This window comes from Cryobacterium sp. Hh7 (assembly GCF_004403155.1).
In the GTDB taxonomy this organism is placed as follows: domain Bacteria; phylum Actinomycetota; class Actinomycetes; order Actinomycetales; family Microbacteriaceae; genus Cryobacterium; species Cryobacterium levicorallinum.
Genome location: NZ_SOHG01000053.1, coordinates 1 through 57,671, shown reverse-complemented (window position 1 = coordinate 57,671; position 57,671 = coordinate 1). Strand labels below are relative to the sequence as shown.

The following is a 57,671-nucleotide window of genomic DNA, read 5'->3' as shown; positions in this document are numbered from 1 at the left end:
CCAGTCCTACGCCGACGGGGTGAACGCCTACCTCGACACCCACGACGGCGCCGATCTGTCGCTGGAGTATGCCGTTTTGGGCCTGCAGAACCCCGGGTATGAGGTCGAACCGTGGACTCCGGCGGATTCGGTCGCCTGGCTCAAGGCAATGGCCTGGGACCTGCGTTCCAACCTTGATGATGAGATCGACCGGGCACTGCTGTCGACGACGCTCACCCCGACCGAGGTGAACCAGCTGCACCCCGAGTACCCCCCGGGAGCACACCCGACCATCACCGGCAGCCAGACGGTCGTCGTTCCGTCGGCCGGGGCGCCGGAGGCTGCCGAGCCGACCGAGCCGGCCGGTGAACCAACGGCTGAGCCGTCCGCCAGCACCGGCCTCGAGTCGACCGTCGAGCCCGCGTCCGTCGACTCTTACGCGGGGGCGCTCACCGAGTTGCGCGCCGTACTCGGGGCAATTCCGGAGCTGCTCGGGCCGGCCGGCGGCGAGATCGGTTCCAACTCCTGGGTCGTCGCCGGCTCCCTCACCAACACCGGCATGCCACTGTTGGCCAACGACCCGCACCTCGGGCCGGCGCTGCCCTCGGTCTGGTACCAGGTCGGGCTGCGCTGCCAGTCGATCACCGCCGACTGCCCGTTCGACGTCGCCGGATACAGCTTCTCCGGTTTGCCCGGCGTGATCATCGGTCACACCGAGCGCATCGCCTGGGGTTTCACCAACCTCGGACCCGACGTCGCCGACCTGTACATTGAAAAAATCACCGGCGACAGCTACGAATTCGACGGCGCGGCGAAGCCGCTCCTGCTGCGCGACGAGAAGATCTCAGTGGCCGGCGGCGATGACGTGAAGATCGAGATTCGCTCGACCGAACACGGACCGTTACTCAGCGGATTCGACGGCACCACGTACCAACGCATCGCCAGCGACTATCCGAAAGCGGCTGGACTGCCGACCGCTTCCTCCGGGGTAGAGTCCGGAGCTGAGGCCAGCGGTGTTGACCTAACGACGTATGAGCTGTCCCTGCAGTGGACCGCGCTGACACCGGGGCGAACGGCATCCGCTATTTTCGCACTCAACCAGGCGACCGACTGGACCAGTTTTCGGGCTGCCGCTGAACTGTTTGAGGTTCCGGCTCAAAACCTGACCTACGTCGACGTCGAGGGCAATATCGGCTATCAGGCTCCCGGGCTCATCCCCATTCGAGCCAGCGGTAACGGCACCCTCCCGGTGCCGGGCTGGACCAGTGAATACGGCTGGACCGGCTACATCCCCTTTGATGCGCTGCCGAGTACGTTCAATCCGCCGAGCGGATACATCGTCACGGCCAATAACGCCGCCGCCGACCCGGGCTCCCCGAACCTGCTGACCGCCGACTGGGATCTCGGATACCGGGCAAACCAGATCACCGCTCGACTGCAAGAACTCATCGCGGTCGGAACTCCGCTCACCGCGGAGCTGATGAGCGACATTCAGGGCGACAACTACAGTGCCATCGCGGCTGCGCTGGTGCCTCGGCTACAGCAGGTGCGCCTCACCGGTTCAGCAGCTGAGGCGCAGCAGCTGCTCGATGGTTGGGACTACCAGGTGGATGCCGACAGCGCGGCGGCCGCCTACTTCAACGTGATCTGGCGCACGTTGCTGAAGGACATGTTCACCGGAAAGGTCGATGACGGCGCCCACCTCACCGGTGGTGACCGAGCGTTCTCCGTCGTGACGAGCCTGCTCGGCCAGTCTGACTCGCCGTGGTGGTCCAACCCCACCTATGGCACCGTCGGTCAGGAGAGCATGTTGCGGCGGGTCATGACGAGCGCCGCCGCCGAGAGTGCCGATCTGATGGGATCCGACCCGACCGACTGGCAGTGGGGCAGCATCCACACGCTCGAGCTCAAGAACGCGAGCTTCGGTGAGTCGGGGATCGCCCCGCTGGAATGGCTGTTCAACCGCGGACCCTACGAGTTGGCGGGCGGATCCGCCGTCGTGAACGCCGTCGGCTGGGATGCCACCCAGGGCTACCAGGTCGACTGGGTGCCGTCGATGCGGCAGGTGATCAGCCTGGAGAACTTCGACGACTCCACCTGGATCAATCTCACCGGGGCATCCGGTCACGCCTTTCATTCCAACTACACCGATCAAGCACCGCTCTGGCGCGACCATGAGACGCGCCCGTGGCTGTTCACCCCCGCCGCCATCAAGGACGACGCCGCCGACACGCTCACCCTCGAGCCCGCCGCGTAGCCTGATTCTGGCCCGAACACCAGCCTGTGGAGAACTTTGACGGTGTTGTAGCAATCCGGTCTATGGTGACCCCATGCGTAACCCGCCGCGACGCCGCCCCGTGCACAGAGCTGTGCTCACCGCTGCCGTGCTTTTCCTTGCCGGCACGCTGAGCGGATGCCTGGCCGCTCCCGTCCCGCCCAACACGGCATCACCCGTCGCGAAAGCTACGGCCGCTCCCGCTCCCGCTGAGGCTCCCCCGATCTTCGCCTCGAACGACGAAGCCCTCGCTGCCGCGACTTCGTTCTATTCGTCGTATCAGGCAATGGCCAACACAATTTCGCGAGAAGGTGTTAACGCCGACTGAAAACAGGGCCAGAAACGCCAACTGAAAACAGGGCCACCAACCATTATGGAAGGTGATCAAATTGGATGATTGGGCTGAGATTCGCCACCTGCATTCGACGGGGAAGCATTCGAAACGGGAGATAGCACGGCTGATCGGGGTGTCTCGCGGGACGGTCGATCGGGCGTTGGCCGTGGACAGGTCGCCGACGTATCAACGGGAGCCGACGGGGTCGAGTTTCGACGGGTTCGCCAGTCAGGTGCGGGTGCTACTCGCGGCGACGCCGACGATGCCGGCCGCGACGGCTGCAGAGCGGGTGGGATGGTCGGGGTCTCCGTCGTTGTTTCGGGCCAAGGTCGCTGAGCTCCGACCGGAGTATGCGGTGCCGGATCCTGCAGACCGACTGGTGCACCCTGCCGGTTTCCAGATCCAGTGCGATCTCTGGTTCCCGCACGAGGACCTGCCGATGGGGCATGACCAGGCTGCTGCGCCGCCGGTGCTGGTGATGACGTCAACGTTTTCGGGGTTCATCCAAGCGCGCATGTTGCCGTCGCGGACGACACCGGATCTGCTCGGCGGAATGTGGTCGCTGCTGCAGGAGGCCGAAGCTGTTCCGACGCGGTTGACGTGGGATAACGAGACGGGCATCGGCCGTGGGAAACTCACCGAGCCCGCCGCCGCTTTCGCCGGGACCCTCGGCACTCAGATCAAACTGCTCAAAGCCCGCGACCCCGAGTCCAAGGGCATGGTCGAACGAATGAATCGGTTCTTCCGCAGCCGCTTCATGTCGGGCCGCACTTTCACCTCTCCCGATGATTTCAACGAGCAGCTCGCCGCGTGGTTACCGGTGGCGAACAATCGTCTCTCTCGGTCCCGCCGTGGTCGACCCAACGACCTTGTCAGCAGTGATCGGGCCGCGATGCGCGGGCTGCCGCCGATGGCACCGGAGGTGATGTTTCGCAACAGCGTTCGGCTGCCACGCGATTACTACGTTCGAGCGTTCAGCAACGACTACTCCGTTGACCCGGCCATGATCGGCCGCGTCGTCGACGTGGCGGCGAGCCTTGACCGTGTCACTGTTCACCACGACGGTGTCCTCATCGCGGCGCACCGCCGAAAATGGGCGCGACAACTCACCGTCACCGACCCCGCGCACGTGCTCCGCGCGGCCGAGCTGCGTGCCCTGTTCCAAGCCCAATGCGCCCGCCGGCCCCCGAGCACGACCATCGTCGAGATCGCGTCGTTGACTCGCTACGACGAACTCTTCAACGTGGACCTTGAACCGGCACCATCCGTGCTGGCGGTCGCGTCATGATCGGCCCGGAAGCGGCCTCGCAGATCGAGTACTACGCCCGTGCCCTCCGAGCACCCCGGATCAGTGAAGCGTTCCGCCGCCTCGGCGATCAAGCCCGCGACGCGGGGTGGTCCCACGAGGAATACCTCGCCGCCGTGCTCTCCAAAGAAGTCTCCGAACGTGAAGCTTCCGGCGCCGGGCTGCGAATCAAAGCCGCACGGTTCCCGGGGTTCAAGACCCTCGAAGACTTTAACTTTGAGCACCAGCCCTCCGCCGACCGAAACCTCATCGCGCACCTGGGCACGAGCGTGTTCCTCACCGAAGCGAAGAACGTTGTCCTGCTCGGCCCTCCCGGAACGGGGAAAACGCACCTCGCCGTCGGCATCGGGATCAAAGCCGCCAAAGCCGGCCACCGGGTCCTCTTCGACACCGCGACAGGCTGGGTAGCCCGCCTGCAAGAAGCCCACTCACGCGGCAAACTCGCCGCCGAACTAACCCGGCTACGCCGTTACAGCCTGCTGATCGTCGATGAAGTCGGCTACATTCCCTTCGACCAGGACGCCGCGAACCTGTTCTTCCAACTGGTGTCCTCGCGCTACGAACACGCGTCGCTGATCATGACGAGCAACCTGCCGTTCGCTCGCTGGGGTGACGTCTTCGGAGACCTCACCATCGCCTCCGCCATGATCGACCGCATCGTTCACCACGCCGACGTCATCAGCCTCAAAGGCAACAGCTACCGCCTCAAGAAACACGAGCCCGCCGCAACTACGGCACACTAGAACCACACGAAAGTGGCCCTGTTTTCAGTTGGCAGAAATGGCCCCATTTTCAGTTGGCGTTAACAGAAGGTGGTGCCGACCCGAATCGAATAGAGCCATTCGTCACCGAAGACATGCTTCCAGGAGAAATCGCGACCTATGAAAGATTAACGGCTCGCGGGGTCCACCTCGTCGGCGATATTGGTTTTGACTCCATGACTGTTCAATCCGCAAATCTCCAGGCAGGGTCAATAAACCTATACATGTGTTTAGACGTTTCCCATGGCGAAGTAGTTGGCACCGATGGCAATTCGGTAGCGCCACCAGACAGGCCCACACGATATCCACTCGTCGTGGCACTCGTTCAGAATAATGAAAATAGCCAACTTCTCCTCGAGAAATCGGAAATATGGTCCGGATCAGACTTCTGCTAGTCCTGGCCAGCCTCTCGGCTATTGCCATGCCCCAAATGTTTGTTGCTCCGGCAACTGCTCAAGAGAAGGCCCGCCTGATCGCGACCGTGGAGCTCGGAGTTCCCCTCGAATCACCACCGGATTCCGACGGCATAGCGCATGGAAATGGGGTTGACCTCTTGGCGGGCTACACCAGCAAAACGGATGGCCAAAACGCAGGCGGCAAGCGCTCTGCCTCAGGCCGTGGGACTGGCTCGGCGGGCGACCTGAAACGACCGGCCATGTGCGTGAGCCACAAATCGACGACGGAACCCAGCCAATGGGTTCCCTGCAACACCGGCGGCCTCAGCGACATAGTGGAACGACACCCCCAGCTCCTACCCACCATCGCCGCACCCCCGGCAGCGTGCCCACTCTGCTCCGCCGAGACCATCGTCCGCATCTCCGACCTGCAAAACTTCCCCGCGCCGACCGCCCCAACAGGCATGGAACCCAACGGCTGGGCCATCGTCGGACTCGCCGCCAACTTCTGGACCGGCGCATCCACTCAAATCAGCGAAGGAATCCTCCTCGGCCAACCCGCGCAGGTCATGTTCACCCCGATCGGCTACCACTGGAACTTCGGCGACGGAAACACCGCCACCTCCCCGACCGGAGGCGCCAGCTGGGAAGCCCTCGGACTTGCCGAATTCACCACCACCGACACCAGCCACAAGTACACGGCCAAGGGCACCTACTCCATCGTCCTCACCATCAAATACCACGCCGACTACAGCTTCGGCGACCAAGGCTGGCGCCCCGTCGACGGCACCATAACCATGCCCTCCGCCCCATTCACCGTCACGGCCGCAAACGAATCCACCGTGCTCGTCGCCGAAGACTGCCTCACCAACCCCCACGGCCCCGGCTGCTGACCACAGCGGCGCGCCTCCCCCCGCCTGACCGTGCAGCGGATGCTCGCCGAAACTGTCCCGGCCAACTCTGGCCGCACGAGACGCCCGAGATGCCCGAGATGCAAACTCTGGTCCCATCGTTCTTGCGACATGCCATCTTTTGCCCCATGGCGAGGTCGCAAGGTGCCAAAAGTGGCACCTCACGCACGTCGGCGGGTAGGCAGGCGCACAGCGACGGCGAGACGCCCCCGCAACCCACTTGGTGACGACTTGAGATCGGACAGCGCGGCGGCAAACAGCCGACCCGCTAACGGCGCGGGTAGTCCCGGGCCGGGGAGCCCACGTAGAGCTGCTGCGGGCGACCGATCTTGGTGGCCGGATCCTCGTTCATTTCACGCCAGTGCGCGACCCAGCCAGGCAACCGACCGATCGCGAAGAGCACGGTGAACATGCGGGTCGGAAAGCCCATCGCCTTGTAGATGACGCCGGTGTAGAAGTCGACGTTGGGGTACAGACGACGTTCCTTGAAGTAGTCGTCGCTCAGCGCAATGTGCTCGAGTTCCTGCGCGATGTCGAGTAGGTCGTCCTTGACGCCGAGAGCCGCAAGCACCTCGTGGGCGCTCTCCTTGACCAGGGTGGCGCGCGGGTCGTAGTTCTTGTAGACCCGGTGGCCGAAGCCCATCAGCTTCACGCCGTGCTCTTTGTTCTTGACGCGTTCGACGTACTTCTCGACGCCCTGACCGGATGCCTGGATCTCGCCGAGCATCGCGAGCACTGCTTCGTTGGCGCCACCGTGCAGCGGACCGAACAGGGCGTTGATGCCGGCCGAAACGGACGCGAACAGGTTGGCCTCGGTCGAACCGACCAGGCGCACCGTCGAGGTGCTCGCGTTCTGCTCGTGGTCTTCGTGCAGCATGAGCAGGCGTTCAAGCGCCTTGCTGACGACCGGGTTGACCTCGTACGGTTCGGCCATGTTGCCGAAGTTGAGCTTGAGAAAGTTGTCGACGAAGCTCAGCGAGTTATCGGGGTAGAGAAACGCCTGCCCAATGCTCTTCTTGTGTGCGTAGGCGGCCATGACCGGCAGTTTGGCCAGCAGACGGATGGTCGAGATCTCGACCTGCTCCGGATCCTTCGGGTCGAGCGAGTCCTGATAGAACGTCGACAGTGCCGAGACGCCGGACGCGAGAACGCTCATCGGGTGGGCCTTGTGCGGCAGCGAGTCGAAGAAGCGGCGCATGTCTTCGTGCAGAAGAGTGTGGTGACGGATGCGATCGTCAAAGTTGGCGAGTTCACTCGCGCTGGGCAGCTCACCGTAGATGAGCAGCCAAGCCGTCTCGAGAAAGTTCGAGTTCTTGGCAATCTGTTCGATCGGATACCCGCGATAGCGCAGGATGCCGGCATCGCCGTCGATGTAGGTGATCGCGGAGCGGGTGGCCGCCGTGTTCACGAAGCCGTAATCCAGCGTGGTGAGGCCGGTCTTCTTGGTCAGGGTTGAGATGTCGATGCTCGACACGCCGTCCACGCTGGTCAGGATCGGGAACTCTGCGCTGCCGCCGGGAAAGGTAAGCGTGACCTTGTTGGGGTCAGCGCTCATCGGTTCGCCGGTTGTAATGTGCTGCGCAACGTCGGTCACGGAACCTCCTCGGGTCTCACTGACGGATGAAATGTGGCGACGCGTCACTGAGTCGGCACTTTAACTTACTGCCGTGGTCGACTCCGTCGCGACTACAGCCTAATCTGCCCGGCCGCCTACTGTTGCATCAGCTAAGAGTTCGGGCGGTTCGTTGGTGATCATCCACAGCTCAGGCCCGCAAGCGAGCAGCAGCTGCAGCGATGCGTTCGTCGGTCGCGGTCAGCGAGAAGCGTATGTGCTCGGGGTAGACGTCACCATAGAACGGGCCGGGGCCGGCGAGGATCCCGAGGGAGGCCATCCGTTCGATGGATTGCCAGGCTGGTCGGCCCTCGGTCGCCCACAGATACAGGCCGGCTTCGCTGCGGTCGATTCGAAAACCGGCCTGTTCGAGCGCCGGCCGGAGCACAGCACGGCGCGCTCGATAGCGTTCCTTTTGCGCGGCGACGTGCTCGTCGTCGCCGAGGGCAGCGATCATGGCAGCCTGCAGCGGTGCCGGCAGCATGAGTCCGGCGTGCTTGCGCACGGTGAGCACCCGGCCCAGCACGTCGCTGTCACCGGCAGCGAAGGCCGCACGGTACCCGGCCATGTTGGACTGTTTGCTCAGAGAATAGATCGCGACGACCTTGCGCTGCTCCCCCTCGATGACGCGGGGGTCGAGAATGCTCGGGATCGGTTCGGTGTCATACGGGGCGTCCCAGCCGAGTTCGGCGTAGCACTCATCGTTCACGATCACGGCGTCGAGTTCGCGCGCGCGGTCGACGGCGGCGCGCAGCTCGTCAACCGAGAGCACCCGCCCATCAGGGTTGCCCGGGCTGTTCAGCCAGATCAACTTGGTCGAGTCCGGCCATTCGGCAGGGTCGTCGGCGGCCAGGGGCGTGGCGCCCGCGATCGCGGCGCCGATCGCGTAGGTCGGGTAGGCGGCAAGCGGATGCACGATCGTGTCACCCTCGCCGACGCCGAGCATGAACGGCATGAGCGCGACGAGTTCCTTGGAACCGATCGTGGGCAGCACGTTGTTCGGCTCCAGGCCGGTCACCCCGCGGCGCCGGGCATACCAGGCGATGATCGCCTGCTGCAGGGCGGGCGTGCCGACGGTCTGCGGGTAGGCGTGGGCATCCGTCGCCGCGCGCAGCGACTGCTGCACCACGTGGGGCGTTGCATCGACCGGCGAACCGATCGACAGGTCGACGATTCCATCGGGGTGCTGCCGGGCCTGAGCGGCGAACGGCACCATCTGGTCCCAGGGGTAATCCGGGAGCGGCTTCAGCACGAAGACCGCTTAGTGCTGAACCTGCGGCGGCAGCGCGGAGATGACGGGGTGGTCCTTGGCGAGCACGCCGACCTTGGCCGCGCCGCCCGGGGAGCCGAGGTCGTCGAAGAATTCGACGTTGGCCTTGTAATAGTCGGCCCACTGTTCGGGCAGGTCGTCTTCGTAGTAGATGGCCTCGACCGGGCAGACCGGTTCGCAGGCACCACAGTCGACGCACTCATCCGGGTGAATATAGAGGGAGCGTTCGCCCTCATAAATGCAGTCCACCGGGCATTCGTCGATGCAGGCACGATCTTTCACATCGACGCACGGAAGAGCGATCACATACGTCACAGGCTTGGGATTCCCTTCGAGAGCGGACTCCTGATTCTACGCCCCACCGCCCTGGTGCGGCGCCCGGAGGCGCGGCGGCAGCTTCGGCCAGGCCAGCACAAAGGCCGCGATCAATGCCGGAACCACGGTCCACAAGGTTCCCGGCAAACCCGCAGGGACGAGCACCGACCCCCCGGAACCGCGCAGCGACAGCACGAAAATGGTCACCAGCAGCCCGGTAGCGGCCAGCCCGACGACGAACCGGTCGCCGATCACGAGGCGAAGGCCGAGCAGCAGCGCAGCGATCGCCACGAACGCGATCGTCAGTCCGATCGGCAGCGCGATGCCGAACAGCGTGAGCGTGGCCTGGTGCGCGATGGTTCCCAACACACCAAAGAGGATGCCCACGAGCAGGCCGCCGAGGCCGGCCAGCGATCGGTTCGCGAGAGTGAGGCGAGCGGGCCGGGAGGCGAGCTGCGGCGGGGCTGGGTGAGGTGCATTCGTTTGCAGAAACGTTTCGGTGTCGGTGATCACGTCGGTCGTGCCGTCGACCAGGGCGCGCCTGTGGTCGGTGACGTTCCAGCGCGCGGGAAAATGCGCCAGCGCCCGCAGCTTCTGCTCGAGCTGAGCGCCCACGTCGATCGCCACGAGGCGCTGTCCGGGCGATTGTCGCACCGTGCGGGCCAGAAACACGGGCAGGCCAGCCGCGTGTGCGGCCACGGTCGCGGCGTCGCGCAGAACATCGTCAACGGCGCCGACGACCAGGGCGGTCGCACCGAGTTCATCGATTTCGTTGTGCAGAGCGCTGCTGGCCTCCAGCCCGCGTGGCAGCTCATGCCAGCTGCGCGCGTTAAGCGCGGCCAGCGCGGCCTGCACCGCTGCGGCATCCGTTTCGGTCAGCGCTGTGGCGTAGAGCACGACGACCCTCGCCCCGTCGGCGCGCAATCGGGCAATCGTGCCGCCGGTCAGCGCGGATTCGTCGCCGGGTCGGTCATGCACGAACAGGATCCGCTCACCGCTGCCGGACATGACCATGGGCGCACGCACCGTTTCTGCTCTGCTGGCTATTGATTACGGGCTCAGAATCCAATCGTAACTAGACACGGTCACGATCCACGGGCTAGAGTCAGATTCGGTAAGGTTAGCCTTACCAAAATCGACGCCCGAACCCGACGAGGAACCCCTGTGCTCGCAAACTACCTGATCGGCCTGCGCGAAGGCCTTGAGGCCGCGCTGATCGTGACAATTCTCATCGCCTACGTCGTGAAAATCGGTCGACGTGACGTGCTGCCGCGCATCTGGCTCGGTGTGGCCCTGGCCGTGCTGCTCGCCCTCGGCATCGGCGCGCTGCTGACCTTCGGCACCTACGGGCTGTCGTTCACCGCACAGGAGACCATCGGCGGCGTGCTCTCGATCGTCGCGACCGGGCTGGTGACCTGGATGGTGTTCTGGATGCTGCGCACCGCACGCGATCTCAAGGGCCACCTGCAGGGCAACATCGACAAACACCTCGTCGGTGCAGGCCTCGGACTCGTGCTCGTGGCATTCCTTGCCGTCGGCCGGGAGGGCATCGAAACGGCCCTGTTCATCTGGGCGGCCGTGCAGGCCACCGGCGCCACGACCCTGCCGTTGTTCGGTGCTGCGCTCGGCATCCTGACGGCAATCGGCCTCGGCGCTCTCATCTACGCCGGCATGCTCAAGATCAACCTGGCGAAGTTCTTCACCTATACCGGTGCCATCCTCATCGTCGTGGCGGCTGGTGTGCTTTCCTACGGCGTGCACGACCTGCAGGAGGCCGGCCTACTGCCCGGGCTGCACGCCCTCGCCTTCAATGTGAGCGCCGCCGTGCCCCCGGACAGCTGGTACGGCACGCTGCTCAAGGGCACCCTGAACTTCTCCCCCGCCACCACCTGGCTGGAGATGTTCGCCTGGCTGGCCTATGCCGTGCCCACCCTGACGGTGTTCATCAGAAAGAGCCGTCACGGCCGCCCGAGCGCCCGCCCCGCCCTGGCTCTACCAACCGCACCGGCGACCACGCCCGTCGCCGCGCACTAACTCTTCTCGCCCAGCTCAAAGGATCTCCATGCCCCGTGTCTTACGTTCCGCCAGCCTGCTCGGCCTCGGCGTTCTCGGTATCGGCCTGCTGAGCGGCTGCGTCGCCAACAGCCCGGCGGCCACCCACACCGCGCTCACGGTGGACAGCAGCGCGACCGACTGCGCGGTGAGCGCGAACGAGGCGCCGGCCGGCAGCATCCGTTTCTCGGTCACCAATTCCGGTGACCAGGTGACCGAGTTCTACCTGCTGGCCGCAGACGGCCTGCGCATCGTGGGTGAGGCGGAGAATATCGGTCCAGGACTCACCCGCGACCTGGTCGTGCAGCTCGCCGAGGGCAGCTACTTCACCGCCTGCAAACCGGGCATGACCGGCGACGGCGTCGGCAAGGCCGAGTTCACCGCCACCAAAACGGATGCCGCCGCCACCGTCGACGTTGACCTCGTCACCCAGATCGACACCTCGAACACCAACTACGCCTCCTACGTCAGCGACCAGATCGACCAGCTCGTCACCGGCACCGACGCGTTCGCCGCCGCCTATTCAGCCGGGGACGACGACACCGCCCGCAGCCTGTACGCCTCCACCCGGGTGCACTGGGAGCGCGTCGAAACCATCGCCGAATCGTTCGGCGACCTCGACCCCAAGCTCGACCTGCGCGAAGCTGACCTCGAAGAGGGCCAAAACTGGACCGGCTGGCACGCCATCGAGAAGGATCTCTGGCCGCAAGACGCTGAGGCGGGTTTCGTGGCCTACACCGCCGAAAAGCGCGCGGCGCTCACCGAGCAGCTCGTCGCCGACACCGCCACCCTGCACGAGAAGGTGCAAGGCCTCACGTTCACCCTGTCGCAGCAGACCAACGGGGCCATCGGTCTGCTCGACGAGGTCGCCACCGGCAAGGTCACCGGCGAGGAAGAAGCCTGGTCGCACACCGACCTCTGGGATTTCCAGGCCAACGTCGACGGCGCCAAAGTGCTTTACGACGGGGTGCGACCGATACTGCTCAAAACGGATGCCGACCTGGCCGCTTCGCTCGACACCGAGTTCGGTTCGCTGCAGACACTGCTCGACGCCCAACGCGTTGATGAGGGCTTCAGGCTCTACACCGACCTCACTCCGGCCGAGATTCGCGCCCTCGCCGACCAGGTCAACGCGCTCGGCGAGCCGCTCAACCAGCTCACGGCCGCGCTCGTGTTGTGACGGGCTGGACCCGTTCTGAGCGGGCAGAATCCAGCGAAGCCGGGTCCACCGAACCGGCCGGCACCGCACGAGGCCTCTCCCGGCGCGGGCTACTCGGCCTCGCCGGGGCCAGCGTCGCCGGCATCGGGCTGGGCGCAGCCGGGGACCGCGTCGCGCTGGCGGCGTCGGCGTCGCCGGGTGAGGCATCCGCTTCGGCGGTCTACCCGTTCTATGGCAGCCACCAGGCCGGCATTGTCACGCCCGCTCAGGATCGTCTGCACTTTGCCGCGTTCGACGTCTCGGCGGACGTGACGCGAGCCGAGCTGATCGAGCTGCTCCAGGACTGGACGGTCGCGGCAGCCGCGATGTGCGCCGGAGCGGATATCGGCGAGTACGGCGCCGTCAGCGGCCCCTACGATGCCCCGCCCGAGGACACCGGTGAGGCGCAGGGGCTGCCCACGGCCGGCCTTACGATCACGTTCGGCTTCGGTCCGCCCCTGTTTGAAACAGCGGATGGCGTCGATCGCTTCGGCATCGTCGCCCGCCGCCCGGCCAATCTGACGCCACTTCCGCACTTTCCCGGGGACGACCTCGATGTCGGGCGCAGCGACGGAGACCTGTGCATCCAGGCCTGTTCCAATGATCCGCAGGTGGCCGTGCACGCCATTCGCAATCTGTCCCGCATCGCCTTCGGCCGGGCGGCCCTGCGCTGGTCCCAGCTCGGATTCGGACGCACCTCATCGACATCAACAGCCCAGGCCACCCCGCGCAACCTGTTCGGATTCAAGGACGGTACCGCCAACATTAAGGCCGAGGAGCCCGCGGTCGTCACCGACCAGGTCTGGGTGTCCGCGGACGACGGGCCTGCCTGGCTGGCCGGTGGCTCCTACCTGGTGGCGCGGCGCATCCGGATGACCATTGAAACCTGGGATCGCACGATTCTTCGCGAGCAGGAGGCGGTGTTCGGCCGCACCAAGGGTGCCGGTGCTCCGCTGTCAGGCGGAACCGAGTTCAGCGAGCCAGATTTCACTCTGGCCGGCCGCGAGAATGAGCCGCTCATCGGTGCTGCAGCCCACGTGCGGCTCGCGCATCCGACCCAGAACCACGGCATGAAGCTGCTGCGTCGTGGCTACAACTTCGTCGACGGCAACGATGACCTGGGGCGGCTCGAGGCCGGTCTTTTCTTCATCAGCTTTCAGCGGTCTCCGAGACAGTTCACCGCGGTGCAGCTCAACCTGGCCAAGCACGATGCGCTCAACGAGTACATTCGGCACGTCGGGAGCGCGCTGTTCGCGGTGCCGGCCGGGGCAAGCGCAGGGAGCTACGTGGGCGCGGCTCTGTTCGCCTAAAAGGACTCAAAGACAAGAGACTCAAAGACGCAAAAATGCAATGACGCAAAGAGTGGGTGCTCAACCAAGCCGTGAGTTTCGGGGCCATTTGAGCGATTTTTGGGGCCGAGATTCACGCGTCGGCGAGGATTAATGCGGGAAGCCCCCGCAGCCGAGGCTGCGGGGGCTTCTGCGAGAAAGCAGGTGCGAGTTAGTTCGCGTCCATCTTCTTCACGCGCGAAACCTGGCGCGAGCGAGCGGATGCGGTGAGCTCGACCTTGCGAATACGCACGGCGGCGGGGGTGACCTCGACGCACTCGTCTTCACGGGCGAATTCGAGGCACTGCTCAAGCGAGAGCTGCTTGGGCGGTGTCATCGACTCGAACGTGTCGGAGCTGGACTGACGCATGTTGGTCAGTTTCTTTTCCTTGGTGATGTTCACGTCCATGTCGTCGGCGCGCGAGTTCTCGCCGATGACCATGCCTTCGTAGACCTCGGAGGTCGGCTGCACGAAGAACGACATGCGCTCCTGCAGGTTGATGATCGCGAACGGAGTGACCGCTCCCGAACGGTCGGCCACGATGGAACCGTTCGTGCGGGTGTTGATGGTGCCAGCCCAGGGCTCGTAGCCGTGCAGGATCGCGTTGGCGATACCGGTACCGCGCGTGTCGGTGAGGAACTGCGTGCGGAAGCCGATCAGGCCGCGCGATGGAACGATGAATTCCATGCGAACCCAGCCGGTGCCGTGGTTCGCCATGTTCTCCATGCGACCCTTGCGGGCGGCGAGCAGCTGCGTGATGGCGCCGAGGTACTCTTCCGGAGCGTCAATGGTGAGGTGCTCGAAGGGCTCGTGTACCTTGCCGTCGACGCGCTTCACAACTACCTGCGGCTTGCCGACGGTGAGCTCGAAGCCCTCACGACGCATCTGCTCGACCAGGATGGCGAGGGCCAGTTCTCCACGACCCTGCACCTCCCAGGCGTCCGGGCGTCCAATGTCGACGACCTTGAGCGAGACGTTACCGACCAGCTCGCGGTCGAGGCGGTCCTTGACCATACGGGCGGTGAGCTTGTGGCCCTTGACCTTGCCCATGAGCGGCGAGGTGTTGGTGCCGATGGTCATCGAGATGGCCGGGTCGTCGACCGTGATGGTCGGCAACGGGCGCACGTCTTCGGGGTCGCAGAGGGTCTCACCGATGGTGATGTTCTCGATACCGGCCACGGCCACGATGTCGCCGGGGCCGGCGCTCTCGGTCGGGTAGCGGTCCAGCGCCTTCGTGATGAGCAGCTCGGTGATCTTCACGTTGCTCACGGTGCCATCCTGCTGAGCCCAGGCCACGGTCTGGCCCTTCTTGATGGTGCCGTTGAAGATGCGCAGCAGGGCAAGGCGGCCGAGGAACGGCGAGGCGTCGAGGTTGGTGACGTGCGCCTGAAGCGGGTGCGTGTCATCGTAGGTCGGGGCCGGAATGTGCTTGAGGATCGCGTCGAACAACGGCTCGAGGTCGTCATTATCGGGCAGGGTGCCGTCTTCGGGCTTGTTCCAGCTGGCGGCACCGTTACGGCCCGAGGCGTAGACAACCGGCACGTCGAGGACGGCGTCGAGGTCGAGGTCGGGGAAGTCATCGGCCATGTCGCTGGCGAGACCGATGAGCAGGTCCTGGCTCTCGGCCACGACCTCATCGATGCGCGCGTCGGGACGGTCGGTCTTGTTGACCAGGAGGATGACGGGAAGCTTGGCCTCCAGCGCCTTGCGGAGCACGAAGCGGGTCTGCGGCAGCGGGCCCTCGGAAGCGTCAACCAGCAGAACAACACCGTCGACCATGGACAGGCCACGTTCGACCTCACCACCGAAGTCAGCGTGGCCCGGGGTGTCGATCACGTTGATGGTGATGGGCCCCTCGGTGGCGTGGATGCCCTTGTACGAGACCGCCGTGTTCTTGGCGAGAATCGTGATGCCCTTTTCGCGCTCGAGTTCATTCGAGTCCATCGCGCGCTCTTCAACGTGTGAGTGGTCTGCAAAGGAGTCGGTCTGCTTGAGCATCGCGTCAACCAGCGTTGTCTTACCGTGGTCAACGTGAGCAACGATTGCAACATTTCGGAGGTTATTGCGTGTAGCAATCGCCATAAAAATAGATCCTTACGAAGAATGAGTGCCGCAGAGTCTCGCGCGCGACGAAGAATGGATACCAGGGGTCATAATGTGACCCAAAGTACTATCCTACCGTATTATTTGGCCCCAACTGGTGGGGCTCACACAGCTAGACGTCGTTGCCCGCGGCCAGCAACTCGCGGCGCAGCTCCCGCCGGGCACGCTGTTCGGTAGGATCCGGGATCGGCACGGCGGCCAGCAGACGCTGGGTATACGGGTCCTTCGGGTAGCGCAGAATCTCATCTCGCGTACCGGTTTCCACGATGCGACCGTGGTGCATCACCGCGATGCGATCGGCGAGCACGTCGATGACGGCGAGGTCGTGCGTGATGAACAGGCAGGCGAAATTCATCTGCTTCTGCAGCGACTGAATCAAGTCGAGTACACGCGCCTGCACCGACACGTCGAGGGCACTGGTCGGCTCATCGGCAATGAGCACCTTGGGTTCAAGCGAGAGGGCGCGGGCGATGCCGACGCGCTGCTTCTGCCCGCCGGAAAGTTCGTGCGGAAACCGGCTGCGGTAGGCGCGCGGCAGCTCAACGCTGTCGAGCAGCCGCTCGACCTGTGCGCTCAGGGCCGCCCCCTTGAGTCCCTTCGCCAGCTTGAGCGGTTCTCCGATGCTGTCACCGATGGGCATCCGCGGGTTCAGCGAGGAGGACGGGTCCTGAAATACGATTCCGACACTCTTATGCAGTCGGCGAATCTCGTCGCGGCTGGCCTTCGAGATATCCTGCCCGGCCACGTGCAGCTGGCCGTCCGTAATGGGCAGCAGCGCGATCGCTGCACGGCCGAGCGTGGTCTTGCCAGAGCCGGACTCCCCCACCAGCCCGAGCACCTCCCCCTGACGCACGAACAGGTTGACCTTATCGACGGCGCGGAACGCCGCGACGCGACCGTGCTTGGGATACTCGATGACCACATCGTCGAACTTGACGACCACCTCGCGGCTGTCACGTCGCGCAGCGGTCGCCGCCTCATTCGCCAGACGCTCATTGACCTCGATGCGCGCGGCCAGGACCGCGTCGACGACGATGTCGGTGCCGATGGCGAGCGCCGCGGTCATGTCGATCGCGTCGTCTCCGCGCTGCCCGAGGTGCGGAACGGCCTGGAGCAGGGCGATCGTGTACGGGTGGGTCGGTTCGTTGAAGATCTGGTCGACCGTGCCGCGCTCGACGATGACACCGCGACGCATGACGGCGATGTCGTCGGCCAGGTCGGCCACGACGCCCATGTCATGGGTGATCAGCAGGATGGCACTGTCGAGGCGATCGCGCAGGCTGCGGAGGAGGTCGAGAATCTCGGCCTGCACCGTCACGTCGAGGGCGGTCGTTGGCTCGTCGGCGATGAGCAATTGCGGATCGCAGGAGATCGACTGGGCGATCATGGCCCGCTGGCGTTGCCCGCCAGACAGTTGGTGCGGATAGGAGTTGAAGGCTTTCAGCGGATCTGGCAGCTCGACCATGTCGAGCAGCTCCAGAGCGCGCGTCTTGGCCTGGGAGGGCGACATGCCGAAGTGGGCCCGCAGGGTTTCAATGATCTGAAATCCGATCGTATAGACCGGGTTGAGCGCCGTCATCGGCTCCTGGAAGATCATGGCGATCTGACCGCCGCGCACCTTGTGCATCTGCGCGGGCTTCAGCCCCATGAGTTCGCGGCCGCTGAGCTTGACACTGCCGGAAATGCGGCTGTTCTCGGGCAGCAGATCCAGAATGGCCATGGAGCTCGCACTCTTGCCCGAGCCAGACTCGCCGACAATGGCGAGCACCTTGCCACGCTCGATCGAGTAGTTCAGTTTGAGCGCGGCCGGCACCCAGACATTGTCCACGCCGAAGTGCACGGTGAGGTCAGTGACCTGCAGCACCGGACCGGAGGATGGGGGCGTCACCTGGTCGGTCATGAAGTCCTGCTTTCGTCGATCCTGCTGCTCGTACGGTGGCTGCCACAAAAATCTGGCAGCATGGCTGCATGCCAGACCCGGATGTCTTCTACTCGCGGTTCAATCGCGTCATCGCCGCCATCTTCGCCGCGGTGGCCGCGCTCAGCGCGCTGAGCCTGTTCCTGCTGCCGCCCGCGTCGAGCCGCGCTCTGGTCGTTCCGGCCCTGTTCGTGGTGCTGTTCGTCTGGGAGATACTCTGGCGGCCCGACCTGCGGGTTAGTGATACCGCCGTGACCATTCGCAATCCGCTGCGCACCATCGTGGTGCCGTGGGCGGCGCTCGTGCACGTCGATACCAAGTTTGCACTCACCCTGTACACGCCCGGAAAGAAGTTCGCGGTATTCTGCGCCCCAGCTCCTGGTCGGAGCCTGACCAGTGCCGGGCGCCGCAAAACCACCGACCCCGTGCCCTATGTCAGCGGCGCCCCGCGGCCCGGCGACCTGCCGGGGAGTGAGTCCGGCGAGGCGGCGCAACTGGTGCGCTCGCGCTGGGACGCGTTGCAAAAGAGTGGCCGGGTCGATGGCGGCCTCGCGGCCCAGACTCCCGTTACGGTCGTCTGGGCCTGGGGTCGTGCGGGCGTGCTTGCAGCCGTCGCTGCGGCATCCATTGTGGCTCTTCTTCTGGCCTGAGCGCCGCACCGGTGTGCCCGTGACCGGCATCACGGTTCGCGCTCCAGTTCCGGTTCGGGCCGGGTTTCGCGCATCTTGCTGAGCTTGAACCTGCGGTGGCGCGGGTCGAAAGCATCGCGCAAACCATCGCCGACAAAGTTGACCAGCAGCGCCAGTGACACGATGAACGCACCGGGCCACCAGAACAGCCACGGCCGAGTCTGGAACGCCGACTGGTTGGAGCTGATCAGCAGTCCCAGCGATACGTCGGGAGAGCGGATGCCGTAGCCAAGAAAGCTCAGCGCTGTCTCGAGCAGAATGGCCGAGGCCATGATGAGCGTCGCCGACACGATGACCACGCCCATGGCATTAGGAAGGATGTGCTTGAAAATGATGCGCGCGTCGGACGCCCCGGCGACCCGGGCTGCCTCGACGAACTCACGTTCGCGCAGTGACAGGAACTCACCGCGCACCAGCCGGGCAATGCCCATCCAGGAGAAGAACCCCAGCATGATCGCCAGAACCGGGGCACCCAGGCTGCCGAACCATTGGCCGACGACCGAGCCGATCACGAGCGCGGGAATCACGATGAAGACGTCCGTGATGCGCATCAACACGGCATCGACCATGCCGCGGTAATAGCCGGCGACGGCCCCGACCACCACGCCCAGAACGGTCGCGATGAGGCCCAGAACGACCATGACGAGCGCGGAGTTTTGAATACCCCGCATGGTCATGGCGAAGTAGTCCTTGCCGATGCGGTCTTGACCGAACGGATGTTCCCCGAGGGAAACACCGTCGCCGCCGAGAAACTGCGGCACGAGCGAGAGCGTGGGGTCGCCCCCGTTCACCTGCGGGTTGAGTTCTTTAAACCCGAACTTCCACCAGCCGGAAATCGGACCAATGCCGATAGCAGAAAAGGAGAACAAGATGATGACGAGAAGAATGATGATCGACGCCACGGCGACCTTGTTGCCGATAAATCGGCGCCAAATCAGGCGGCCTTGACTCTCGGGTACCGAACTCGCCGCGGCGAGTTCGTCGGCAGGGATTTCGGTGGGCGACGGGGTAGGCCCCGGACCAATTGGTGTGGACATTTAACGGATCCTCACTCTCGGGTCGAGCCCGGCATAGGCCATGTCGGCCAGAAAATTGAAGGTGATCGCCATCGCGGCGACGATGAGAAAATACCCCATCACCGGATTGAGGTCACCCCGAAACAAGCCAGCGTTGAACAGGCTGCCCATGCCGGGAATGGCGAAGATCCGCTCGGTGATGATTGCGCCACCGAGCAGGGCCCCGACATCAAAAGCGACGAGAGTCGTCAGCGGGATGAGCATGTTCCGGAACGCGTGCCGCACGATCACCGTGCGCTCCGGAAGCCCCTTGGCGCGCGCGGTACGGATGTAGTCGAGGCTGAGCACCTCGAGCATGCCGGCGCGGGAATACCGGGTGTACCCGGCGAAGGAAATCAGCAAGAGGGCAATAATTGGCAGGGTGAGGTGGACAAACGTGTCGAGGCCAGCGAGCCACACGTCCCCGGACAGTCCCGGAGTCTTTGAACCCACGGTGGCGATCGGGCGCCCGTTGGTCGCCGTCAGGAGGGCACCCCAGGACTGCATGAACCGGTCAATCAGCACGACCGCGCCGGAAAAGAGCGCGGTAACGAGACCGACGCGCATATTCTGGCCGCGATCATAGCCACCGGCCAGAAAGCCGCTGACCAACCCGAACGCGATCGTGGCGAGTGCGAGAATGAACAGCGTTCCGGCGCTCGAAACGTCGAATAGGGGCTGGAGCACAAAATACGCTGCGATGGCGACCGCAGCGTTGATACCGGCGGTAATCAGTGCCCGACGGTTGCGCAGTCCGGCCAGCAGGGTCGCCGCACCGAGGGCGATCGCCGCGACCAGCAGGATGACCGGGATCGGCCCCAGGCCCGGATTCATAAACCAGCCCGTCGCGCTCATCAGGAGCAGCACCCCGGACGTAGCCAGCCCCGACACCAGGAAAACCACGAGTCGACGCCGGCGGTCACCGCCGAGCAGTGACTGCCAGATGGCACCGACGACGAGGCCGATCACCACCAGTGCTCCAGCGCCGATAACAGGATCACGGAGAAAGTCGTTGAAGCCGATGGCGATGAACTCTTTCAGCAGCACGGCGACCAGGAATACGGGCAACGAGTACAGGAAGAAGCTGACGAAGGTGACGGTGTTGTCGAGGCCACTGTACTGACGCAGCGCGGTGATGATGCCGATCGTGACACCGAGCAAAATAGCGAGCACAAGGGCGAAAGTGACCAGCTGCACGGTGGCGGCCAAAGCGTTGGGGAGAATATCGACGACCTGGGCGTTCGAGATCGTCGACCCGAGGTCGCAGGCATTGGCGAAGGGGATCGCACACTTGGCGACGCCGCCGAGCCAGAGCACCCAGCGAAGAGGCGGCGGCACGTCGAGGTCGAGAAGCGCAACCCGGGCATCGATCAGCTGCTGTTTATTGGGAGAGTTGCTGCCTTCCAGATCTTGCAGCGGTTGCGCCGAATAGCCGACCATGACGTACATCAGAAACGATGCGGCGATCAGGATGAGAATGGAAACGAGAATTCGTCTCAGGATGAAGCTCACCATGCCGGGGCTACCTCACTGTAGAAGTTGATTCGGACTGCTGGACTGCCACAATGTGACTCAGAACGGATGCCGCCAAACCCGCGAGTTGGGCTCCTGAGCAAACCCAGGAGCCCAACTCGTGATCGGGCTAGGACATTCGACCTAGCTATTTACTGACGGACCATTCCCAGAAGTTCCAGAACGGACCGGTCTGGTTGCCCATGTACTCCACGCCGCTCACGCGCTTGGAGACTCCGAACACGCCGGGCAGCTGGAACAGCGGCAGTCCATAAGCATCCGTGAACATCTGCTTGTCCATGCGCTTTTCAATTGCGATCAGTTCATCGGGGTCCAGGGTCGTCTGGGTCAGGATGGCGTCATCGTTGGTGCCCTCGTACTGGTTGTAGTTTCCACCGCCGTCGGTCGAGAAAATCTGTGCAATGCCGGTAGAGCCGACGCCGGGGCTGATCCAGCCGAAGATGGAGGCGTCATAGTCACCGCCCTCGAGCAGGGAGCTCCAGTCGGGTGAACCCGCATCGACAACCGTGATCCCCGCCTTGGCGGCTGATTCCTGAATGGCCTGGAACTCATCGACCCGGTTGGGGTTGTTGGTGTTGTAAAGAATGCGCACCGAGGGGGTGGCACCGGCGAGCAGCTCCTTCGCGCCCTCAATGTCAACCTCGTCATAAGCGCTCGAGCCATTGTTGGCCACCGAATCGTCATAGGGCTCGTTGGCCGGAACCCAGATCTGCGAGTTCAGCACTTTGGCGTCGGCGTTGACCGGCGTCACGATGGAGTCGAGGATCTGCTGGCGCGGGACCGTTTTGAGGAATGCTTGGCGCACCTTGATGTCGGCGAAGACCGGCTGGTCGAAACGCAGGTCGAGGTGGTCGTACGAAACCTGGTCGCCGGTGAGGACGTCGGCACCGGTGTTCTCAAGGGCGGTCAGCGTGTCAGCGGATGCCTGCGGGTTGATGATGTCGACTTCACCGTTCTGCAATGCCGTCACCTGGGCGTTCGCGTCAGGAATGACGCGCAAGATCAGCTTGTCGATCTTCGGCAGCATCCCACCGACATAGAACTCGTTGCGCTCCATCGTGAACGACTGGCCGGGGGTCCAGCCCGTCGGCACCAGGGGACCGCTCGACACGAGGAGGTCGGGGTCGGTCGGGAACGCCGTCACGTCGTAGCCAGTGTTCACGAAGTCAGCCGCGGCCTTCAACGTGGCGTTGGGGTCGACCGGGGACGCCGGGTCGCCCTTGGGAAGGCCCTTGAGCAGTTCGGTCAGTTCGGTGGCCGAGCCGAGCCCGGCCTTCTTGGCCACAATGTGGGCGGGTTGGGCGATCGGGTTGACCAGCTCCCAGTCGACGTAGGGAGTGTCGTAGACCAGGGTCATCGAAAGGTTATCCTCGCTGACCTCGGGGAATGCCGTGGTGTCGAGGCCGGCGGTGCTGGCAGCGATCTCAAAATACGTGGTGCCGGTGGCGACTTCTCCGGTGGCCTCATCGACGGTCGAGTCGTTGTAGTAGCCGGCACCGATAGCCCAGGCGAGCACCATATCATCGGCGGTCACGGGCTCTCCGTCTGACCATTTGTTCTCAGGATTGAGCGTGTACGTGACCGTCTGCGGGTCGTCACTGGTCTTCTCAAAGGTGCCGAATTTCTCTTCGCGCACGATATTGAACTCGTTGTCGACGTAGGAGAAGGCCGACGCGTAGTTGCCCATGAGGTAACCGACTTGTCCGTTGGTGTCGAGGTTGGACTGTGGAGTCTGACCATTGAAGGACGTGAAGTCGTTGACCACCGCGACCGTGACGGTACCGCCGCTAGCCGCGGCATCCGTGTTGGTGTCGGTGCTGCCGGTAGTGGTGCAGGCGGTCAAGACGAGGGCAGATACACCGAGAACGGCGACCCCGATGAGCTTTTTCCTGAACAGTTTTCCTCTAATGGACAAGATTCCTCCTGAGCGAAGTGATTGTCGGTCCACGGCGAGGGGCCGCGAGTCGATCGTGGTTTGACTCGACCCTAGAGAGGTATCAACGGCGGTGACAAGCAAATGCTCGAACTGTTATGAAAAGGAACCATTGTTTTTCGTCCAAGTCGGGAATTTTGCATGAAACCTGCGCTCACACGCCCGTCAAGCTAAGATTCACCCGTTTACGGGAAAAAATTCGCCGATTGGCAGTAACGGCGGGGACCGCTCTGGCCGATACGGCGCCCCCACAACACTGCGGGCCCGACGTGGATCGATCCCCGTCGGGCCCGCATCGTGCAAACCGATCAGCTACCGCCCGAACTCGAAGTTTGCTCCGGGGATTGCCGCCAGCAGTTCCTGCGTGTACACCTCACGCGGGTTGTCAAACACGTCGTCGGTCGATGCCGCCTCGACGATGCGGCCCTTCTGCATGACGCAGACATTGTCGGCGACCAGGCGCACCACGGCGAGGTCGTGCGTAATGAACAGGTAGGTCAGGCCAAGCTCCGTCTGCAGTTCGGTGAGCAGGTTCAGGATCTGACCCTGCACGAGCACATCGAGCGCGGAGACGGCCTCGTCGAGCACGAGCACGTCCGGCTTGAGCGCCAAGGCGCGGGCAATCGCGATGCGTTGGCGCTGGCCGCCGGAGAGTTCGCTCGGGTACCGAAACTGGGTCGACGCGGGCAGGGACACCTGATCGAGGAGCTGCAGCACGCGCTTCTGCCGTTCCCGTTTGGTGCCCACTTTGTGCGCGAGTAGCGGCTCGGCGATGGTGTTTCCCACGTTGTACTGCGGGTCGAGCGAACCGTACGGGTCCTGGAACACGGGCTGCACGCGGCGGCGGAAGTTCAGCAGCTCCTTGCCTTTCAACCCGGCAACGTCGCGCCCCTCGAATTCAATCCGCCCGCTGGTGAGGCTCTCCAGCTGCAGAATGAGCTTGGCCACGGTGGACTTGCCCGAACCGGACTCCCCCACGATCGCCGTGGTGGTGCCCTTCTTCACCCCGAACGACACCTCGTTCACGGCGAGCAGCTCGTCGAAACGCAGCCCGGACTTACGGATGCGGTACATCTTGGTGATGCCCTCGACCGAGATGAGGTCTTTGCCCGACGCTGCCAGTTCACGGTCGGTGGCGCGCCGAATCAGCGCGGTGTCCGTTCCGCCAGCCGAGAAGATTTCGGTCGCCGGGGCATCCTCATTCTTCTTCGCCTGAATGCGCCGCGAGGCGAGGCTCGGAGCGGCCGCCACCAGACGCTGGGTGTACGGGTGCTGCGGGTTGGCGAGGATCTCCTGCGACGGCCCGGACTCGACGATCTTGCCCTTGTACATGACCACGAGCTGTTCGGCCCGCTCGGCCGCGAGGCCGAGGTCGTGGGTGATGAACAGAACGCTCGTGCCGTAGTCCCGGGTGAGGGTGGCGAGGTGGTCGAGGATCTGGCGCTGCACGGTGACATCCAGCGCACTGGTCGGCTCGTCGGCGATGAGCAGTTTCGGCCGAGCCGACAGCCCAATGCCGATGAGCACACGCTGACGCATGCCGCCGGAGAATTGGTGCGGATACTGCTTGAGCCGGTCGGCGGCATCAGCCAGACCCGCCTCCTGCAGCACTTCAATGGTGCGCGCCTTCAGTGGCTTGCCGCGTAGGCCGCTGTTGGCCTTGATGGCTTCGGACACCTGAAAACCGATGTTCCACACCGGGTTGAGGTTACTCATCGGGTCCTGCGGAACGTAGCCGATCTCGCGGCCGCGCACGATTTGCATCTCGGTGGCCTTCAGGGTGGTCAGGTCACGACCCTCGAACAGGATCTGGCCGCCGGTCACCTGGCCGGTGCCGGCCAGCAGCTTGATGATCGCCTGCGCCGTCGTGGTCTTGCCCGAACCGGACTCCCCCACGATCGCGAGGGTCTGGCCGGGGTAGAGCGTGAAGCTGACGCCGCGCACGGCGGGCACGATGCCGCGCTGGGTGCGGAAGCCGACCTCGAGATCGCGGATCTCCAGGAGCGGTTCGGAGCCGGCGGAAGGAATCTGGTTCACGGTTTCGGTCACTAACTGGGTCATCGGCGTGCCCTCGCCTGGGGGTCGAGCGCGTCGCGGAGCACGTCACCGAGCATGAGGAACGCCAGCACGGTCAGGGAGAGCGCGATCGAGGGATACAGCAGCACCTGCGGGCTCGTACGAATGGATGTCTGCGCTTCGCCGATATCGCGTCCCCACGACATTGTGCCCGGCCCGAGGCCGATACCGAGGAACGAGAGCGTGGCTTCGGCAACGATGAACGTGCCGAGTGAGACCGTCGCGATGACGATCACGGGGGCGATGGCGTTGGGAACCACGTGGCGCACCAGAATCTTGAACTTGGACACGCCGAGTGCGACCGACGCCACCACGTAGTCCGAGTTTCGCGCGGTCAGCACGGCGCCGCGCATGATGCGGGCGACCTGCGGCCAGGCGAAGATCGAGATGACGAGCGCGATGACCACCGGAGTGCGGTCGGGCAGTACCGAGAGCAGCACGATGGCGCCGAGCACGGTCGGAACGGCGAAGAAGATGTCGCCGATGCGCGAGACGATGGCGTCGAGGAAACCGCCGTAGTAGCCGGCGAGGGCACCGACGATGAGGCCGAACAGAGTCACGATCGCCGCAGCCAACATGCCGACGGTTACCGAGGCGCTGGTGCCGAAGATGATTCGGGCATAGACGTCGCAGCCCTGGAAGGTGAAGCCGAGCGGATGCCCCGACTGCGGCCCCCCGTTGCTGTCCGACAGCTGGCACTGCGTCGGCGACACCGACGAGAACCATCCGGGAACCAGCGCCACCAAGACGATGAGCAGGATGAGTCCGGAGGAAATCCAGAAGGCGGGCCGACGACGCATCGCGTCCCAGGCATCCGCCCAGGTGCTGCGCGCTTTCGCGGTCTCGTCGAGGTGGTCGATGGCTACGAGCGGGGTGTCTTCGAGCGCTGCAACGAAGTGCGGCTGCGCGCCCTGGTTCTTACTTGGCATAACGGATCCTTGGGTCCAGAGCTGCGTACAGCAGATCGACGAGCAGGTTGGCGAGCACGAAGATCACCACCATGACGGCGATGAACGACACCACGGTCGGTCCTTCGCCGAGGCGAATGGCCTTGAAGACGGTTCCACCGACCCCATTGATATTGAAGATTCCCTCTGTGACGATGGCACCGACCATGAGCGAGCCAATGTCGACACCGAGAAAGGTGATCACTGGTACGAGCGAGTTGCGCAGCACGTGCACGGTCACGACGCGGGGGCGGGACAGCCCCTTCGCTGTGGCGGTGCGCACAAAGTCGGCGTTGAGGTTGTCGGACACGCTGGCCCGGGTGAGGCGCACAATATAGGCAAACGAAACGGATGCCAGCACCAGCGCTGGCAAAATCAGTTCGTCGATCGGCGCAGCCCCACTGACGGTCGTGCGGGCCCAGCCCAGTTGCACGCCGAAGACGAACTGCAGCACGAAGCCGATCACGAAGGTCGGCACGCTGATCAGCAGCAGGCTCACGACGAGGGCGCTGGCATCGAAAAGCTTGCCCTTGCGGAGCCCGGCGATGAGGCCGACGAGGATGCCGAAGAAGGCTTCGAAGGCGAGAGCGAGCATGGCCAGTCGGGCCGTGATCGGGAACGCGGAGGCCATTACGTCGGAGACGGAGCGACCGGAATAGGTCGTTCCGAGGTCACCCTGGAAGAAGTTGCCAATGTAGAGCAGGTATTGCACGAAAAACGGCTTGTCGAGGTTGTACTCGGCGCGAATTTGGGCAATAACGGCGTCCGACGGGGGACGTTCGCCGTAGAGGGCAGCGATGGGATCTCCGGGGAGGGAGAACACCATGAAGTAGATGAGAAACGTGGCGCCGAAGAACACGGGGATCATCTGGAGCAGACGTTTGCCGGTATACCAGAGCATCAGCTACCCGTCGGCGCAGTTGACACGGTGCAGATTGGCACGGGTGAAGTCGAGTGCATGAAAGATTCGCAATCATTAAGCGGAACTCGAGAGGCCCGGGGAATGACCCCCGGGCCTCTCGTAACGACGAACTAGGAACGAACTATTAGTTCTTGGTGATCGCGTGGTAGAGCGGCACGGAATCCCAGCCGAACTCAACGTTGCTGACCGTGTCGGACCAGACACCCGAGGTGTTCTGGTACCACAGCGGGATGGTCGGGAGGTCCTGCAGCAGGACTTCCTGAGCCTCGACGTACTTGGCGGTGGCTTCTTCAACGCTGGACGCCGCGGCGCCTTCCTTCAGGAGCGTGTCGAATGCCTCGCTGCTGTAGCCCTCGTAGTTCGAGCCGGCACCGGTCTGGTACAGCGGCGCAAGGAAGTTGTACAGCGACGGGTAGTCGGCCTGCCAGCCGGCGCGAGTAGCACCGGTCAGTGCCTGAGCGTCACGGTCTTCAAGTGCAGCGCCGAAGGTCGGGTACGGCTTGCCGACTGCGTCGATGCCGAGGGTGTTCTTGACGCTGTTGACGACGGCGTCGACCCAGACCTGGTGGGGTCCGTCGGCGTTGTAGGCGATGTCAAAGGTGCCGGTATACGGCGAGATGGCATCGGCTTCGGCCCAGAGTGCGACGGCCTCTTCGGGGTTGAATTCGAGCACTTCGGAACCCGCGAGGGAATCGGAGTAGCCATCGATAACCGGGGAGGTGAAGTCGGTGGCGGGGGTGCGGGTGTTCTGGAAGACGACGTCGGTGATCTCGGCGCGGTCAATGGCCATGGAGACGGCGGCGCGACGCAGCTTGCCCTCATCGCCGGACCAGTGCTCGAGGTAGTACGGCATGTTGAAAGCCTGGAATACCGCGGCGGGCTCGTTGATGAAGGTATCCGGGAAGTCCGACTCGTAGCTCGCGAGGGCGGATTCGGGGATGGCATCGAGCACGTCGAGGTCGCCGCCCTGCACGGCCGCGTAAGCGGCATCGAAGGAGGCATAGAAGATGATGGTTAATCCATCATTGGCAGGGGTGCGCACACCCGCGTAGTCCGGGTTGGTGACGAGTTCGATCTGCACCTCGTGCTCCCAGGCGTTCTCGCTCGCGAGCTCGTACGGGCCGTTGCCGATCGGGTTCTGACCAAAGGCATCCATGTCTTCGAAAGCAACCTCGGGCAGCGGCGAGTAGGCCGTGTAGCCGAGGCGGAGCGGCCAGTCGGCCTCGGTTCCGGCGAGCTCCACGGTAAACGTGGTGTCGTCGACGACCGTCAGGCCGGACATGGTCTCGGCGAGCGGCGAGGCAACGCGAAGAACGTTGCCGTCCTCGTCGGTCGCGCCGGTCGGGTCGTCGATCATGTTGGAGACGTCGGAGTAGCCGACGATGTTGTCGAAGAAGTAGGAGGAACCCTGCGCGTTGGTGGACAGCGCGCCATAGTTCCAGGCATCAACGAAGGACGATGCCGTGACGGGCTCGTCGTTGGTGAAAGTCCAGTCATCTTTCAGCGTGACGGTCCAGGTCGTGGCGTCGTCGGACTCGATTGACTCGGCGACCTCGTTCTGAATCTCGCCGTCGGCCGAGTACGAGACCAGGCCGGCGAAGATGGACGTGATGATCTTTCCGCCGCCCACCTCGGTGGTGTTGGTCGGGATCAGCGACATCTGCGGCTCGCTGCCGTTCGTCGTGATGATCGCGGTGCCGTCAGCCGATGTCGTTGATTCTCCAGCGCAACCCGAGAGCACGAGGGCTCCGGTCGACGCGAGAGCGATGGCAACAATGCCCATTCTCCTGATTTTCAATTCTTGCTCCAATGCACAAAAGGGCGCGTGACACCGCTCTTGACCGTGTCACGCGCCAATAGAGTCAACCCAATTTTGACCGCGAAAGCACCGGCGCAACACTGGGGGGTTGTTACGACCCTAGTTTGTTACTTATCCAGATTGGGCAATACGGTGAAAAATTTTACAGACGCGCAATCTATCTGACAACTATTGAGCGTCACATACTGTCATTTTGCACATATGTTGCGGGGCGGGTTTCGAACGGATGCTTCCCCCGCGATCGCGACGCGAGCGTCTGCGGATGCCGGGGTGGCAGGATAGGGCCATGCCGCCAGCATCCGCCCCGCACCGTTCCCGGCTCGGAAATTCACCGTTGTATTGGGAGATCGGCATTGTGCTCGCGCTGTCGCTCGGGGCGTCGGCCGTTTACTCGATCGTGTCGATCGTGGCCCGGCTCACCGATGTAACACCGCTCGCCGACCAATCAGCGACGATCAACGGCTCGCAGTCGCCGCGGGAGTGGCTCGACTTCACCTACCAGTTTCTCGGCATCGCGTTCGGGCTCGCAGCGGTAGCGCTGGTGCTGTTTCTGCTCTGGAAGCCCGGGCAGAACCCGTTCACCCGGCTCGGCTTCGACCTGACCCGGCCAGGTAAGGACCTACTCGGCGGGTTCGGGCTGCTGCTCGTGATCGGTATCCCGGGGCTCGCGCTCTACCTGGCCGGGCGCGCCTTCGGCTTCACCGTGGCCGTCGTGCCCTCACCGCTCGACACGTTCTGGTGGACCATCCCCATTCTCGTGTTCGCCGCACTGAAGGCGGCGCTGGTCGAGGAGATCATCGTGGTCGGCTACCTGTTCACCCGGCTGCGTGAGCTCGGCTGGTCGATCTGGACGATCATTCTGAGCTCAGCCGTGCTGCGTGGCAGCTACCACCTGTACCAGGGCGTCGGACCGTTCTTCGGCAACGTGGCCATGGGAGTCGTGTTCGGCTGGTGCTACACCCGCTGGGGGCGCACCATGCCGCTCGTGGTGACGCACTGGCTGCTCGACATTCTCTCGTTCGTCGGGTACCCGCTCGCGCTGGCCTGGTGGCCGGGACTGCTCGCCCCGGCCAGCTAGCCCCGTCCCCTACTCGAAGGCCTCGGGCCGCGGGCAGGCACAGACCAGGTTGCGGTCGCCGTAGGCGTTGTCGATGCGACGGACCGAAGGCCAGTATTTGTTGCGCACGAGCGACGCCAGCGGGTACACCGCCGTTGCCCGGTCGTAGGGATGCTCCCACTCCCCCTCGATCACGGACTGCGCCGTGTGCGGAGCGTTGTGCAGGGGGTTGTCGTCGGCGGGCCAGCGGCCGGCGGCGACGGCATCCGCTTCAGCCTTGATCGCGATCATGGCGTCGCAGAAGCGGTCGATTTCGCCGAGGTCTTCACTCTCGGTGGGCTCGACCATGAGCGTGCCGGCGACCGGAAAACTCATCGTCGGCGAGTGGAAGCCGTAGTCGACGAGGCGTTTGGCCACGTCGTCCACGCTGATCCCCGTGGCCGCGGTGAGCGGACGCAGGTCGAGGATGCACTCGTGCGCGACCAGGCCGTTTTCGCCGGAATAGAGCAGCGGGTAGCTGTTCTCCAGGCGCTTGGCGACGTAATTGGCCGCGAGCACTGCGGCGCCAGTAGCCTGCTTGAGGCCATCGATGCCCATCATGCGCACATACGCCCAGGAGATGGGCAGGATGCTCGGGCTGCCGTAGGGCGCGGCCGAGACCGGTCCGCCGGCGTGCACGACGGTGGCCGAGGCTCCCCCGCTGCCGAGCAGGTAATGCTCGTCACTCTGGGCAAGCGGATGCCCCGGCAGGAACGCCGCGAGGTGTGCCTTGGCCGCAACCGGGCCGACGCCCGGCCCGCCGCCGCCGTGCGGGATGCAGAAGGTTTTGTGCAGGTTCAGGTGCGAGACATCGCCGCCGAAATCGCCGTACCGGGCGAATCCGAGCAGCGCGTTGAGGTTGGCGCCGTCGACGTAAACCTGGCCACCGGCCGCGTGCACGGCCGCACAAATGGTGGCGACCTCGTGCTCATACACGCCGTGGGTGGACGGGTAGGTGATCATGAGCGCGGCCAGATCGGCGGCGTGCTCGGCGATCTTGGCGTGCAGATCGGTCAGGTCAACGTTGCCGAGCTCGTCGCAGGCCACGACCACGACACGCATGCCGGCCAGGGCAGCGGATGCCGCGTTGGTGCCGTGCGCGCTCGACGGGATCAGGCAGACCGTGCGGGCGCTCTCCCCATTGGACTGGTGATAGCCACGAATGGCGAGCAGCCCGGCCAGTTCGCCCTGGCTGCCGGCGTTCGGCTGGAGCGACACAGAATCGTAACCGGTGACATCCGTCAGCCAGGTTTCGAGCTGGCGCACCAGGTGCAGGTAGCCCTCGACGTCGGCGCGCGGTGCGAACGGGTGGATTCCGGCGAATTCGGGCCAGCTGACGGCCTCCATCTCGCTCGCCGCGTTGAGCTTCATGGTGCAGGAGCCGAGCGGGATCATGCCGCGATCGAGCGCATAATCGTAGTCGGCGAGGCGCTTGAGGTAACGCATCATGCTGGTCTCGGAGCGGTGCGTGTTGAACACCGGGTGGGTGAGGAAATCGCTGGTGCGTTCGAGATCGGTCGGCAGCCCGTGCTGCACGGCGTCGAAGTCGACGTGGCCGAATGCCGAGCGGCCGCCGAACGCTCCGACGATATAAGAGAGGTCGGCAAGCGTGGTGGTCTCATCCACCGACACGCTGATGATGTTCTCATCGACCTGGTGCAGGTTGTAGCCGCTCGCGGCTGCCTTCGCGACGACCTCGGCGGCGCCCGCCGGCACGTTGATCTGGAACGTGTCAAAGAACGCGTCGGTGAGCACGTCGACGTCGATCGCGCGCAGGGCGGCGACGAGGGCACCGGCCCGCTCGTGCACCCGGGTGGCGATCGTTTTCAGGCCCTCGGGCCCGTGATAGACGGCATACATGCCGGCCATGACGGCGAGCAGCACCTGGGCGGTGCAGATGTTCGAGGTGGCTTTGTCGCGGCGAATGTGCTGTTCGCGTACCTGCAGGGCGAGGCGGTAGGCGGGGTGGCCGGTGGCGTCCACGCTCACTCCCACCAGGCGGCCGGGCAGCTGGCGTTCGAGTCCCTTGCGCACGGCCATGTAGCCGGCGTGCGGTCCGCCGAAGCCCATCGGCACACCGAAGCGCTGGCTGGTGCCGACGGCGACGTCGGCGCCGAGGTCGCCGGGCGATTTCAGCAGGGTGAGGGCGAGCAGGTCAGCGGCCACAACGGCGAGCGCCTTGTGTTCGTGCGCCAGGTCGATGACGCCCTCAGGGTTCCAGATGCGACCGGAGCTGGACGGGTACTGCACGAAGACACCGAAATAGTCGCCGAGATCCTCGGCCGTGGTCTGCTCGCTCAGGTCAACCTGGGCGAGTTCGATGCCGAGTACGGCGGCGCGATTGGCGAGCAGCGCGTGCGTCTGGGGGAAGGCATCCGTGTCAACGATGAATCGGCGCGAGCCCGACTTGGACGCGCGCAGGGCGAGCAGCATGCCCTCGACGACTGCCGTTGACTCGTCGAGCATCGACGCGTTGGCCGTGGTCAGCCCGGTGAGGTCGGCGATCATGGTCTGAAAGTTGATGAGGGCTTCGAGCCGGCCCTGCGAGATTTCCGGCTGGTACGGCGTGTAGGCGGTGTACCAGCTGGGGTTTTCGAACACGTTGCGCTTGATCACGGCGGGCGTGAACGTATCGTAGTAGCCCTGGCCGATCATCGAGCGTTTGACCGTGTTGCGGCCGGCGAGGGCGCGCAACTCCGCGACGGCCTCGCTCTCGGTTGCGGCGGGCGGCAGGGTGCTGTCGCCGTCCTGCCGAAACAGGTCGGCGTGGATCGACGCGGGCATGGCGGCGGAGACGAGGTGTTCCACCGAGTCGTAGCCGAGCGTGGCGAGCATGTGGGACTGGGCGTCGGCATCCGTTCCGATGTGACGCTGAGTGAAAGCCTGACTCATAGTGCGTCTACTCCCCGATCAGGGCGGAATACTCGGCAAAGCTGAGCAGCGTGGGGAGAGTCTCGAATTCGACCTTGATCAGCCAGCCCGCGCCGAAGGGGTCGCTGTTGACCAGTTCGGGGCTGTCCACGACGGCGTCGTTGGTTTCTGTGACGGTGCCGTTGACCGGAGCGAACAGTTCACCGACCGACTTGGTCGATTCGATTTCGCCGACGACCGTGCCGCTGGCGACGGTGCTGCCGACGCCCGGCAGTTCGACGAAAACGACGTCACCGAGCTTTTCGGCGGCATACGCGGTGATGCCGACGGTCGCGACGCTGCCGTCGACTAAAACCCATTCGTGCTCGGCGGTGTATTGAAGTTCGGACGGCTGAAGCGAAGATGTGTTTGTCATGGGATTGCCTTTCGCAGGGTGAGGGTCTACTTGACGCGCTTATAGAAGGGGAGCGAGGTGACGGTCGCCGGAATGCGGGTACCCCGCACGTCGACGTAGACCTCGGTGCCGAGACGGGCGAGGTCGGGGCTGACGTAGGCCATGGCGATCGGGTAACCGAGGGTCGGCGACAGGGCGCCGCTGGTGATGACGCCGTCGGCGTTTTCCGCGTCGACGCTGCGGAAGATCTCGTAGTCCGCGCGTCCGGCACGCTTGCCAGCGGCAATCAGACCGACCAAAACGGATGTCCCAGCCTCCGGCCCCGCAACGCTGGCCGCTCGGCCGACGAAGTCGTTCTCCTTCTTCAGGTTGACGACGCGGCCGAGTCCGGCCTGGACCGGGAAGGTGTTGAGGGTCAATTCGTGACCGTAAAGTGGCATGCCAGCCTCGAGGCGGAGGGTATCGCGGCTGGCCAGCCCAGCCGGCACCAGGCCTCGGTCGGCGCCGGCGACCACGAGTGCGTCCCAGAGTTCACGGGCCTGGTCGGCCGCGAGGTAGAGCTCGAAACCGTCTTCACCGGTGTACCCGGTGCGGGCGACCAGCAGCGGCTGGCCACGGAAGAAGGCATCCGTGATTCGGTAATACTTCATGAACAGCAGGTCGGTGCCGACGTCGGTGACACCGCCGGTGGCGCGCAGAATGGCGAGGGCGTTCGGACCCTGCACGGCGATCAGCGCGTAGTCGTCGCTCTGGTCAACGACGCTCACGGCGAAGCCTTCGGAACGGGCGAGCAACGCGTCGAACGCGGCGAATCGGTTGCCGGCGTTGGCCACAACCAGAAACTTGGTTTCATCGAGGCGGTAGACGACGAGATCGTCGATGATGCCGCCGTTCTCGGCCAGCAACAGGCTGTACTTGGCCTGCCAAAGTTCGATAACCGAGAGCTCGCCGGCCAGCGCGTAGTCGAGGTAGGCGGCGGCATCCGTGCCTTCGACCAGAATTTCGGCCATGTGGGACAGGTCAAACAGGCCGGCCGCGTTGCGCACGGCGTGGTGCTCGGCGAGATCGCTGGAGTAGCGCACCGGCATCTGCCAGCCGGCGAAGTCGGTGAAGCTGGCACCGGCATCGACGTGCGCCTGGTGCAGCGGGGAGAAGCGTTCGGTATTTCGTGAATCGGTGGAGTCGGGGGTGCTGGAATCGGCCGTGGTCATGAGTTCTCCGGGTCACAGGGCGGTGTGTACGGCTCGTTTGAGCCGCGTGGGAACTCCCCCTCTGTCGCTCGTGCCTGAGAGCTTCACCAGCGCGCGGGCGCTGACTTTCACCGTGGGCGAGATTGTCAGGCACGCACAATCTACTTTTCAGAGTGGCCAGTTCGATGCGGTACGAGTACCTGAGAGATTGTCGGGGAGGATTGCTCCTTCGGTGTTCGCACGCTGTCGCGCCGAACTCTCCCGCACCGTCCATATAGCCCGATATTCAGTTGTGGTAGCGCTCAGCCTAGCCCCACACTCCGCTGCTTCCGCGTCGATGGCTGTCCAGCAGGTGGGTATCGATCATGCCGATCGCCTCCATCAGGGCGAACATCGTGGTCGGTCCGACGAAGACGAAGCCGACCTTCTTGAGGGCTTTCGCGAGCGAAACGGATGCCTCGGAGCTGGTCGGCACGTCTGCCTGCGTTCGCGGCTGCGGGGTTTCGTTCGGCTGGAACCCCCAGACGAAGTCGACCAGTCCGCCCTGCTCGCGCAGCGCGACGGTGGCCTGGGCATTGGTGATCGTCGCGCGAATCTTGAGGCGGTTGCGTACGATCGCCGCGTCGCTCAGCAGGCGTTCGACGTCGTCCTCGTCGAAGGCAGCGACCCGGTCGGGGTCGAAGTCGGCGAATGCCGCACGAAAACCGGGGCGCTTGCGCAGAATGATCGCCCAGGACAGCCCGGATTGGAACGCCTCGAGGCTGATGCGCTCGAACAGGGCGTGTTCAAAGCGCACCGGAATACCCCACTCGGTGTCGTAGTAGTCGCGGAGCATCGGGTCGACCGCAGCCCACCGGGGTCGGGCGAGGCCGTCGGGACCGACGATGGCGCCGGAGGCTGGTGGGATTTCTGTCATCCAGTCCATTAGAACACCGCTCGCCACACACCGCGGCCGAGGTGAGCGAGAGGACTAAAGTCGCAGCCAGAGCCAAGGAGACGTCTTCAATGCGCTCGGCAATCAGAGTGCGAACCTGGAGTGGCTGCACATCCTGAGTCCGTACTTCTGGGCGTTCGGTGACAGCCCGCTGAGCACCGGGGCGAACGTGACGACGATCGTCGTGTTCTACGCCGTCTCGCTCCTACTGGCGGCGGCGGCAGCCATCGCCCTGCGCCAACGCGACATCGGCGTGTGAGTCACTAGGCCCAGGTCGCGGCCGCGGCCTGGGTCAGCTCGATGATGTTATCGAGCAATGCTTCCATGGTGGGCGAGCGCAGCAGCACGATCTGATCGAGCGGTCCGACCGGGGCGATCGCGGCGAGCTGCCAGGCGGCGGCGGTCGGGTCGTGCGAGAGCGCGACATCGGGCGACCACTCCTGGTCGCTGAACTCGCTCGCGAGTGACAGGGTGCGGCGCACAAGTTGCTCGGCCTGTTCGCGGCGCGGCAGCAGCGCATCGTCCCATTCCAGGTCGGGTAGTGCCCGAACCGTCGCGAGAGGATGCGGGTCCTCCGGCATCCACTCGGTCACCTCGATTCTGCGCTCACCCTGCACCACCAGCCCGAGGTAACCCTCGGGGGCTTCGAGCTGAGTAACCCGGGCGACGGTGCCGACGCTGAACCGACGTTCGCCGCCGCCCACTTCCTGGCCGCGTTCGATCAGCACGATGCCGAATTCGGCCGGCTCGGCATCGAGCACCCGGGCCAGCATCACGAGGTAGCGTTCCTCGAACACGCGCAGTTGCAGCGGCATGTAGGGGAACAGCACGGATCCCAGAGGGAACATCGGCAGGGTCGTCATACACCCAGCGAACCACGTTGACGCCGCCGCGCCTAGCCCCAGGCACGTGTTCGCGGTGAACACTCGTTGGGTGCAGCGGTCGGACATCCGTGCATGCAGCGGTGGGTTCGGTCGGTTTCGGCGCGTAGCCTAGAAGGGCTGCTCGCCTCCCGCGCAGCGGACGAGAGGCTTTACGTGGACATCACCCTGCTGGCACATTTCGTGGCCGCCGCTGAGGCACCCGATTTCGCCCGCGCCGCGCAGACACTCGGCGTCTCCCGCGACACCCTCAGCGCCTCGGTAAAGCGAGTCGAAGCCGAACTCGGCTATGCACTGTTCGATCGTGCCGCCGAGAGCACGACGCTCACTGAGATCGGGGCTGCCTTCCTGGACGACGCCCGCCTCGAGTTGACCGAGGCCGCCGGGCGCGGCGCGCAGGCTGGCGGCGGTTCGCGCCGGTCAGGCGGTTCAGGTGGCGGCGGTAAGGCCAAGGCCAACAAGGGCAAGGGCCGCGCCCCCGCGGTGAAGGGCCAGCCGAAGCTCGGGAAGAAGCGCCAGTCGCGCTGATTAGTGACGCTTGTTTGGCAATGCACGTGGCGGCCAAAACGGGACCCGCAGGACCGATTACCGGTCTGGCAGGTCCCGTTCATATCGACGGCTTCGTCGACTATTTCCGCCGATTCTGAACGAGAGGCTGCTTGAGGCTCGTCGCCTCCTCCAGAGTCAGTTCGACCTCGGCAAAGGCCTGGTCGTCTGAGAAGGACTTCATCCGCGCGATCCGGAAGATGATCAGGCCGTACAGACATTTGGCCAGGATATCTGCTACGGAGTAGCCGATCTGGAGTCCGACCCATGCATCGGACCCGTCGATACCCAGTCCGGGCAGCAGATAGGCAATCGGGTAGACGCCCCACGTTGCCAGCAGGAGCAGTCGCAGCAGGCTGATGGTCTTACGCACCGTGGCGGGTTGGCGGTCGAGCGACTTGGTCAGTTCAACGAAGAGCACGTAGAGGATATACGCGAAGGGAAGAGAAGAAAGCAGACCGAAGATGCCACGGGTGAGGTTGTCCGACGCCATTTCGCCGGGGTAGCCCAAGGCAATCATCAGGGCAGCAGCAGGAATGAGCCGGGTGAGCAGGCTGCTCTGCACCTTCCGGGCCAGCGCCAGAACTGCCACGAGTTCAAGGAGAAGCAGCGGAACCGTCAGCAGCCAGTCAACGTAGCGGTATCCCTCGTTGAACGACGCTCCTGCGACCTGAACATAATCACCGCGGCCGCCGACCGCCTCGGTCACGAAAGCTTCCGTGAATGAATTGAAAATGCGGAAGTAGTGATACGCCGCGATGCCACAAACGATCGCCGCGACAGTCAATGCCTGGCGATACCTCGGCAATACGCGCGGAAGGCTGATGACCAGAAAGATAGAGGTGAAAAGCTGCGAGGCAATCACGAGGGAAAAAATATTGTAGATGGTGTCGTACTGCACTTGGGTTAGTGAATCAGGTATCAAAATAGCCTCTGATGCTCGAGAATCGCTGACGGTACGGGAGATAAAGCACGTACTTAGGTAACCTAGCTAGGTATATTAGGAAACCTACTCCAAATCGACGTTCAGAGGTAGTAGTGATTCATCCGTAGATTTCTTCAGCTGTTGCAGCCGACTCGATCGGTCCACAGAAGCACCACACCTCAGCATGTGGTTAAGAGAAATAGAGCACAAATGAACTCTCTCGAAGACGTTGACGTTGTGGTGCTTGGTGCGGGACTGGCCGGGCTCAGCCTGGCGGCCCGGCTGGCGCGCGCGCCAGCCGGGCCGCGCGTTGTCGTCGTCGAACCGCGCACCGCGTACCAGGACGACCGCAGCTGGTGCTTTTGGCAGCAAGAACAACACGAACTCTCGCACTTGGTTTCCCAACGCTGGCCGACGTGGACCTTTACTGATGCCGCAGGTAGCGCGGTTCGGCACGAGGTTCCGGCATTGTCATACCAGTACATTCGTGGCATCGACTTCTATTCCAGCGCGCAGACCGACATCGCTCAGTCGCCGCGTGTAGACCTGCGTCTCGGCGTACGCGCCGAAATGGTGAGCGCGGTGCCGGACGGTGTGCGGGTCGAAACCAGTGGCGGCACACTGCTGGCCCGTCAGGTGATCGATACGCGACCACGGCCCGCTGCGGCGATGCTCTATCAAAGTTTTGTGGGCGTTGAATTCGAGTGTGACGGGCCGCATCCGTTCGACCCGACCGAGGTGACATTGATGGGGTCGCTTGCCGCCAATGAGGAAGGCCTGAGCTTCGTTTACGCGCTGCCATTGGGTCCGAACCGGGCCATCGTGGAGTGGACCCGCTTCGGCACAACGCCGATCAAACGGGAACTTCTGGCCGGTGAGTTGGACCACGTTTTAACGGGCCTGGGTCTGGATGACGTTCGTCGGGTGCGCACCGAGGGTGGGGTGCTGGCCATGGGACGGGGCCGTCAGACCGCGCCGGAGATACCCGGGGTGGTGCTTGCCGGAAATGCGGGCGGTGCCTTGCGAGCCGCCTCAGGCTATGGATTCTTGCGCATTCAACGGTGGGCGCAAGTGTGCACGGATCGCCTCCTGGCGGGGCGGGAAGCGGTGGGGCATCCCGAAGAACCGTGGCTGCGTCGCACCTTCGACCGCATCTTTCTCCAGGCCGTTCGCGCGCATCCGGAACGTACTGCAGAGTATTTTCTCGCTCTGGCCCGCGGTGTGCCGCCGGCCACCCTGGTGCGTTTCCTCAGTGACGGCGCCCGGGCCGCAGACTATGCCAAAATCATATTCAGCCTGCCCTGGAGCCCGTTTATCGCCCAGGTAGCCGCACCCACAGCCTTCACGGCTGCATCGGCTGCACAGGCCTTACTCGTCGCCACGCCCACTGGGACCGTGTGCTCGGGCGAGACACAATGATGGAGCAGGTCGCCGCGCCCCGAGTCGGTACCGCCCGCGCAACGGCCCGGATCCGCCACGTCCCCATTGAAACGGTGGTGTTCTCCGGTCTGGCGCTGACCACGCTGGCCATGCTCGAGTTCGGCCTGCCGATGCTCTCACCTACGTTTCAGGTCGTACTTCTCGGCGTGCTCGTCGCCGTGCTGGGTCTGCCGCACGGTGCCCTCGATCCATTGATCGCGCGTCGCGCCGGCGTCTGGCGCACCCCGCTGGGTTTTGCTGCGTTCAACGCGGTATACCTCGTGATTGTGGTCGGTGTCGTGCTGCTCTGGCTGGTCGCCCCGGTGCTGAGCTTGGTTGCGTTCCTGATCGTGTCGGCGCTGCATTTCGGGTCTGATTGGAACGCTGATCGTGGGTTGTGGCTACGCTTTCTCGCCGGATTCGGACTGCTGAGCGTACCGGCCTTCTCACATCCGGATCAGGTGGGCGCTGCCTACGTGGTGCTTGCCGGTGCCGACGGCGCGATGGTGTCGGACGTGCAGGCAGGACTGGCACCGCTCGCTCTGGCCGGGCTGCTGGTGGCGGCCGTCGCCGCCATGCGGCATCGGCCGCATGAGAGCGTGGAAATCGTGCTCACGTCGGTACTCGCATTGGCCTGCGAACCGCTGGTGTTCTTTTTGGTGTATTTCTGTGCGCTGCACAGCTTTCGGCATTTGAGGGCGGGGTTCGCCGAAGAACGTGGCGGAGGGCGACTACCGCCCCTGATCGTGGTCGTGTATACCGTGGTGCCGATCCTCGCGGCCGGTGCTTTGCTGTTCGTCATCGGCCCCAGCGGAGATATGCCGGAGCAGATTCTGCAAGTGCTGTTCATCGGCCTGGCCGGCCTCACCGTGCCGCACATGATCGTGGTCACCCACGAAAAGCGGCACCAAAAGAAGTTGATGGCCCTGCCCGGGTGAGCTGTTCGGACGCGACCGTCAGCCCTCGAGAACCTGGCCCGCTTCGACATTCCAGTGCCGGTCGGTGCGCACGTTGGCCAGCATGCGCCGGTCGTGGGTGACCAGAAGCAGCGTGCCTTCATAACTGTCGAGCGCCTGTTCCAGTTGCTCAATCGCCGCGAGGTCGAGGTGGTTGGTCGGCTCGTCGAGCACGAGCAGGTTCACGCCGCGCGCCTGCAGCAGCGCTAGCCCGGCCCGGGTGCGCTCCCCCGGCGACAGATCGTCGACCGGGCGGTTCACATGGTCGGCTTTCAGGCCGAACTTAGCCAGCAGGGTGCGCACTTCGGCCGGGGACAGATCGGGTACGAGTAGCTCGAAACTCGCGGCCAGGGGCCGGGCGCCGGCCAGGAGCGCCCGGGCCTGATCGATCTCGCCGACTGCGACACTCGGGCCGAGGTGAGCGCTGCCGGCATCCGCTTTCTGACGTCCCAGCAGAGCGCGCAGCAGGGTGGACTTGCCGGCGCCGTTCGGGCCGGTGATGCCGATGCGTTCTCCGCCGTTGATCTGCAGGGATACCGGGCCGAGCACGAAGTCGCCCTGCCGGAATTCGGCGTTATTGAGGGTGGCCACGACGGCGCTCGAGCGCGGGGCGGCGCCGATGGTGAACTCGAGCTGCCATTCCTTGCGGGGTTCCTCGACTTCTTCCATGCGCGCAATACGGCTCTCCATCTGCCGTACCTTCTGGCCCTGCTTCTCGCTCGATTCGACCGAAGCCTTGCGGCGGATCTTGTCGTTGTCCGGTGCCTTCTTCATGGCATTGCGCACGCCCTGGCTCGACCATTCCCGCTGAGTTCTGGCCCGCCCGACAAGGTCGGCTTTCTTGGCGGCGAACTCGTCGTAGTTCTCACGGTTGTGCCGGCGCGCGGTTTCGCGTTCCTCGAGGTAGGAGTCGTAGCCGCCGCCGAACACCCGGTTCGCGCCCTGCGCGAGGTCGAGTTCGAGCACCCGGGTGACGCAGCGGGCGAGGAATTCGCGGTCGTGGCTGACCAGTACGACGCCGCCGCGCAGCCCGGTGACGAAGGTTTCCAGGCGTTCGAGCCCGTCGAGGTCGAGATCATTCGTCGGCTCATCGAGCAGCACGATGTCAAAGCGAGAGAGCAGCAGGGCGGCCAGGCCAACCCGGGCAGCCTGGCCGCCGGAAAGCGCGGTCATCAGGCTATCGGCGGTGAGTGTCCTGCCGAGGGTGAGGCCGAGGTCGGCGAGCACGATCGGCAGCCGCTCGTCGAGGTCGGCGGCACCGCTGGCCAGCCAACGCTCGAGCGCGCTCGAATAGGCGTCGGCCGGGTCGATCCCTCCGGCGCGCGGCTGAGCGGCTCCGAGAGCGGATGCCGCGGCATCCATTTCGCGGGTCGCCTCGGCGCAGCCTGTGCGCCGGCCGATGTAGCCGGCGATGGTTTCCCCGGGCACCCGTTCGTGTTCCTGCGGGAGCGCGCCGACGAAGGCATCCGCTGGGCTGAGCGCGATGGTGCCGGCTTGCGGCTCGGTAAGCCCCGCCAGCAGGTTCAACAGGGTGGATTTGCCCGCGCCGTTGGCGCCGACCACGCCGATCACATCACCGGGGGCGACGGTCAGGTCGAGCGATTCAAAGAGGGTGCGGTGCGCGTAGCCGCCGGCCAGGCCCTTGGCCACGAGTGTTCCGGTCATTACCCAATGTTCTCATTGCCGCAGGCGTAGGGCGACCGGCTCAGATCGAGTGGGTGCGACGGAGGGTCAGCACGCTGTCCACGAGGGTGGCGACCTGGCCGTCCGGGCCGATGGCTTCCCGCTCAACAGCAGCTTTGGTGACAATCTCCCAGTGCTCGGCGAGCAGCTCGAGCGAGGCGAGCACGTCGTCGGCGGTCGGCAACGGAACGCCGTCTGGCTTGTGCTTCGACCACGGCGGAAACTGGGCGTGGCCCACGACGAGCAGCACGCCGCCGGGGGCGACCGTTGCGGCGGCGCGGCGCAGGATGACCTCGCGGGGCAGCTCGACCGGTGATTGCAGAAAGTGTGCCGTGACGAGGTCGAACGGGCCGTCCGGCTGCCAGGTGGCCAGGTCGGCGGCGATCCAGCGGATGCGTTCCGCGAGGCCAGCCCCTTCGGCGGCGGCCTGGCCGCGGGCGAGCGCAGTCGGGGAGATGTCGACGGCGGTGACGGACCATCCGTTTTGGGCAAGCCAGAGGGCGTCGCCACCCTCTCCGCTGCCGAGGTCGAGCGCCGTGCCCGGCGCGAGGCCGGCGGCCTCGCGTTCGAGCGCCGCGTTCGCGCGTCCGCTCCAGGCACGGTCGCTCTCGCGATAGCGGTTTTCCCAGAAGGTTGCGGGATCCTGTGAAGGCTCGTCGTGCAGTGCGGCAGTGTGCTCGCCGGGATTCGTCATGATCCCACGATGCCCGGTGTGGCGGCACGGCGCAACTTTCGCGGCCGGCGTCGATCAGACCGGTCGGCCGCTCGGTAGAGTGAGCCTCGCGAGCACTCGAGTCGCACGCCCGACGGTGCGACCAACTGGGGGAACAGACTGTGAAGCACGCCAGCACACGCGCGACGACCTCGTCACCCGCACCGAACCTACAGCAGCGCGTCGTGCGAGTGCTCATCGCCGGGCAGATTCTGGGCGGTATCGGCATGGGAGCAACCCTGTCGCTGGGCGCGCTACTCGCCGCCGAGCTGTCGGGGTCCAGCGCCTGGTCGGGCATGGCCGCCACCATGAGCACCCTCGGGGCCGCGATCGTGGCCGTTCCGCTCGCCCGCCTGGCGCAGGCGCGCGGGCGTCGCGTGTCGCTCGCGACCGGTTCGCTTATGGCCGGCGCGGGTGCGGTGCTCGCGATCATGTCGGTGTCCGTCGACAACTTCCCCTTGCTACTGCTGGCCCTGATGCTGCTCGGCGCCGGCTCAGCAACGAACCTCCAGGCCCGCTTTGCAGCGACCGACCTGGCCAGCCAGCGCTTTCGAGCGCGGGACCTGTCCATCGTGGTCTGGTCCACCACCATTGGCGCCGTGCTCGGCCCGAACCTGTTCGGACCGGGCGAGGCGCTCGGTGCCACCCTCGGGCTTCCGGCGATGACCGGGGCGTTCGCCTTTTCGCTCGGCGCCACGGTCGCCGCCGCCTTCGTCTACGCGCTTGGGCTGCGACCCGACCCGCTGCTGACCGCGCTGGCGGCGCGCACGACAAGCGTGGGCATCCGTCGGGCCAGGGGCGGTCTGGCTATTCTGCGCGGCAACACAGCGGCCAGGTATGCCGTTGTCGTGATCGCGCTCAGCCACGCGACCATGGTGGCCCTGATGTCCATGGCGCCGGTGCACCTGCGGGACCACGGCGCGACCCTGACCATCGTCGGGCTGACGATAAGCCTGCATGTGGCCGGCATGTACGCCCTCTCCCCGGCGTTCGGGGCGCTCGCCGACCGGTTCGGCCGGCTTCGGGTGATCCTCGGCGGGCAGGCCCTGCTGCTCGGGGCGCTGGGAGCGGCCTGGCTCAGTGACGGGTCGCAGGGCACGATGACGGTAAGTCTGGTGCTGTTGGGCTTGGGCTGGTCGGCATCCGTTGTCGCCGGCTCTGCGCTCGTCGCCGAGGCCGTCGAGATCGAGGATCGATCTTCGCTGCAGGGCTTCTCCGACCTCTCGATGAACGCGGCCGGAGCTCTCGGCGGCGCAATTGCCGGGCCGATCCTGGCGCTGGCCGGCTACTCCGGACTCGGACTGTGTGCCATGGCACTCGTCGCCGTCGTGGTCGTCTGGTCTGTGATTCGCCTGCGTGCCACACACCGCCAGTAAGCGGATGCCGTAGCCCTGCTACGAGTCGGTGACGGTGATACCGAAGGTTTTTAGCTTGCGGTAGAGGGAGGACCGGGCTATTCCCAGGGACTCGGCCGCGCGCATCCGATTGCCGTCGGCTTTGTGCAGGGCACCGACAATGAGGTCACGCTCCCCCGCTTCGATCGCCGACAACAGGCGCGGTGCACCGCCGTGGCAGTAGGCAGGCAGGTCTTCGGCCTGGATGGCGCCGACCGGTCGCGTGAGCAGGGCGGTGTCGAGCGCTTCTTCGAGCTGACGAATATTGCCCGGCCACGGATAGCGGGAGATCACCCGCATCGCTCCGGCGCTCACAGTGGCCGGACGTAAACCGGCCCGTCGCGCGAGCACCCGGGTGACGATGTCGGGCAGGTCTCCCTGGCGGTGCCGCAGCGGCGCAACCGTGACCGAGGTTGTGAAGTGCTGCAGTAGGGCCGTGTACGGGCGGGCAGCGGCCAGGTCAGCCTGAAGATCGGGTTGCGACACGGTGACGGCCAGGCCGCCAGCACCGGCTTCGCGGGTCACCAGAAACGCCTCGAGTTCGGCCGTCGCTGCCTCGGTGAACCGATCGATATTGCGAAAGATGTACAGCGTTGGCCGGGCCAGGGCGCTGATCAGGTCGTTATTAATGGCCGAGTGCACGCCGTGCTGATTGAGCTGCTCGGCACCGAATACGACGCTTCGACCCAGCGGAACAATCTGGCGATATAGTTCGGCGAGCAGCGACACCTTGCCGCCGCCGGCTTCCCCCAGCACGAGCAGGGGCGCGCCGGCGGTGAGCGCGGTGACCACTCCGCTCGAGGCGCGTTTGCCGAGCAAGGATTCCGCATCGTGCAGAATCGCCGAAGAGTCAGCAGGAATGGGTTTCTTCAACCGGTGTCTCCGCAGCGGCAGGGTCAGTCTCGATGCGGGCACCGGTACCGGTGCGGGCTCGGAGACGATTTCGACCACCACAACGATGCCGGCGACGTCCGGGCCCATCACGACACGTTTGCCCCGAACATGCACGACCTTGCCCGAGGACAGCTCGATCTGGTCGACCGGCTGACCAGGAGAAATCATCAGATAGCGAGCGTGCTCTTGAATGGTCCACTGTTCATCGGGAGAAAACGAACTTTGCGCGACCGCGTTGCCCATCACCACGGTGCCGCCGATGGCCATGACGGCGCCCCGGTTGCGGGAATCCACCCGCACATACTCCTCAAACAGTGCCTGCTGTCGCTGACTGCGATCGGCGAGCAGGTTGCGCTCAATCTCATGGGCGGCCGACCGCACCAGGGAATGCATGAGCGGGCTGGCATCTTCGATGAGGCAGCTGATATCCAGCACCCCCTCCACCCGCCCGGTGATCGGGTCCCGAATGGGACTCCCGGCGCAGGCGAATGGCTGCAGGTGCTCGAGAAAATGCTCGGGCCCCACGATGTACAACGGCTGACCCGACTCGAGCACGGTGCCGATTCCGTTGGTTCCGACGCTCGCCTCGGCGTAGTTGAAGCCGGGCGCCAGCGACACGTCATCGAGCAGGGTTCCGATGGTCTTGTCGGTTTCGGAACGACTCAGAATTCGTGCCTTGTAGTCGGTGAGTACGATCGACAGCGGCATTTCGGCCATCTCATCGCTCAGCCGGGCGATGACCGGTTCCGAGCAGCGCATCAGACGGCCGGTCAGATCGAGGTCGTTGTGAAACACTGCCTGAGAAGTGGATGCATCCACTCCCGCTGAGAAGGAACGCTGCCAGGAGGCGGCCACCACGCCAGGAACCGATTGGGTTTCCGCGTGTCCGAATCGCAGAAAATCGGCGCGCGCAGCCGCTATCTTGATTCGCCGATCGGCGACTCTGTGCATATCGACTCCCTTGTGGACTCTGCAAGCATGCCCGCTGCGACCCCGCGAGCGCTAGTCGTGCGGTGTCCCAATCTGGGACACGCTCTACCTCGGACGCGGGGTCATTCTTGGTGACGTGGCTCCCCGAGGGCCTCGATCACTCACCACAAACCGCAAAGGAGCGCTCATGGAACGATTGATCAACATTGACAATGGTGGAACCCTCACCGACATTGTTGTCGCCAGTGGCACGGATTTCACGTTCACCAAGACCCTCACCACTCCGGTCGACCTGTCCCAGTGTCTCTTCGACGCGATGACAAAGGCATCCGCTCTACTGTTCGGCGAAGCGAATCTAGCCGACCTGCTGCATTCAACCCAGCACATCCGCTATTCATCGACCCAGGGCACCAACGCGCTGGTGCAGCGCAAGGGGCCCAAGATCGGGCTCATCACCGACGATCCCACCCTGCCGGACTCGCTCGGCCACTCGGACGACACCGCCGCGTTGTTCACCGACCTGATCGGTGCCCGGATCGGCATCATCACGGCCGACGGCAGTCCCGAAGAACTCTCCCGCCAGCTCGTCGCCGAGATCAACCGACTGACCACCGCCGGAGCGGAGCGTCTCGTCGTCGCCGGCCTGAGCGCCGAACGCGAACACCTGTTCAAGCGCACCATGCTCAAGAACTTTCCCCGACACCTGCTCGGTTCGGTGCCGATTCTGTTCTCCCGCGAGTTCGCCTCTGATACCTCCCGCCAGCGTCAGGTTTGGTCCGGCATCCTCAACTCCTTTCTGCACCCCACGGTCGAGCGTTTTCTGTACAGCGCCGAACACCGGCTGCGCGCCTACAAGGTGAAGAACCCGCTGCTGATCTACCGCAACGACGGCGCTTCCTCCCGCGTGGCCAAGTCGGTCGCGCTCAAGACCTACTCCTCCGGACCGCGCGGCGGCCTCGAGGGCACCCGTGCCCTGGCCGAGGCGTACGGGCTCGACAACGTGCTCATGATCGATGTCGGCGGCACCACAACGGATGTCGGCGCCGTCGCCAATTCCACGATCACCGTCGACCGGCGCGGATCGATCCAGGGCGTCGACATCTCCTACGAGATGAGCGATGTGCGCTCGACCGGAGTCGGCGGCAGCTCGATCATTGCCGTGCACGACGGCGAGATCACCGTCGGGCCGGAAAGCGTCGGGGCAGCCCCCGGACCGGCCTGCTTCGGTTTCGGTGGCACGCAGGCCACGATCACCGACGTCAACCTGCTGCTCGGCGTGCTCGACCCCGCCACCTATCTGAACGGCGAGATGGCCCTCGACGCCGAACGGTCGCGCGCTGTCATCACCAAGACCGTCGCCGACCCGCTCGGAATCAGCCTCGACCAGGCCCTGATTCGCATGGAAGCCAGCTATTCCCGCCACCTGGCGCGGGCCTTCGCCGACCTCGTGAGCGCGACGGGCGACACGACGGTCGCCGCGTTCGGTGGCGGCGGACCGATGAACGCCTGCGCCGCCGCACGCATTGCCGGCGTGCACAACGTGCTCGTGCCCCGGCTCGCCGCGGTGTTCTCGGCCTACGGAATCAGCTTCTCCGACATCGCCCAGTCCTACGAAACGAGTGTCACCGGGTTCTCGGAGGCCGAGATCACCGCGGTGCGCACGTCGATGCAAGCGGATGCCGGCAAGGACATGTTCCAGGAAGGGCACGACCTGAGCGAGTGCGAACTCGACTGGTCGACCATTGTCGAAGACGGCGAAGAGATTCTCTCGCTCAAGGCCACCTTCCGGCTGCCGCACCCGACCATCGACAGCGGGGTACCCGCTGCGGCGAGCGCCGCCGTGGCCGCCGGAACCCGGCAGGTGCGCTCCACGCCCACCCAGATCGACAGCGTCTCGGTCTACCAACTCGACGACCAGAAGCCCGGCGCCACGGCGGCCGGACCGGCCATCGTCGAGGGACCGTTCTTCACCGCGCGCGTGCCGCTCGGCTGGACCCTGACGGTCTCCACGGCTGGCGACCTGCAGCTCGCCGACACGCTTTAGCCCACTTTTTTGTTTCCCCAGGAAGGTACAAACACAATGCGCGTTCCCATGACCGAATACCTGCTCATCGACCTCGATACGGAGCGGTGGATCTGCCGCGTCTGCGCCCATGACTTCGGCGACGCCCGCGGCAACTACAAGGAAGGAACTCTGGTCTACGACCGGGACCCGCGGGAGATTCACCCCCCGGTGATCGACCCGGAAAAGTACGAGTTCACGTTCTCCCCGGACCCGACCTTCTGCCGCATCCTGGAGTTCTACTGCCCCACCTGCGGCACCCAGATCGAGGCCGAATACCTGCCGCCGGGGCATCCGCCGACCGTCGACATGCTCTGGGATATCGATTCCCTGCGCGAAAAGTGGGAAGCCCACGGCGGCAACCCCGAGGAGGTCGTCAACTACGGCCCCGGCGAGAACGCCGAGACCGACCTCAGCGCCCGGTTTGATTCCGTGTCCGCACATTCCCACTCGCACGCCGACAACTCCGAAGGGCACTGACCGTGAAACGCATATCCGTAGACATCGGCGGCACATTCAGCGACTGCTTCTTCGTCTGGGACGACGTGTACATCGAATCCAAGGCGCTCACCACCCACCACAACCTCGCCCTCGGTTTCAACGAAGCCCTCGACCGGGCCTGCGAGCGCGCCGGCATCAGCCGCGAAACCGCGCTCAAGGAGGTCGACTCGGTGCGCTACGCCACCACCCTCGGCACCAACGCCCTGATCGAGGGTAAGGGGCCGCGGGTCGCGGCGATCGTCACCCACGGGTTCGAGGACACCATCCCGCTCTCCCGTGGCCGCGGCTACGGCGAAGGACTCGACGGGGTCAAGCAGGGCGATATGCCCGATGCCCAGCGACCAGACCCGCTTGTGCCGCGCCGCCTCATCCGCTCGGTTAAAGAACGGATCGACTCGGTCGGCGAGGTACTGGTGCCCCTGATGTACGACGACGTGCGCACCCAGGTGCGCGAACTCGTCGACAACGGCGCAGAGGCCATCGTTATCGCGTTGACCAACGCGACCGAGAACTCGGTGCACGAGGATCGCATTCTCGAGATCATTCTCGACGAGTACCCCACGCACGAGCTCGGGTCGATTCCGGTGCTGCTGAGCAGCCAGGTCTCGGGCCGCAAGGGCGAATACGTGCGGGCAATGGCCACCGTCGTCGATGCTTTTTTGCACCAGACAATGTTTCATGCACTCAATCAGCTCTCCAACAACCTGCGTGACTCGGGTTATGAGAAGCCGATGCTCGTTATTCACAATTCGGGCGGCATGGCGCAGCCCAATTCCACGGATGCCTTACAAACGATTCACTCCGGACCGATCGCCGGCGTCGGCGCGGCACAGCACCTGTCGGAATCCACCGGGCTCGGCGACGTCGTGTCGATGGACATGGGCGGCACCTCGTTCGACATCGGATTGGTGCCGGAGGGTGGTGTGCGGCACTACGACTTCCAGCCCACCATTGGACGTTGGATGGTCTCGGCGCCGATGATCCACCTGAACACCCTCGGTGCTGGCGGCGGCTCGATCGCGGCCTACAACCGCATCCACCACGCCATACAGATCGGGCCGGAGTCGGCCGGAAGCGACCCAGGTCCGGCCTGCTACGACCGTGGCGGCTTGCGCCCCACTGTTACCGACGCCGACCTCGTGCTCGGCTATCTCGACCCGGACAACTACGCCAACGGGCACATTAAGCTCAACAAGAAGCGGTCGATCTACGTGATCGACGAGACGCTCAGCGACGAGCTCGATCTGGACGCGGTCGAGGTGGCCAAGGTCATCAAGAAGACCGTCGATGAGCAGATGGCGATTGGCATCGAGAAGGAGCTGCGCTCGCGCGGCGGCCTGATCGAGGACTACACGATGCTCGCCTACGGTGGCAACGGCCCCCTGCACGCCTGTGGCATCGCGGCGAGCGCCGGCATCAGCCGCATCCTGTTTCCACCCTTCGCGTCGGTGTTCTCGGCGCTCGGCGCCGGCAATATGCGCCCGCTGCACATTCACGAACGCAGCGCCTACGTCGTGCTCTACGAAGCGATCAAGCGCAGCCTGTACAACCAGTACGACGCGCTCAACGGGTACATCGAGGAGCTCGAAGCCAAGGGTGCCGAAGACCTCGTGCGCCAGGGCTACGACCGTGCCGACGTGCGCTACCGACTCGAAATGGACATGCGCTACGGCAACCAGCTCGTCACCACCGCCGTCGCCTTCGACATCAACCGGGTCAACGGGGTCGCCGATGTGCTGCACCTGATCAAGACGTTCTCCGAGATCTTTGGCGAGCGGTACGGCGAGGGAACCCAGGCACCGGAGGCAGGCATCCGGGTGCAGACGATTCGGGTCGCATCGTTCATCGAGGGCGAAGTCATTCAGTTCGAGTCGATCAAAATCGGCGGCGAGAAGACCAAACCGGCCCCCGTGTCGCACCGGTCGGTGCACTTCACGAGCATCGTCGGCGCGGTGGACACCCCTGTCTACGACGCTGAGGCGCTCAAACACGAGTACGTGATTCACGGGCCGGCGATCGTGACGACCGAGAACACCACGTACCTGGTCGAGCCGGGCTGGCGCCTGGAGCCGACCCTGCAGGGGGCGGTATGGCTGCTCAGCGACTGACCACTTTTTCTGTAGCTAACGCAAGCAAAGGAGCTTGAACACCATGACACTGACAACTGACCAGTTTGTACCCACCAGCGGAAACGACGACGACGCAGCCCAGCTACTGACCGACCAGGAACAGCAGTGGGTCGACAAATTCATGGACGAAACCACCCTCTTTCTCGGACCAGACCCGGCCATCATGCGCCACCACGAGATCATGCCCCGCACCGCCTATGAGGAGGAGTGCATCGCGAACGGCATCAACCCGCTCGAGATCGACCGCATCCGCAAGCGCCTGGCCGGCGCCCTCGACGAGGCGTTTGAAATGTGCGAGAGCATGGGCGCAGCGCCCGGCGCCAAGTGGGCGGACCTGTCCTGTGCCGTCTACACCGCCGAGGGCGACGTGACGTACCTCTCCAACCGCGGTGTGATCGCGTTCTCTGCGGTGCTGCACCACCCCATCCGCTACATCATGAAGAACTGGAAGGACGAACCCACCGTTGGCATCAACGAGGGTGATGGTTTCTTCCACAACGACTCGCGTTTCGGCATGGTGCACAACACCGACCAGTCGATGCTAGTGCCGGTGATTCGCGGCGGCATCATCATCGCTTGGGTCGGCGCCACCATCCACGAGGGCGAAAACGGCGCCTGCGAGCCGGGCGGCATGCCGAGCGGCTCGGAGACACCGTTCGACGACGGCCTGCGCGCCTCGCCGATCAAGATCGTGGAAAAGGGCCACCTGCGCCGCGACCTGCTCACCTTCCTGCAGCACTCGACGCGCGACCCGAAGCTCATGCTCGCCGACATCAAGGTGAAGATGGGCGCCGTCAAGCGCATTATGGACACCGTCGACCGCCTGATCGACGAGGTCGGCCAGGAAACGTTCGTGGCCTCCCTGCGAGTCACCGTCGAGGACGTCGAAACCGAGGTACGCCGCCGCATCGGCGAGCTTCCCGACGGCACGGTCACCTTCAATCAGTTCGTCGACTCGACGCTGAAGGAAAACATCCTGATCAAGTTCGCCTGCAAGATCACCATCAAGGGCGAACGCATGATCGTGGACCTCACCGGCACCGGCCCCGAGATTCTCAACCGCGCCATCAATTCGCCGCTCGCCTCAACGAAGTCGTTCATGGCCCAGGCCATCCTGTCGTACTGGTGGCCCGACCTGCCCCGCTCGACCGGTGCGCTGTCGCCGATCGAAGTAATCACCGAGGAACACAGCTGGGCGGATGCCGGCTACGACGCTCCCGTCGGGCAGTCGCTGCAGGCATCCTTCCGCGGTTTTTCGGCCCTGCAGACGGCCTTTGCCAAGATGCAGTTCTCCTCACCACAGAAGTACTCCAACGTCGTTGCCCCCTGGTTTAACCAGATCAACGACTTTCTCTGGGGCGGCACCACGCAAAATGGTGAGCAGGTCGGCAACCTGTGCGCCGACCTCAACGGCATGGGCGGCGGCGCGAAGGCCTTTCGCGACGGTGAAGACGCCGTCGCCCCGCTATTCTGCGCGATGGCCGACATCGGCGAGCAGGAAGTCATGGAAGAAGAGGTTCCGTTCCTGCAGCTCGTGAGCAAGCGTCTCGTTCGCGACAACCAGGGCTTCGGCAAGTTTCGCGGTGGCATGGGCTACGAGATGATCGTCGCCTCCCGCGGCACCCCGAGCTGGGGTTTCATGACCGTGACGAGCGGGTCGAAGTTTTCCTCCGTACCCGGCATGTTCGGCGGCTACGGGTGCCCGGTCTACCCGCTCGCGATGGTGAAGAACGTCAATATCTACGACATCATCCAGAAGGACCCGTCGCAGTTCAACCTCTCGATGGAGCGCGTGATGAACGAGCAGCCATTCGAGGGCGGCGACTACCAGTCCGCCCACATGGGGCTGCAGTTCGACGTGGCGAAGGAGGGCGAGCTCTACATGATCGCCCAGGGCGCGGGCGGCGGCTACGGCGATGTGCTCGAGCGCGACCCGGAGCTCGTGGTCACCGACCTCGAACTCGACCGGATCAGTGCCCACACCGCGTCGACCATGTACGGCGTGGTCTGGGAACCGGAGACCTACGTGGTGCACGAGCAGGCCACCATCGAGTTGCGCGCGAAGATGCGCCAGGACCGCATCAATCGCGGCACTCCCTACAAGGAATTCATCAAGGATTTCGTGAAGGAAGAGCCGCCGGCTGACCTGCTGTACTTCGGTTCCTGGGGTCAGGACGACGACGAAAACCTGATTGCCACCCACTGGGGCGGACTCGAGCCGGAGCGCGTCAAGGGCAAGCTCGAGGATCTGCCGCTCATCATGGTTCCCGATCGTCGGGTGCTCAAGATCAGCAAGCTCGAGGCGCGCGTGCGCGAACTAGAGCAGAAGTACGGCGAAGTGGCCCTGCACAAGTCCTAATTTTCACCAGCTGACCCGGGCTGCGGGACCGTCTCCTTACGGTCCCGCAGCCCGGGTCGATTTTCTTGATTGATCGATGGGAGACACCGTGACCGTTTCATTGAATGACCTGCTGGCCGAGCCAACGTCGGGCCGCCGTCGCGCGGTCGTGCTGGACAGCCACGAATATGCCCAATCCGTTTTTCTGCAGGGCAAGCCGGTGCCGTGGCAGGAGCCGATGGCCTTCGCGAACTTCTTCGGCCAGGTGCAGGGCGTGCTGAAGTCCGACCTGGCCCTGCTCAGCCTCGACCGGTTCTACGCCCAGCGGGTCGCCGCCGACCCTGCGCTTCAGGCAGCGATGGGCGCCAAAACCCGCACCGGCTATGCCCTGCGTACCCTGCTCGGTGATGCCGAGACGACGGCGTACGTGATTGAACTGGCCACCCTCTTCAGCCAGACCCAGCGGGTACCGGTCGTGCTGCAGATTCCGTCGCCGATGCAGTGGCTGGCGCTCACGCATCCATTTTCGGGGTCGAACGATGTGTCCGGGCTCGACGCCGACAACGCCGAAAACGCGTCAATGTATGTTGCCGACTGGCTGCGCGGGTTCGCCGCGCTGCCGCTGATCGCTGTGCTGCTCGACGACCGCGGCCCGGCTGTCGGCGGGGTACCTTTGTCGACCTATTCTCCAGTCGCCAACGTGACCGACCATTACCGGTGGGCGCTCGGCCAGCGACACGACGACCACGTCGAGCTGCACGGCAGCCAGCTGAGCGGAGCGGTGATCGGCGCGGAGTTCTGGTCGTCCGACTCCGGCACGCTGCTGCCCGACGGCGATTTTCTGGTGGGCGAGGTGCCGCGCCAAGCGGTTCCCGAGCAGGTGCTGAGCCGTATTACGGCGCTGGACTAGGCGGCGTCTTTGTCGGGTGAGGCATCAGACATCCGTTGTCACCTCGATGTCATAGGCCCAGGGTGCAATGGGGGCCCGGCCGAGCAGACGTTCGCTCGGCCGGGCCCCGATGACGTTCGCCCTATTTCACGACGTCCGCGGGCTTGATCGACAGAGACAATTCCCCGGCGTCCTCGACGGACAGTTCCGCGAGCGCCAATGCCGGGTCGTCGGCAAAGGAATTCATCCGCGCAATCTGGAAGATAATGAGCCCATCGACCGTCTTCGCCAGAATGTCGGCTATCGAGTATCCGAGTTGCTTGCCGACCCAGGCGTCTCCACCGCTCACACCGATGGCCGGAAGCAGGTACGCGATCGGATAGACACCCCAGGTCAGAATTTTGCTGTGAGAAACGGCGCCCAGATTGTGCACCACCACAGGGACAAAGTGTGACCGGCACTTACCGGGGCCCTGGCCTGATACGGCGCGGGTCCAGGCTGGCTGTGGTCAGGCAGAGCGACGGCGGCCTACGGCTGCTTCCTGCTCGAGCGGGGTGGCCGCGGCCAGTGGAACGTTGAGAAAGTCGACTACCGGTTGAAACGCCCGAAACCGTTCAATGACCAGGTCGGTGAAATTCTCTTCGAGCGCAACGTCGCCGGGCAGGTGGCCGACCAGTGCCCAGCTGCGATTGAGCAATAGGTCAGCCGCCGGATGGTCGACCGGGAAGCCGCGCGGCGGGCGGATGAGCTTGTCGCCGCCGAACGGTTGCGCCAGTTGTGTGAGCGCGGGCGTGGCGAGCAGAGAGCGCAGCTCTCCGTGGTGGTCGAGCACGTAGTCGCGGAGGGCCCGTAGCTGCGGCGGCTGCGGGCTGTAGGCACCGCCGGCCACCATGACGCTGCGCACACCCACCTGCAGAAAGTATCCGGCTCCCCCGGCCTTCTCCAATCCACGGGGTGGCCAGTGGGCAGCGAGATGAGTCTTGTACGGCGACTTGTCGTTCGAGAATCGAACGTCACGATAGATGCGCATCATGGCCTTGTTCGGCGGGCGCACACACTCGGCCGCGAAGTCGCCCAACGCAAGGTTGATTCGCTCGATGACCGCAAGCATCCGTTCTTTCAACTCGTGCTCGTAAATCGCTTTGTGCTCCTGGAACCAGTCGCGTTCGTTGCGATGCTCGAGTTCGTCGAGAAAGTCGAATGTCCGTTCGTTGAAGTGAGGGCCCACCACGCGAGACTACGCCTTCGCGGCTGCCTTAGCGGCGCGCTTGGTCTCGCGCACGCGAGTGAGCGATTCGGGGTCGACAATGTCGGCCACCGATCGGTATGACCCTTCCTCCCCATAGGGAGCGGATGCTTCGCGCCAGCCGGCCGCGTCGACTCCGAGTCGCTTACCGAGGAGTGCGAGAAAAATCCTCGCTTTCTGTTCGCTAAACCCGGGCAGTGACTTCAGTCGACGGAAGATTTCCTTGCCGTCGGGATCTCCCTCCGTCCAGATCGAGGCGGTGCAGCCGTTCCAGTTGCTCATGATGGCCCCGGCCACCGATTGGGTACGCGCCGCCATCGAACCCGGGTAGCGGTGCACGGCCGGTGACGCGCGGAACATCTCGGCGAAGGCCTCCGTGTCGAAGTCGGCGATCACTTTCGGATCGAGGGTGCCGATCCGTTCGCGAATCTTGGCCGGACCGGCAAAAGCCGTTTCCATCGCAACCTGCTGGTCGAGCAGCATTCCGATGAGCAGCGCGAACGGATTCTCGCTGAGGAGGGCGTCGGAGGTGTCATCGCCGGTGATGTGCAGCGTCGTCATGGGAATCAGTCTGCCACCGCCACCCTGTGCAGCCGACCCGGTACGGGCCGGCTCACGGCGGACGGGGCTATCGGCGCCCACGCAGCGCCCGACGGAGTACTGTGCTCGCCCCGGTCGCCCACAGTGCCCACAGCACGAGAAGCGGCTGGAACAACAGTCGGATGAAGCGGCTTTGGTCGGTGTCGAGGCCGAACGCGTCGGTCTTCGTCAGGTACTGCGAGATGTTTCCGGGGAAGATGGCGATGAAGAAGGCCGCAACCACGAATCCGACCAGCACACGCTGCTTCGCGGCGACGAGGAGGGCCACGCCGAGGGCGATCTCCACCACCCCGGAGCCGAGCACGACGAGGTCGTCGTTCAGCGGTACCCACTCCGGCACCTGTGCCTGGAAATCGTCACGCGCGACCGTGAGGTGGGTGGTACCGGCACCGGCCAGGACTAGCCCGAGCGCGATCCGTGCCGCCGTGCGTGGGATCGACCCGGTGCGGGAGGTACGGGATCTCTGCTTGGCCGTCTCAGTCATGCCAGAACGCTAACACTCGACGCAGTCAACCGACGCAATTCCATCGGACGAGCGGCCGCTCGGATGGCGGTGGACTTCTTTTTGGGGCACTGCGTCCACGCGCAGACCGCGCCGAGCCTCACTTCGGCGTGCAGTCTGGCTGACCATCGTGCGACGGGGCAACGAGTTCGCTACTCCCGGCCGTCCTCGAGCGGGATGAGCATGGTGCGGAACGGACCGGCAACGGCGTGGAGGTCCCAGATGCGATCAGCGACGCCATCGATGCCGTTGGCAAGCTGAAGCTGAGGGATGCCGCCGGGGATCACCAGTTGGTTAACCCGGATACCGTCACCCTCCAGGGCATCGTGCAGCATCTCGCCGTAGGCGCTCTCGGCCGGGAATGCGATCGACGTGCCGGCGAAGCCGGCGCGCGCCTGCACCGAGGTTCCACCGTTGATCAGGATGATGCTGCCGCTTCCTGCCAGACGCATTCCCGGCAGCACCGTGCGCACGGCGTGGATGAGCCCGAGGGCCGAGAACTGCAATGCCTCCAGCGCCAACTCAGGAGTCATCTCCAGCACCGGCTTCAGGTAGTCGCGCGACGGGAGCGGACTGTACTGCAGCGCAGTAATGGGCCCGAGCTCTGCCGCGGCACGTGCAAGGGCAGCTTCGAGCGACGCGGGCGTGCGGACATCCGCAGCGTAACCACTCGCGGTGAAGCCGGCATCGGTCAGCTCGGCTGCCATAGCGTCCAGCTTCGCCTGGTTCCTGGATATCAGGGCAAGCGAGAAGCCCTCGCGCCCGAACCGGCGCGCAACCGCTGCGCCGAGTCCCGGTCCGGCTCCGATGATGGCGATGACAGGCACGATGGTCTCCTTCGATTGATGCTCTCGTGACGAATATCGCAAGAAACTTGAGCCTAAGCGTTAAACCTGAACTCGACCACGTTCCAACGGCTGCCTGCATGAAGTCCGGAGACTGCGGCACGCGCATTCAGGGATGCATTGACGCGATGACTAGTCCGACGTCGCACTGGTACGGGGCCCGTCTTTCGAACAGCCGCCCCAGTTGGGCGAAGTCTCGCGCCCCCAACGCATTGTGCGCAACGACCCGAATCGAAGAATCTGTCACGCGACCTTCAGCGGTGTGATCGATGCAACCCTGTCCCGCAGCGCCCGGCGCTCGCGACGCAACTCATAGTTGGACTGCAGGTTCATCCAGAACTCTTCCGAGGTTCCGAAGTACCGCGCCAGGCGGATCGCCGTGTCGGCCGTAATGCCCCGCTTGCCGTGCACGATCTCATTGATCCGGCGCGGCGGCACCCCAATGCTGACCGCGAGCTTGTTCTGCGTGATCCCGAATCCATCGATGAAGTCCTCCATCAGGATCTCTCCCGGATGGATCGGCTCGATCGAGTCGTTCTCAGTGGTAGTCGACGAGTTCGACATGGTCTGCTCCTCCTTCTCTCCAGACGAAGCAGATGCGCCGCTGGACGTTCACCCGGATGCTGTACTGACCTCGACGGTCCCCGACCAGCTGTTCCAAACGATTGTCCGGAGGGATCCGAAGGTCCTCAAGATCCTTGGCCGCATTGACCAACTCGAGTTTCCGCAGGGTCGCTCGCTGCACCGCGCGGTCGACACCCTTGACGTACTGCTCATGCCAGATCTTTCCAGTGTCCTTGCTACCGAACGACCTGATCACACGATCAGTCTATAACGCATCGCGTCAATAACGCTATACGTTAAACCTGAACTCCACCGGATTCCATGACAAAGCAACCTCACGCCTAGGAGCGTGGGTCAGTAGTACCAAAGTTTAAAACGCCGGTCGATTTCCCGTGCTTGGGGTGTTGGTCTGGGAAAATTGATTATGAGCGATTCTGA

The 57,671-nt window shown here is 64.5% G+C and carries 48 protein-coding genes and 1 riboswitch (1 of these 49 running past the window's edge); of the genes, 19 read left to right on the top strand and 29 right to left on the bottom strand.

Annotated elements, in window-relative coordinates; translation table 11 throughout:
- The 5 genes from E3T43_RS14440 to E3T43_RS14420 form a co-directional block, all read left to right on the top strand.
- On the top strand, positions 1 to 2,236 hold the 3' portion of the coding sequence (locus tag E3T43_RS14440; RefSeq protein ID WP_134472944.1) for a penicillin acylase family protein. Its footprint begins 434 nt before the window's first position; only the last 2,236 of its 2,670 coding nucleotides appear in the window; its start codon lies off the left edge, out of view; it ends in the stop codon at positions 2,234 to 2,236.
- 73 nt (positions 2,237 to 2,309) lie between these two features.
- The gene (locus E3T43_RS14435; RefSeq protein ID WP_134472943.1) at positions 2,310 to 2,582 is read left to right on the top strand and encodes a hypothetical protein; all 273 of its coding nucleotides are present in this window, start codon (positions 2,310 to 2,312) and stop codon (positions 2,580 to 2,582) included.
- Between the two features lie 52 nt (positions 2,583 to 2,634).
- Entirely contained in the window at positions 2,635 to 3,876 is a 1,242-nt protein-coding gene (locus E3T43_RS14430; RefSeq protein ID WP_194088240.1) for a helix-turn-helix domain-containing protein, read from the top strand.
- Complete coding sequence (gene istB / locus E3T43_RS14425; RefSeq protein ID WP_134472942.1) at positions 3,873 to 4,637, top strand: IS21-like element helper ATPase IstB; 765 nt, start codon at positions 3,873 to 3,875, stop codon at positions 4,635 to 4,637. Before E3T43_RS14430 ends, istB begins: the two co-directional genes overlap by 4 nt.
- 439 nt (positions 4,638 to 5,076) lie before the next feature.
- Positions 5,077 to 5,943 carry a PKD domain-containing protein gene (locus E3T43_RS14420; RefSeq protein WP_134472941.1) on the top strand — a complete coding sequence of 289 codons (867 nt, stop codon included), beginning with the start codon at positions 5,077 to 5,079 and terminating at the stop codon, positions 5,941 to 5,943.
- A 286-nt stretch (positions 5,944 to 6,229) separates the two neighbouring features.
- On the opposite strand, the gene E3T43_RS14415 is transcribed toward E3T43_RS14420, so the two are convergent.
- From E3T43_RS14415 to E3T43_RS14400, 4 genes are all read right to left on the bottom strand, one after another.
- Positions 6,230 to 7,516, bottom strand: a complete 1,287-nt coding sequence (locus E3T43_RS14415; RefSeq protein ID WP_134442015.1) for a citrate synthase — start codon at positions 7,514 to 7,516, stop codon at positions 6,230 to 6,232.
- A 208-nt stretch (positions 7,517 to 7,724) separates the two neighbouring features.
- Positions 7,725 to 8,825, bottom strand: a complete 1,101-nt coding sequence (gene dapC / locus E3T43_RS14410) for a succinyldiaminopimelate transaminase (RefSeq protein WP_304999035.1) — start codon at positions 8,823 to 8,825, stop codon at positions 7,725 to 7,727.
- A 9-nt stretch (positions 8,826 to 8,834) separates the two neighbouring features.
- The gene (fdxA, locus tag E3T43_RS14405) at positions 8,835 to 9,158 is read right to left on the bottom strand and encodes a ferredoxin (RefSeq protein ID WP_134380421.1); all 324 of its coding nucleotides are present in this window, start codon (positions 9,156 to 9,158) and stop codon (positions 8,835 to 8,837) included.
- Between the two features lie 36 nt (positions 9,159 to 9,194).
- Complete coding sequence (locus E3T43_RS14400) at positions 9,195 to 10,172, bottom strand: hypothetical protein (RefSeq protein ID WP_134472940.1); 978 nt, start codon at positions 10,170 to 10,172, stop codon at positions 9,195 to 9,197.
- 150 nt (positions 10,173 to 10,322) lie between these two features.
- Here E3T43_RS14400 and efeU point away from each other — a divergent pair, with 150 nt between their 5' ends.
- The 3 genes from efeU to efeB are packed head-to-tail and all read left to right on the top strand — an operon-like array spanning position 10,323 to position 13,718.
- Positions 10,323 to 11,192 carry an iron uptake transporter permease EfeU gene (gene efeU, locus E3T43_RS14395; RefSeq protein WP_134441990.1) on the top strand — a complete coding sequence of 290 codons (870 nt, stop codon included), beginning with the start codon at positions 10,323 to 10,325 and terminating at the stop codon, positions 11,190 to 11,192.
- A gap of 28 nt (positions 11,193 to 11,220) precedes the next feature.
- Positions 11,221 to 12,390, top strand: a complete 1,170-nt coding sequence (gene efeO / locus E3T43_RS14390; RefSeq protein ID WP_134441991.1) for an iron uptake system protein EfeO — start codon at positions 11,221 to 11,223, stop codon at positions 12,388 to 12,390.
- Positions 12,387 to 13,718, top strand: coding sequence for an iron uptake transporter deferrochelatase/peroxidase subunit (efeB, locus tag E3T43_RS14385; protein WP_134472939.1), 1,332 nt, complete (start codon positions 12,387 to 12,389; stop codon positions 13,716 to 13,718). The genes efeO and efeB overlap by 4 nt, the downstream gene beginning before the upstream one ends.
- Before the next feature lie 190 nt (positions 13,719 to 13,908).
- Here efeB and typA read toward each other — a convergent pair whose 3' ends face one another.
- Positions 13,909 to 15,819, bottom strand: a complete 1,911-nt coding sequence (gene typA / locus E3T43_RS14380) for a translational GTPase TypA (protein ID WP_134472938.1) — start codon at positions 15,817 to 15,819, stop codon at positions 13,909 to 13,911.
- Positions 15,820 to 15,952: 133 nt separating this feature from the next.
- The gene (locus E3T43_RS14375; RefSeq protein ID WP_134472937.1) at positions 15,953 to 17,740 is read right to left on the bottom strand and encodes an ABC transporter ATP-binding protein; all 1,788 of its coding nucleotides are present in this window, start codon (positions 17,738 to 17,740) and stop codon (positions 15,953 to 15,955) included.
- A 68-nt stretch (positions 17,741 to 17,808) separates the two neighbouring features.
- On the opposite strand from E3T43_RS14375, the gene E3T43_RS14370 reads away from it, so the two are divergent.
- A complete protein-coding gene (locus tag E3T43_RS14370; protein WP_134472936.1) occupies positions 17,809 to 18,408 on the top strand; it encodes a PH domain-containing protein in 600 nt (199 codons plus the stop codon).
- 29 nt (positions 18,409 to 18,437) lie between these two features.
- On the opposite strand, the gene E3T43_RS14365 is transcribed toward E3T43_RS14370, so the two are convergent.
- The 7 genes from E3T43_RS14365 to E3T43_RS14335 form a co-directional block, all read right to left on the bottom strand.
- Entirely contained in the window at positions 18,438 to 19,484 is a 1,047-nt protein-coding gene (locus E3T43_RS14365; RefSeq protein ID WP_134472935.1) for an ABC transporter permease, read from the bottom strand.
- On the bottom strand, positions 19,485 to 21,017 hold the full coding sequence (locus tag E3T43_RS14360) for an ABC transporter permease (RefSeq protein WP_134472934.1): 1,533 nt from the start codon (positions 21,015 to 21,017) through the stop codon (positions 19,485 to 19,487).
- Between the two features lie 145 nt (positions 21,018 to 21,162).
- Positions 21,163 to 22,950 carry an ABC transporter family substrate-binding protein gene (locus E3T43_RS14355; RefSeq protein ID WP_134472933.1) on the bottom strand — a complete coding sequence of 596 codons (1,788 nt, stop codon included), beginning with the start codon at positions 22,948 to 22,950 and terminating at the stop codon, positions 21,163 to 21,165.
- 330 nt (positions 22,951 to 23,280) lie between these two features.
- Complete coding sequence (locus E3T43_RS14350) at positions 23,281 to 25,029, bottom strand: ABC transporter ATP-binding protein (protein ID WP_134472932.1); 1,749 nt, start codon at positions 25,027 to 25,029, stop codon at positions 23,281 to 23,283.
- Positions 25,026 to 25,973 (bottom strand): ABC transporter permease, encoded by a 948-nt coding sequence (locus E3T43_RS14345; RefSeq protein WP_092450294.1) that lies wholly within the window; start codon positions 25,971 to 25,973, stop codon positions 25,026 to 25,028. The genes E3T43_RS14350 and E3T43_RS14345 overlap by 4 nt, the downstream gene beginning before the upstream one ends.
- Positions 25,963 to 26,892 carry an ABC transporter permease gene (locus E3T43_RS14340; protein ID WP_134442006.1) on the bottom strand — a complete coding sequence of 310 codons (930 nt, stop codon included), beginning with the start codon at positions 26,890 to 26,892 and terminating at the stop codon, positions 25,963 to 25,965. Before E3T43_RS14340 ends, E3T43_RS14345 begins: the two co-directional genes overlap by 11 nt.
- Positions 26,893 to 27,037: 145 nt before the next feature.
- A complete protein-coding gene (locus E3T43_RS14335) occupies positions 27,038 to 28,696 on the bottom strand; it encodes an ABC transporter substrate-binding protein (RefSeq protein ID WP_241979009.1) in 1,659 nt (552 codons plus the stop codon).
- Between the two features lie 322 nt (positions 28,697 to 29,018).
- On the opposite strand from E3T43_RS14335, the gene E3T43_RS14330 reads away from it, so the two are divergent.
- On the top strand, positions 29,019 to 29,810 hold the full coding sequence (locus E3T43_RS14330) for a CPBP family intramembrane glutamic endopeptidase (RefSeq protein ID WP_134472931.1): 792 nt from the start codon (positions 29,019 to 29,021) through the stop codon (positions 29,808 to 29,810).
- Positions 29,811 to 29,819: 9 nt separating this feature from the next.
- Here the strand turns inward: E3T43_RS14330 and gcvP are convergent, their stop codons facing one another.
- The 5 genes from gcvP to E3T43_RS14305 form a co-directional block, all read right to left on the bottom strand.
- Positions 29,820 to 32,720, bottom strand: coding sequence for an aminomethyl-transferring glycine dehydrogenase (gene gcvP, locus E3T43_RS14325; protein ID WP_134472930.1), 2,901 nt, complete (start codon positions 32,718 to 32,720; stop codon positions 29,820 to 29,822).
- 7 nt (positions 32,721 to 32,727) lie between these two features.
- On the bottom strand, positions 32,728 to 33,114 hold the full coding sequence (gene gcvH, locus E3T43_RS14320) for a glycine cleavage system protein GcvH (protein ID WP_092450303.1): 387 nt from the start codon (positions 33,112 to 33,114) through the stop codon (positions 32,728 to 32,730).
- A 26-nt stretch (positions 33,115 to 33,140) separates the two neighbouring features.
- On the bottom strand, positions 33,141 to 34,304 hold the full coding sequence (gcvT, locus tag E3T43_RS14315; protein ID WP_134472929.1) for a glycine cleavage system aminomethyltransferase GcvT: 1,164 nt from the start codon (positions 34,302 to 34,304) through the stop codon (positions 33,141 to 33,143).
- Between the two features lie 157 nt (positions 34,305 to 34,461).
- A riboswitch (glycine riboswitch) is annotated at positions 34,462 to 34,557 on the bottom strand.
- A 33-nt stretch (positions 34,558 to 34,590) separates the two neighbouring features.
- Positions 34,591 to 35,199 carry a DNA-3-methyladenine glycosylase I gene (locus E3T43_RS14310; protein ID WP_092450450.1) on the bottom strand — a complete coding sequence of 203 codons (609 nt, stop codon included), beginning with the start codon at positions 35,197 to 35,199 and terminating at the stop codon, positions 34,591 to 34,593.
- 281 nt (positions 35,200 to 35,480) lie between these two features.
- Positions 35,481 to 36,080, bottom strand: a complete 600-nt coding sequence (locus E3T43_RS14305; protein WP_092450307.1) for an LON peptidase substrate-binding domain-containing protein — start codon at positions 36,078 to 36,080, stop codon at positions 35,481 to 35,483.
- 174 nt (positions 36,081 to 36,254) lie between these two features.
- Here E3T43_RS14305 and E3T43_RS14300 point away from each other — a divergent pair, with 174 nt between their 5' ends.
- Positions 36,255 to 36,626: a LysR family transcriptional regulator gene (locus E3T43_RS14300; protein ID WP_134441490.1), complete on the top strand. Its 372-nt coding sequence runs from the start codon at positions 36,255 to 36,257 to the stop codon at positions 36,624 to 36,626.
- A gap of 100 nt (positions 36,627 to 36,726) precedes the next feature.
- Here the strand turns inward: E3T43_RS14300 and E3T43_RS14295 are convergent, their stop codons facing one another.
- Positions 36,727 to 37,545, bottom strand: a complete 819-nt coding sequence (locus E3T43_RS14295; protein WP_233195115.1) for a bacteriorhodopsin-like — start codon at positions 37,543 to 37,545, stop codon at positions 36,727 to 36,729.
- Between the two features lie 234 nt (positions 37,546 to 37,779).
- Between E3T43_RS14295 and E3T43_RS14290 the strand changes: the two genes are divergently transcribed.
- Both E3T43_RS14290 and E3T43_RS14285 read left to right on the top strand, forming a co-directional pair.
- Positions 37,780 to 38,988 (top strand): lycopene cyclase family protein, encoded by a 1,209-nt coding sequence (locus E3T43_RS14290; RefSeq protein ID WP_134472928.1) that lies wholly within the window; start codon positions 37,780 to 37,782, stop codon positions 38,986 to 38,988.
- Positions 38,985 to 39,926: a Brp/Blh family beta-carotene 15,15'-dioxygenase gene (locus tag E3T43_RS14285; RefSeq protein WP_134472927.1), complete on the top strand. Its 942-nt coding sequence runs from the start codon at positions 38,985 to 38,987 to the stop codon at positions 39,924 to 39,926. Before E3T43_RS14290 ends, E3T43_RS14285 begins: the two co-directional genes overlap by 4 nt.
- A gap of 18 nt (positions 39,927 to 39,944) precedes the next feature.
- Here the strand turns inward: E3T43_RS14285 and E3T43_RS14280 are convergent, their stop codons facing one another.
- Complete coding sequence (locus E3T43_RS14280) at positions 39,945 to 41,609, bottom strand: ABC-F family ATP-binding cassette domain-containing protein (RefSeq protein ID WP_134472926.1); 1,665 nt, start codon at positions 41,607 to 41,609, stop codon at positions 39,945 to 39,947.
- A 40-nt stretch (positions 41,610 to 41,649) separates the two neighbouring features.
- The gene (locus E3T43_RS14275; RefSeq protein WP_134472925.1) at positions 41,650 to 42,321 is read right to left on the bottom strand and encodes a bifunctional 2-polyprenyl-6-hydroxyphenol methylase/3-demethylubiquinol 3-O-methyltransferase UbiG; all 672 of its coding nucleotides are present in this window, start codon (positions 42,319 to 42,321) and stop codon (positions 41,650 to 41,652) included.
- Positions 42,322 to 42,461: 140 nt separating this feature from the next.
- Here E3T43_RS14275 and E3T43_RS14270 point away from each other — a divergent pair, with 140 nt between their 5' ends.
- On the top strand, positions 42,462 to 43,715 hold the full coding sequence (locus E3T43_RS14270) for an MFS transporter (RefSeq protein WP_241979008.1): 1,254 nt from the start codon (positions 42,462 to 42,464) through the stop codon (positions 43,713 to 43,715).
- An 18-nt stretch (positions 43,716 to 43,733) separates the two neighbouring features.
- On the opposite strand, the gene E3T43_RS14265 is transcribed toward E3T43_RS14270, so the two are convergent.
- A complete protein-coding gene (locus E3T43_RS14265) occupies positions 43,734 to 45,578 on the bottom strand; it encodes a sigma-54-dependent Fis family transcriptional regulator (protein WP_134472924.1) in 1,845 nt (614 codons plus the stop codon).
- 166 nt (positions 45,579 to 45,744) lie between these two features.
- Here E3T43_RS14265 and E3T43_RS14260 point away from each other — a divergent pair, with 166 nt between their 5' ends.
- The 5 genes from E3T43_RS14260 (at position 45,745) to E3T43_RS14240 (ending at position 53,497) form a co-directional block, all read left to right on the top strand.
- Positions 45,745 to 47,601 carry a hydantoinase/oxoprolinase family protein gene (locus E3T43_RS14260; RefSeq protein WP_134472923.1) on the top strand — a complete coding sequence of 619 codons (1,857 nt, stop codon included), beginning with the start codon at positions 45,745 to 45,747 and terminating at the stop codon, positions 47,599 to 47,601.
- 48 nt (positions 47,602 to 47,649) lie between these two features.
- The gene (locus tag E3T43_RS14255; RefSeq protein ID WP_241979007.1) at positions 47,650 to 48,099 is read left to right on the top strand and encodes an acetone carboxylase subunit gamma; all 450 of its coding nucleotides are present in this window, start codon (positions 47,650 to 47,652) and stop codon (positions 48,097 to 48,099) included.
- A gap of 2 nt (positions 48,100 to 48,101) precedes the next feature.
- Positions 48,102 to 50,228, top strand: a complete 2,127-nt coding sequence (locus E3T43_RS14250) for a hydantoinase/oxoprolinase family protein (RefSeq protein ID WP_134472922.1) — start codon at positions 48,102 to 48,104, stop codon at positions 50,226 to 50,228.
- A 43-nt stretch (positions 50,229 to 50,271) separates the two neighbouring features.
- On the top strand, positions 50,272 to 52,608 hold the full coding sequence (locus tag E3T43_RS14245) for a hydantoinase B/oxoprolinase family protein (protein ID WP_134441505.1): 2,337 nt from the start codon (positions 50,272 to 50,274) through the stop codon (positions 52,606 to 52,608).
- An 88-nt stretch (positions 52,609 to 52,696) separates the two neighbouring features.
- Positions 52,697 to 53,497 (top strand): hypothetical protein, encoded by an 801-nt coding sequence (locus E3T43_RS14240; RefSeq protein ID WP_134441507.1) that lies wholly within the window; start codon positions 52,697 to 52,699, stop codon positions 53,495 to 53,497.
- 121 nt (positions 53,498 to 53,618) lie between these two features.
- On the opposite strand, the gene E3T43_RS14235 is transcribed toward E3T43_RS14240, so the two are convergent.
- From E3T43_RS14235 to E3T43_RS14205, 7 genes are all read right to left on the bottom strand, one after another.
- Positions 53,619 to 53,915 carry a bacteriorhodopsin gene (locus E3T43_RS14235; RefSeq protein WP_134472921.1) on the bottom strand — a complete coding sequence of 99 codons (297 nt, stop codon included), beginning with the start codon at positions 53,913 to 53,915 and terminating at the stop codon, positions 53,619 to 53,621.
- A 69-nt stretch (positions 53,916 to 53,984) separates the two neighbouring features.
- Complete coding sequence (locus E3T43_RS14230; RefSeq protein ID WP_134472920.1) at positions 53,985 to 54,707, bottom strand: DUF2461 domain-containing protein; 723 nt, start codon at positions 54,705 to 54,707, stop codon at positions 53,985 to 53,987.
- A 6-nt stretch (positions 54,708 to 54,713) separates the two neighbouring features.
- On the bottom strand, positions 54,714 to 55,283 hold the full coding sequence (locus E3T43_RS14225) for an HhH-GPD-type base excision DNA repair protein (protein ID WP_134472919.1): 570 nt from the start codon (positions 55,281 to 55,283) through the stop codon (positions 54,714 to 54,716).
- Positions 55,284 to 55,350: 67 nt separating this feature from the next.
- On the bottom strand, positions 55,351 to 55,806 hold the full coding sequence (locus E3T43_RS14220) for a hypothetical protein (protein ID WP_134472918.1): 456 nt from the start codon (positions 55,804 to 55,806) through the stop codon (positions 55,351 to 55,353).
- 170 nt (positions 55,807 to 55,976) lie between these two features.
- Entirely contained in the window at positions 55,977 to 56,651 is a 675-nt protein-coding gene (locus E3T43_RS14215) for an SDR family oxidoreductase (RefSeq protein ID WP_134472917.1), read from the bottom strand.
- Between the two features lie 261 nt (positions 56,652 to 56,912).
- Positions 56,913 to 57,233 (bottom strand): HigA family addiction module antitoxin, encoded by a 321-nt coding sequence (locus tag E3T43_RS14210; protein ID WP_134472916.1) that lies wholly within the window; start codon positions 57,231 to 57,233, stop codon positions 56,913 to 56,915.
- The gene (locus E3T43_RS14205) at positions 57,208 to 57,489 is read right to left on the bottom strand and encodes a type II toxin-antitoxin system RelE/ParE family toxin (protein WP_134472915.1); all 282 of its coding nucleotides are present in this window, start codon (positions 57,487 to 57,489) and stop codon (positions 57,208 to 57,210) included. The genes E3T43_RS14210 and E3T43_RS14205 overlap by 26 nt, the downstream gene beginning before the upstream one ends.
- Positions 57,490 to 57,671: the final 182 nt, after the last annotated feature.

Excerpts from the sequence above, each read along its gene's own strand:
- E3T43_RS14435 (WP_134472943.1), top strand. The coding sequence starts at position 2,310 with ATGCGTAACCCGCCGCGACGCCGCCCCGTGCACAGAGCTGTGCTCACC.
- E3T43_RS14365 (WP_134472935.1), bottom strand. The coding sequence starts at position 19,484 with ATGTCCACACCAATTGGTCCGGGGCCTACCCCGTCGCCCACCGAAATC.
- gcvT (WP_134472929.1), bottom strand. The coding sequence starts at position 34,304 with ATGACCACGGCCGATTCCAGCACCCCCGACTCCACCGATTCACGAAAT.
- E3T43_RS14245 (WP_134441505.1), top strand. The coding sequence starts at position 50,272 with ATGACACTGACAACTGACCAGTTTGTACCCACCAGCGGAAACGACGAC.
- E3T43_RS14305 (WP_092450307.1), bottom strand. The coding sequence starts at position 36,080 with ATGACGACCCTGCCGATGTTCCCTCTGGGATCCGTGCTGTTCCCCTAC.
- E3T43_RS14290 (WP_134472928.1), top strand. The coding sequence starts at position 37,780 with ATGAACTCTCTCGAAGACGTTGACGTTGTGGTGCTTGGTGCGGGACTG.
- E3T43_RS14335 (WP_241979009.1), bottom strand. The coding sequence starts at position 28,696 with ATGGGCATTGTTGCCATCGCTCTCGCGTCGACCGGAGCCCTCGTGCTC.
- E3T43_RS14400 (WP_134472940.1), bottom strand. The coding sequence starts at position 10,172 with ATGGTCATGTCCGGCAGCGGTGAGCGGATCCTGTTCGTGCATGACCGA.
- E3T43_RS14420 (WP_134472941.1), top strand. The coding sequence starts at position 5,077 with ATGCCCCAAATGTTTGTTGCTCCGGCAACTGCTCAAGAGAAGGCCCGC.
- E3T43_RS14280 (WP_134472926.1), bottom strand. The coding sequence starts at position 41,609 with ATGACCGGAACACTCGTGGCCAAGGGCCTGGCCGGCGGCTACGCGCAC.
- efeO (WP_134441991.1), top strand. The coding sequence starts at position 11,221 with ATGCCCCGTGTCTTACGTTCCGCCAGCCTGCTCGGCCTCGGCGTTCTC.
- E3T43_RS14375 (WP_134472937.1), bottom strand. The coding sequence starts at position 17,740 with ATGACCGACCAGGTGACGCCCCCATCCTCCGGTCCGGTGCTGCAGGTC.
- E3T43_RS14360 (WP_134472934.1), bottom strand. The coding sequence starts at position 21,017 with ATGGTGAGCTTCATCCTGAGACGAATTCTCGTTTCCATTCTCATCCTG.
- E3T43_RS14210 (WP_134472916.1), bottom strand. The coding sequence starts at position 57,233 with ATGTCGAACTCGTCGACTACCACTGAGAACGACTCGATCGAGCCGATC.
- E3T43_RS14285 (WP_134472927.1), top strand. The coding sequence starts at position 38,985 with ATGATGGAGCAGGTCGCCGCGCCCCGAGTCGGTACCGCCCGCGCAACG.
- E3T43_RS14330 (WP_134472931.1), top strand. The coding sequence starts at position 29,019 with ATGCCGCCAGCATCCGCCCCGCACCGTTCCCGGCTCGGAAATTCACCG.
- typA (WP_134472938.1), bottom strand. The coding sequence starts at position 15,819 with ATGGCGATTGCTACACGCAATAACCTCCGAAATGTTGCAATCGTTGCT.
- istB (WP_134472942.1), top strand. The coding sequence starts at position 3,873 with ATGATCGGCCCGGAAGCGGCCTCGCAGATCGAGTACTACGCCCGTGCC.
- E3T43_RS14345 (WP_092450294.1), bottom strand. The coding sequence starts at position 25,973 with ATGCCAAGTAAGAACCAGGGCGCGCAGCCGCACTTCGTTGCAGCGCTC.
- E3T43_RS14220 (WP_134472918.1), bottom strand. The coding sequence starts at position 55,806 with ATGACTGAGACGGCCAAGCAGAGATCCCGTACCTCCCGCACCGGGTCG.
- E3T43_RS14415 (WP_134442015.1), bottom strand. The coding sequence starts at position 7,516 with ATGAGCGCTGACCCCAACAAGGTCACGCTTACCTTTCCCGGCGGCAGC.
- E3T43_RS14265 (WP_134472924.1), bottom strand. The coding sequence starts at position 45,578 with ATGCACAGAGTCGCCGATCGGCGAATCAAGATAGCGGCTGCGCGCGCC.
- E3T43_RS14310 (WP_092450450.1), bottom strand. The coding sequence starts at position 35,199 with ATGACAGAAATCCCACCAGCCTCCGGCGCCATCGTCGGTCCCGACGGC.
- E3T43_RS14275 (WP_134472925.1), bottom strand. The coding sequence starts at position 42,321 with ATGACGAATCCCGGCGAGCACACTGCCGCACTGCACGACGAGCCTTCA.
- E3T43_RS14260 (WP_134472923.1), top strand. The coding sequence starts at position 45,745 with ATGGAACGATTGATCAACATTGACAATGGTGGAACCCTCACCGACATT.
- E3T43_RS14350 (WP_134472932.1), bottom strand. The coding sequence starts at position 25,029 with ATGACCCAGTTAGTGACCGAAACCGTGAACCAGATTCCTTCCGCCGGC.
- E3T43_RS14340 (WP_134442006.1), bottom strand. The coding sequence starts at position 26,892 with ATGCTCTGGTATACCGGCAAACGTCTGCTCCAGATGATCCCCGTGTTC.
- gcvH (WP_092450303.1), bottom strand. The coding sequence starts at position 33,114 with ATGACAAACACATCTTCGCTTCAGCCGTCCGAACTTCAATACACCGCC.
- E3T43_RS14255 (WP_241979007.1), top strand. The coding sequence starts at position 47,650 with ATGACCGAATACCTGCTCATCGACCTCGATACGGAGCGGTGGATCTGC.
- gcvP (WP_134472930.1), bottom strand. The coding sequence starts at position 32,720 with ATGAGTCAGGCTTTCACTCAGCGTCACATCGGAACGGATGCCGACGCC.
- E3T43_RS14225 (WP_134472919.1), bottom strand. The coding sequence starts at position 55,283 with ATGACGACGCTGCACATCACCGGCGATGACACCTCCGACGCCCTCCTC.
- E3T43_RS14370 (WP_134472936.1), top strand. The coding sequence starts at position 17,809 with ATGCCAGACCCGGATGTCTTCTACTCGCGGTTCAATCGCGTCATCGCC.